The sequence below is a fragment of the Enhygromyxa salina genome, assembly GCF_000737335.2.
In the GTDB taxonomy this organism is placed as follows: domain Bacteria; phylum Myxococcota_A; class Polyangia; order Nannocystales; family Nannocystaceae; genus Plesiocystis; species Plesiocystis salina_C.
The window spans coordinates 1-57,671 of record NZ_JMCC02000027.1; the positions used below are offsets into that span (position 1 = coordinate 1).

General features: G+C 69.0%; 34 protein-coding genes (1 of these 34 running past the window's edge). 18 read left to right on the forward strand and 16 right to left on the reverse strand.

The features are described from left to right. Both DB30_RS11530 and DB30_RS11535 read right to left on the reverse strand, forming a co-directional pair. On the reverse strand, positions 1 to 9,097 hold a 9,097-nt coding region (locus tag DB30_RS11530; protein WP_052548459.1), incomplete at its 3' end, for a non-ribosomal peptide synthetase. Continuing rightward, positions 9,094 to 18,513: an SDR family NAD(P)-dependent oxidoreductase gene (locus DB30_RS11535; RefSeq protein WP_420870654.1), complete on the reverse strand. Its 9,420-nt coding sequence runs from the start codon at positions 18,511 to 18,513 to the stop codon at positions 9,094 to 9,096. The genes DB30_RS11530 and DB30_RS11535, both read right to left, overlap by 4 nt. A 358-nt stretch (positions 18,514 to 18,871) precedes the next feature. Here DB30_RS11535 and DB30_RS11540 point away from each other — a divergent pair, with 358 nt between their 5' ends. Together DB30_RS11540 and DB30_RS11545 are read left to right on the forward strand one after the other, a co-directional pair. Further along, the gene (locus tag DB30_RS11540) at positions 18,872 to 19,891 is read left to right on the forward strand and encodes a hypothetical protein (RefSeq protein ID WP_052548461.1); all 1,020 of its coding nucleotides are present in this window, start codon (positions 18,872 to 18,874) and stop codon (positions 19,889 to 19,891) included. Between the two features lie 89 nt (positions 19,892 to 19,980). Then, positions 19,981 to 21,348: a flagellar basal body-associated FliL family protein gene (locus DB30_RS11545; RefSeq protein ID WP_052548462.1), complete on the forward strand. Its 1,368-nt coding sequence runs from the start codon at positions 19,981 to 19,983 to the stop codon at positions 21,346 to 21,348. A 24-nt stretch (positions 21,349 to 21,372) separates the two neighbouring features. Here the strand turns inward: DB30_RS11545 and DB30_RS11550 are convergent, their stop codons facing one another. The 5 genes from DB30_RS11550 to DB30_RS11570 form a co-directional block, all read right to left on the reverse strand. Beyond that, positions 21,373 to 22,188, reverse strand: coding sequence for a biotin--[acetyl-CoA-carboxylase] ligase (locus DB30_RS11550; protein WP_052548463.1), 816 nt, complete (start codon positions 22,186 to 22,188; stop codon positions 21,373 to 21,375). Next, on the reverse strand, positions 22,185 to 22,850 hold the full coding sequence (locus tag DB30_RS11555) for an MBL fold metallo-hydrolase (protein ID WP_052548464.1): 666 nt from the start codon (positions 22,848 to 22,850) through the stop codon (positions 22,185 to 22,187). The genes DB30_RS11550 and DB30_RS11555 overlap by 4 nt, the downstream gene beginning before the upstream one ends. A 214-nt stretch (positions 22,851 to 23,064) precedes the next feature. Next, entirely contained in the window at positions 23,065 to 24,045 is a 981-nt protein-coding gene (locus DB30_RS11560; protein ID WP_165703716.1) for a TolB-like translocation protein, read from the reverse strand. Between the two features lie 137 nt (positions 24,046 to 24,182). Then, entirely contained in the window at positions 24,183 to 25,292 is a 1,110-nt protein-coding gene (locus tag DB30_RS11565) for a phosphatase PAP2 family protein (RefSeq protein WP_146658541.1), read from the reverse strand. A gap of 52 nt (positions 25,293 to 25,344) precedes the next feature. Further along, positions 25,345 to 26,313: an NAD-dependent epimerase/dehydratase family protein gene (locus tag DB30_RS11570; protein ID WP_052548467.1), complete on the reverse strand. Its 969-nt coding sequence runs from the start codon at positions 26,311 to 26,313 to the stop codon at positions 25,345 to 25,347. A 542-nt stretch (positions 26,314 to 26,855) separates the two neighbouring features. On the opposite strand from DB30_RS11570, the gene mraY reads away from it, so the two are divergent. The 4 genes from mraY (at position 26,856) to DB30_RS11590 (ending at position 33,156) form a co-directional block, all read left to right on the forward strand. After that, the gene (gene mraY, locus DB30_RS11575) at positions 26,856 to 27,974 is read left to right on the forward strand and encodes a phospho-N-acetylmuramoyl-pentapeptide-transferase (RefSeq protein ID WP_052548468.1); all 1,119 of its coding nucleotides are present in this window, start codon (positions 26,856 to 26,858) and stop codon (positions 27,972 to 27,974) included. Between the two features lie 117 nt (positions 27,975 to 28,091). After that, positions 28,092 to 29,486 carry a UDP-N-acetylmuramoyl-L-alanine--D-glutamate ligase gene (murD, locus tag DB30_RS11580; RefSeq protein WP_165703717.1) on the forward strand — a complete coding sequence of 465 codons (1,395 nt, stop codon included), beginning with the start codon at positions 28,092 to 28,094 and terminating at the stop codon, positions 29,484 to 29,486. Between the two features lie 20 nt (positions 29,487 to 29,506). After that, complete coding sequence (locus DB30_RS11585; RefSeq protein WP_165703718.1) at positions 29,507 to 31,681, forward strand: hypothetical protein; 2,175 nt, start codon at positions 29,507 to 29,509, stop codon at positions 31,679 to 31,681. Beyond that, the gene (locus tag DB30_RS11590) at positions 31,678 to 33,156 is read left to right on the forward strand and encodes a multicopper oxidase family protein (protein WP_052548471.1); all 1,479 of its coding nucleotides are present in this window, start codon (positions 31,678 to 31,680) and stop codon (positions 33,154 to 33,156) included. Before DB30_RS11585 ends, DB30_RS11590 begins: the two co-directional genes overlap by 4 nt. Before the next feature lie 32 nt (positions 33,157 to 33,188). Here DB30_RS11590 and DB30_RS11595 read toward each other — a convergent pair whose 3' ends face one another. From DB30_RS11595 to DB30_RS11615, 5 genes are all read right to left on the reverse strand, one after another. Then, complete coding sequence (locus DB30_RS11595; protein WP_146658545.1) at positions 33,189 to 34,058, reverse strand: hypothetical protein; 870 nt, start codon at positions 34,056 to 34,058, stop codon at positions 33,189 to 33,191. A gap of 164 nt (positions 34,059 to 34,222) precedes the next feature. After that, entirely contained in the window at positions 34,223 to 37,138 is a 2,916-nt protein-coding gene (locus DB30_RS11600; protein ID WP_052548473.1) for a serine/threonine-protein kinase, read from the reverse strand. Between the two features lie 7 nt (positions 37,139 to 37,145). Then, positions 37,146 to 37,766 carry an RNA polymerase sigma factor gene (locus DB30_RS11605; RefSeq protein ID WP_052548474.1) on the reverse strand — a complete coding sequence of 207 codons (621 nt, stop codon included), beginning with the start codon at positions 37,764 to 37,766 and terminating at the stop codon, positions 37,146 to 37,148. A 49-nt stretch (positions 37,767 to 37,815) separates the two neighbouring features. Continuing rightward, complete coding sequence (locus DB30_RS11610; protein ID WP_146658546.1) at positions 37,816 to 38,583, reverse strand: DUF2914 domain-containing protein; 768 nt, start codon at positions 38,581 to 38,583, stop codon at positions 37,816 to 37,818. Between the two features lie 60 nt (positions 38,584 to 38,643). Beyond that, on the reverse strand, positions 38,644 to 39,966 hold the full coding sequence (locus DB30_RS11615) for an NHL repeat-containing protein (RefSeq protein WP_240480215.1): 1,323 nt from the start codon (positions 39,964 to 39,966) through the stop codon (positions 38,644 to 38,646). A 327-nt stretch (positions 39,967 to 40,293) separates the two neighbouring features. Between DB30_RS11615 and DB30_RS11625 the strand changes: the two genes are divergently transcribed. From DB30_RS11625 to DB30_RS11635, 3 genes are all read left to right on the forward strand, one after another. Further along, on the forward strand, positions 40,294 to 41,364 hold the full coding sequence (locus tag DB30_RS11625) for a hypothetical protein (RefSeq protein ID WP_052548477.1): 1,071 nt from the start codon (positions 40,294 to 40,296) through the stop codon (positions 41,362 to 41,364). A gap of 70 nt (positions 41,365 to 41,434) precedes the next feature. Then, positions 41,435 to 42,286, forward strand: coding sequence for a nucleoside phosphorylase (locus DB30_RS11630; RefSeq protein ID WP_146658547.1), 852 nt, complete (start codon positions 41,435 to 41,437; stop codon positions 42,284 to 42,286). 75 nt (positions 42,287 to 42,361) lie between these two features. Beyond that, positions 42,362 to 43,567, forward strand: coding sequence for a hypothetical protein (locus tag DB30_RS11635; RefSeq protein WP_146658548.1), 1,206 nt, complete (start codon positions 42,362 to 42,364; stop codon positions 43,565 to 43,567). 689 nt (positions 43,568 to 44,256) lie between these two features. On the opposite strand, the gene DB30_RS11640 is transcribed toward DB30_RS11635, so the two are convergent. Beyond that, the gene (locus DB30_RS11640; RefSeq protein WP_165703719.1) at positions 44,257 to 46,011 is read right to left on the reverse strand and encodes an alpha/beta hydrolase family protein; all 1,755 of its coding nucleotides are present in this window, start codon (positions 46,009 to 46,011) and stop codon (positions 44,257 to 44,259) included. Positions 46,012 to 46,042: 31 nt separating this feature from the next. Between DB30_RS11640 and DB30_RS11645 the strand changes: the two genes are divergently transcribed. The 4 genes from DB30_RS11645 (at position 46,043) to DB30_RS11660 (ending at position 49,273) form a co-directional block, all read left to right on the forward strand. Beyond that, complete coding sequence (locus DB30_RS11645; RefSeq protein ID WP_165703720.1) at positions 46,043 to 46,516, forward strand: cytochrome P450; 474 nt, start codon at positions 46,043 to 46,045, stop codon at positions 46,514 to 46,516. A gap of 250 nt (positions 46,517 to 46,766) precedes the next feature. Next, on the forward strand, positions 46,767 to 47,942 hold the full coding sequence (gene aroB / locus DB30_RS11650) for a 3-dehydroquinate synthase (protein ID WP_052548483.1): 1,176 nt from the start codon (positions 46,767 to 46,769) through the stop codon (positions 47,940 to 47,942). Between the two features lie 107 nt (positions 47,943 to 48,049). Next, a complete protein-coding gene (locus tag DB30_RS11655; RefSeq protein WP_146658550.1) occupies positions 48,050 to 48,730 on the forward strand; it encodes a hypothetical protein in 681 nt (226 codons plus the stop codon). Positions 48,731 to 49,054: 324 nt separating this feature from the next. Continuing rightward, positions 49,055 to 49,273: a hypothetical protein gene (locus DB30_RS11660; protein ID WP_052548485.1), complete on the forward strand. Its 219-nt coding sequence runs from the start codon at positions 49,055 to 49,057 to the stop codon at positions 49,271 to 49,273. Positions 49,274 to 49,359: 86 nt separating this feature from the next. On the opposite strand, the gene pgeF is transcribed toward DB30_RS11660, so the two are convergent. Beyond that, positions 49,360 to 50,100, reverse strand: a complete 741-nt coding sequence (pgeF, locus tag DB30_RS11665) for a peptidoglycan editing factor PgeF (RefSeq protein ID WP_052548486.1) — start codon at positions 50,098 to 50,100, stop codon at positions 49,360 to 49,362. 184 nt (positions 50,101 to 50,284) lie between these two features. On the opposite strand from pgeF, the gene DB30_RS11670 reads away from it, so the two are divergent. The 3 genes from DB30_RS11670 to DB30_RS11680 all read left to right on the forward strand — a co-directional run bounded on the left by DB30_RS11670 (position 50,285) and on the right by DB30_RS11680 (position 54,523). Then, entirely contained in the window at positions 50,285 to 51,361 is a 1,077-nt protein-coding gene (locus tag DB30_RS11670) for a hypothetical protein (protein ID WP_146658552.1), read from the forward strand. Next, positions 51,358 to 53,817 carry a TonB-dependent receptor gene (locus DB30_RS11675; protein WP_052548488.1) on the forward strand — a complete coding sequence of 820 codons (2,460 nt, stop codon included), beginning with the start codon at positions 51,358 to 51,360 and terminating at the stop codon, positions 53,815 to 53,817. The genes DB30_RS11670 and DB30_RS11675 overlap by 4 nt, the downstream gene beginning before the upstream one ends. 286 nt (positions 53,818 to 54,103) lie before the next feature. Next, positions 54,104 to 54,523, forward strand: coding sequence for a hypothetical protein (locus DB30_RS11680; protein WP_052548489.1), 420 nt, complete (start codon positions 54,104 to 54,106; stop codon positions 54,521 to 54,523). A 25-nt stretch (positions 54,524 to 54,548) separates the two neighbouring features. Here the strand turns inward: DB30_RS11680 and DB30_RS11685 are convergent, their stop codons facing one another. Together DB30_RS11685 and DB30_RS11690 are read right to left on the reverse strand one after the other, a co-directional pair. Continuing rightward, entirely contained in the window at positions 54,549 to 55,514 is a 966-nt protein-coding gene (locus tag DB30_RS11685; RefSeq protein ID WP_052548490.1) for an RluA family pseudouridine synthase, read from the reverse strand. A gap of 5 nt (positions 55,515 to 55,519) precedes the next feature. Continuing rightward, positions 55,520 to 55,789: a hypothetical protein gene (locus tag DB30_RS11690; protein WP_106091934.1), complete on the reverse strand. Its 270-nt coding sequence runs from the start codon at positions 55,787 to 55,789 to the stop codon at positions 55,520 to 55,522. A 157-nt stretch (positions 55,790 to 55,946) separates the two neighbouring features. On the opposite strand from DB30_RS11690, the gene sfsA reads away from it, so the two are divergent. Together sfsA and DB30_RS11700 are read left to right on the forward strand one after the other, a co-directional pair. Next, the gene (gene sfsA, locus DB30_RS11695) at positions 55,947 to 56,735 is read left to right on the forward strand and encodes a DNA/RNA nuclease SfsA (protein WP_052548491.1); all 789 of its coding nucleotides are present in this window, start codon (positions 55,947 to 55,949) and stop codon (positions 56,733 to 56,735) included. A gap of 368 nt (positions 56,736 to 57,103) precedes the next feature. Continuing rightward, positions 57,104 to 57,671, forward strand: the 5' portion of a protein-coding gene (locus DB30_RS11700) for an AIPR family protein (protein ID WP_052548492.1). Its footprint extends 1,121 nt past the window's final position; the window shows 568 of its 1,689 coding nt (coding positions 1-568); its start codon is at positions 57,104 to 57,106; the stop codon falls past the right edge of the window.

Below are 57,671 nucleotides of genomic sequence, written 5' to 3' on the forward strand. Positions count from 1 at the left end.
CCCCATGGCTCCCGACCGCGGGCGGCGTGACCCAGTAGCGGTCCCCTGCAAACGGATAGACCGGCGCCGAGCAGCGCCGCGCACCAGCGTTGATCGGCACCGCGGCCCAGTCGATGCGCGCGCCGCCGAGCCAGGCGAGCGCCAGCGCATCCGCGGACAGCGAGGCGAGCTCCGGGCCCTCGAGGCGGCGGGTGTCCGCGACCACGGCCGTCGCGTGCCGCACGAGGCTCGCGCCCACGTCCGAGGCCGGGTCCAAGGCGAGGCCCGAGGGCCGCTCCACGGATGCGTGCGCGCTGGCGAACTGTCGCAGCTGCTCGGCGAGCGCCGGGGCGTCGTCGCCGAGGACCGCCAGGCGCTCGCCCAGCGCCCGCCGCCCAACCTGCAAGCTGAAACAAAGGTCGCGCAGGCGCGCCGGGGTCCACGGGCGCTCACGCTCGAGCTGCCCGGCGAGCGCCCCCGCGTAGCGCCGCAGCTGCGCCAGGCTACCCGCGGACAGCAGGATCAACATCGGCCCGCGCGGCTGGTCCCGCGCCGCGTCGGCCGGATGCTCCGCCGCTTCGATCACCAGGTGCGCGTTGGCTCCCCCGGCGCCAAACGAGCTGATCCCCGCGCGCAGCGGCAACGGTTGACCATCGCGCCCGCGCGGCGCCCACGGCTTCGCCTGCGCGAGCAGCTCGAAGGGCGCGCCCTCGAGCTCGAGCTCGGGGTTGGGCGGCTGAGCGCTCGGCGTGGGGGCCAAGGTGCGGTGCCGCATCTGCAGCAGCACGCTCGACAGCGAGGCGACCCCGGCCGCAGCCTCGAGGTGACCCAGGTTGGGCTTGAGCGAGCCAAGGGCCACGCCCGTCGCGGGCGCCTCGACGCCCTCCCACGCCTTGTTCAGCCCGCGGATCTCGATTGGATCGCCGAGGGCGGTGCCGGTCCCGTGGGTCTCGACATACGAGACGCTGCCGGGGTCGAGCTGCGCGTCGACGACGGCTGCCCGAATCAGGCGCCCCTGCGCGTCCGAGTCGGGGACCATGAACGCCCGGGTCTTGCCGCTATGGTTGAGGGCCGAGCCGCGGATCACCGCGTGCACGTGATCCCCGTCGGCGAGCGCGTCGGCCAGCGGCTTGAGCAACACGACGCCCGCGCCCTCGCCGGTGATGATGCCGTCCGCCTTGGCCCCAAACGAATTGCAGCGCCCCGTTGGCGAGGTCAGCCGCATCTGCTCCATGTAGCGAAACTTCGAGGGGTGCGGCGACAGGCTGACGCCGCCGGCCAGCGCCCACCGACACTCGCCCGCCCGGATCGCCTGAACCGCGAGGTGGATCGCGCTGAGCGACGAAGAACACGCGCTGTCGACCGCGAGGCTCGGGCCGTCGAGATTCAGGCACCACGACACGCGGTTGGCGATCGCGTGGTGGAACGCTGGGATCGCGTCGCCACACAGCGCATATTGATGGGACATCACGCCCGCGTAGACGCCGACCGGCGCCGCGCCCCCAAGCTGCTCGCGCAGCGACTCCGGCGTGTAGCCAGCGTCTTCGACGGCCTGCCACGCGACCTCGAGGAACAGCCGCTCTTGCGGATCCATGCGCGGGGCCTCGTGCGGTGAGATCCGAAAGAACAGCGGCTCGAAGCGATCGATGTCGGCCAAGAAGCCGGCCCGGATCTGCGCCGGGTCCGAGTCCTCAGCCCAGCTGCGCTCGCGCGGCGGCGGCCCAATTCGATCGCCGCCGCTGACCACCAGCTGCCACAGCTCGTCGAGATCGTCGACGCCAGGGTAGCGGCCCGCGATGCCAACGATCGCGATGGGCTCGCGCGCCTCGGCTGCTGGCGGGTCCACGCGCGCGCGTTCCCCAGTTGGCAGCGCGCCGCCGATCAGCGCATGAACGTGGCGGTGACCTTCGCTCAGCGCGAACCGATCCCGGACCCGCGCGAAGTCCAAGCTCCCGATCGCACACACGCCCAGGCCAAGCGGCGCGACTCGTGCGTACAAGTGCTGGCCGAGGTAGCCGGCGTCGAGGGTGACGAGCGCGTCCGAGGCGTCACCGTAGAGCGGCTCGATCGCGTCCATCTGCGCGATGAGATGGAGGGTGAAGGCGCTGCCGCGATGCAGCTCGCGGTTGTGGGCGACGTGGATGTTGCTGGACAGCTCGCCGACGCTCAGACGCGCGAGCTGGTTCTCGATCGGGTGGTAGTAGTAGATCCCAGCCGCGAGCCCCTCCACACGATCGGCGCGGACCTCGACGTAGACCTGCAGCGCGTACAGATCACCCGCCGAGGGGTACTCGTACTTGAGCCCCGCTGCGCTCGCGCTGGGACGCAGGCTCTCGAGCAGCCGACTCAAGCTCGCGAACCGGAGCGGGGCCGGATCAAACACCCGCTGCGAGCGTCGACGCGCGCACAGCTCGGCGCGGGCGGCTGGATCGAGGCCGCCGGGCGCGAGCGCGACCCGGCTCGCGCCGGATAGCTCGCGCAGGTTGAGCGCGCGCTGCTTGAAGGCGTCTCGCTGCTCGCGGGTGATCAGCAGCGCGCGCGGCTGCGGGTCTTGTCCGACGTCGAGGTCTTCATCGACGTCTGGTTCCACGGCTGGGCGCGCTGGCGCCGAGGCCACCGGCGTCGCGCCGCGCTCCTCTTGGGCCAGGATCTGCGCGACGATTGGCGCGAGGCTCGGGCGCTCGAACACGCGGCCCGCGGACAGCCGGACGCCAAAGCGATCACGCACCCGCTGGACCAAGTGCATGATCGTCAGCGAGGTCGCGCCCAGGTCGAACAGGTCAGTGTCTTCGTGCTCGACCGCGACCCCAAGCAGCTCACCGGCGATCGCGGCGAGCTCCGCGAAGATCTCTGCCTCGCCGCGCGCGGGCGTGGTCGGCTCGATCGCCGCAGCTCCGGCGCGGCCCTGGTCGACGAGCAGCTCAGTCGGCGGCACCCGCCGATCGATCTTCCCGTTGGCCGTCAGCGGCAGGCGGGTCACCAAGCTGTAGGTCTTGGGCGCCATGTAGGGCGGCAGCCACTCGCGCGCCGCGGCCATGAGCGCGGCCTTGTCCGGGCGCTCGAGCGTGGGCTCGGGCTCGACGAAGGCCGCGAGGTGGCGCGTCTGCGGGCTGTCGCCAACGACTAGCACCAGCACCCGCGCGACCGCCGGGTGACGCTGCAGCGTCGCCTCGATCTCGCCAAGCTCGATTCGATGACCGTTGAGCTTGACCTGGCGATCGAGGCGGCCAAGGAACTCGTAGGTCCCGTCGGCGCGCAGCATGCCGCGGTCGCCGGTCGCGTACAGGCGCGCGCCCGTGTCGGGGTGCTGAATGAACGCCGCGTTGGTGCGCCGCGGATCTTTCCAATAGCCAAGCGCCACGCCCACGCCGCCAATGTGCAGCTGCGCCGGGACCCCGGGGGTGTCGACCACCTCGCCGTTGTCGTCGAGCAGGCACCACGGCTGGGCGAACATCGGCGCGCCATAGGGGATGCTGGTCCAGCTCGGATCGACGGCCTCGATCGGATACAGGATCGACCAGATCGACGCCTCGGTGGCCCCGCCCAAGCTGATCAGCGCCGCGTCCGGGCACTGGCGCCGCAGCCGATCCGGCAGCGCGACCGGGATCCAGTCGCCGCTCATCAGCACGACTCGAAGCCCGCGCAGCCGCGTGGATCCCTGGGCCGCGGCCTCGATCAGCTCGGCGTAGGTCGGGACCGTGTTCCACAGCGTGACGCCGTGCTCGGCGACCAGCTCCGTGAGCCGCAGCGGATCGCGGAGGTCATCGGGCTCGGGCATGACGATCGCGCCGCCCGCCGCGAGCAGACCAAAGATGTCGTAGACCGAGAGATCAAAGCCAAGCGACGAGACCGCCAAGGTCCGATCGTCTGGACCCACGCCGAACTGCGAGTTGATTGCGAGGACCGTGTTGACCGGGCCGCGGTGGTCCAGCATCACGCCCTTGGGCTCGCCCGTGGAGCCCGAGGTGAAGATGATGTAGGCCAGATCCGTGGGGTGCCGATCGATCGTGATCGGCCCGCGCGCGGCGAGCTCGGACCAAGCCAGCTGATCGAGAGCGAGGGTGTCGAGCCCCGCCGGCCACTCGACGGTCTGGGCCTTCGCGCTCACGGTCAGCGCCACGCGGGCCTCGGTGAGCGCGAGCACGTGGGCCAGGCGGGCCGTTGGCACCGAAGGGTCGAGGGGCACGTAGGCCGCGCCCGCCAGCAGCACACCGAGCACCGCGACGACCTGCTCCCAACCCTTGGGGGCGACCACCGCGACCCGATCGCCCCGTTGCACGCCGCGATCGATCAGCATGTGGGCCAGGGCGGTCGCCCGTTGACGCAGCTGTGCGTAGTCGAGGCTGAGCGCCGCGCTGATCACCGCGGGCCGCGATGGCTGGGCCAGCGCGCGGCGCAAGAACAGCCCGTCGAGCGTGCGCGGGAGCAGCAAGTCCGTGGACACGCCATCCCAGCTGCGCGGATCGGCGACCAGCGCGGCGAGCACTTCTTGGTAGTCGCGAAACAGCGCCGCGGGGACGTCGGCGACGAAGCGATCCTCGTCGACATCCCAGAAGTAGTGCAGGCAGCCGTCCACGTCGAAGACCTGGTGATCGAGGGCGACCTGGGGCGTCTGCGTGCGCCCCGTCGGGCTTGCGACGGCGCGCAGCCAGGGCGCGGCCTCGTCGTTGGCGCTGCGCAGGTGGCCGACGAGGCTGGTGAACACCACGCCGATCGAGCTTGGCTCGCTGCGGTGGCGCCGGTGGTACTCGCGGGTCGCGTCCACGCCGCTGACCGAGGCGTGGCCGAGGTCCGCCCACAGCTGACGATGGACCCGCTTGGCCTGCGCGCGCAGGCTGGTCGCGCCGCTCAGATCCACGTGGAAGATCGACGTCGAGGTGAAGCTGCCAACCACCCGCTCGACCTCGGACGCGACCTCCGACGTCACGGGCTCGCGGCGAAACAAAGTGAGGATCAGGCTGAAGTCGGGGTCGCTGCTCCACGCCCGCAGCACGAGGTGGAAGGCCGCGAGCAACACCGCCGTCGGCGTCACGCCGCTGGCGCGAGCGAGCTGCTCGAGCGCGCCGAAGCTGCGGGCGTCGAGCGAGCCGGTGTAGCGTCGACGCCCGGCTTGGGACGGGCGCGGCGACCCAGGCAAGCGCGGCCCCTGGGGCTGGATCTGCAGGCGCTCGATCCAATACTCGAGGTCGCGCGCGGCCTCGGGCCCCGGTGGGCGGGCCGCGAGCGCGGCGCAGTACGAGCGGAAGCTCAGCTGGGGCAGCGCCAGCTGAGCCGCCGGATTCCGGTACAGCCGCGACCACTGCTCGAGCAGCATCACCAGGCTCGCCCCGTCGACAAACAGGTTGTCGATGCTCAGGTGAATGCACGACTCGCCGCCGCCGTGATCCACCACCGTGATCGCAAACAGCGGCCAGCGCTGGGGATCGTAGAGCCGGGCCTCCATGCGCGCGCGCAAGCTCGCAACCGCAGCGTCGCGGCGGGCTGGATCGAGACCGCCCAGGTCGAGTCGCTCGGGCACATAGCGGCACGGTCCGTCGAGCACCGCCTGCTCGCGACCCGAGGGAAGCACCGTCGTCCGTAGCGCTTGGTGGCCGTCGATCAGCCGCTGCCAGGCGTGGGTGAGCCGCTCGAAGTCCAGCTCGCGCTCGGGGATCTCCACGTAGATGTGGCAACCGACCTGGCGACCCTCGTCTTCGATCAGGCGCCCGGCCAGGTACGCCGCTTGGATCGAAGTCAGGGCGAAGGGCGCGTGCTCGGGCTGCGGGGCGTGCTCGGGCTGTGGGGTGTGCTCGAGCGGTGGGGCGTGCTCGGGCTGCGGGGCCTGTGAACCCGGCGTCGCGCGAGCGCCCGTGATCATGCCGGCGAGCGCGGTGATCGACGGCCCCTCGGCCAGCGCCGCCAGCTCGATCTCGACGGCGTAGCGCGCCGCAATCTCGACGCGCAGCTGCGTCGCGGTGATCGAGTTGAAGCCGTAGGCGAACAGGGATCGCTCGCGGTCGATCACCTGCGAGATCCCGAGCACCTTGGCGAACACGGCCGTGAGCCAGTCGCCGACATCCTCGGTCGCCGGGGTCCCAACGCCCGAGACTACCCCCGAGATTGTGCGCTCCGCCGAGCTGACGCTTGGATCCTCGATCACCGCCGCGTGATCGAGCTCGCCACGCGCGAGTCGGCCGCGATCGACCTTGCGGTTGTCACTGAGCGGGAGCGCCGAAAGACGCACGAACTCACCGGGGATCATGTAGGGCGGCAGGCCCTCGGCCAGCTGTTGGCGCAGGGCATCGGGGCGCAGCGGCCCGTCGGCGACCATGTACGCGATGATCCGCGGGTGGCCGGGGGCGTCCTCGCGGATCACCGCCGCGGCCGCGCGAACGCCCGGCAGCGCGCGCAGAGCCCCGTCGATCTCACCAAGCTCGACCCGGTAGCCAAGGATCTTAATCTGGTCGTCCGCCCGCCCCAACCACTCGATGCGTCCGTCGGACAACCACCGCGCGACGTCGCCGGTCTTGTACAGCCGCGGCGTGTCTGGATCCGCGAACGGGTTGGCGACGAACGCGAGCGCGTCGAGGTCGGGGCGGCCGTGGTAGCCCGGCGACAGCCCGACCCCGCCAATGTAGAGATCCCCGCTCAGCCCCGGCGCGACCGGGCGCAGCGCCGCGTCGAGCACATAAAAGCGATAGTTGCCGAGCGGTCGACCGATCGTGACTCGCTGCCCTGCACGCACGCGGTCGCAGCTCGCCCAGATGGTCGCCTCGGTCGGGCCGTACATGTTCCACACCGAGTCGCAGCGGCGCAGGAGGGCATCGGCGAGCTCGGCCGGGAGCGCCTCGCCGCCGCACAGCAGCTTCAGCGCCGGGCTCCGCTGCCAGCCCGCAGCCAAGATCATGCGCCAGGTCGCCGGGGTGGCCTGCGCGACGCTCACCCGCCCCGCCTCGAGCAGCGCGGCCAGCTCGATCCCATCGCGCGTCTGGGCCTGGGTCAGAAGCACCAGCTCGCCGCCGCGGGTCAGCGGCAAGAACAGCTCGAGCATCGCGATGTCAAAGCAGACGGTCGTTGCGCCGAGCATGCGATCGTCGGCGTCAAACCCTGGGCACTGCGCGACCTGGGCCAGCAGGTTGGTCAAGCTGGCGTGGCGGATCCCCACGCCCTTGGGCCGACCCGTCGAGCCCGAGGTGTAGATCAGATAGGCGAGGTCGCGCGGGCTCGGTCCCACGTCGCGCAGCTCGGCCTCGGCCTCGGCTTCGGGCACCAGGCCGTCGGCCAAGCGCAGCACCGTCGCGCGTCCCTCGAGTCCGCTCGTCTGCGCGTGGGTGTTGACAAGCAGCAGCTGCGCGCCGCTGTCCTGCATCATGAAGGCCAGGCGCGCGCGCGGGTAGATCGGATCCAGCGGCACAAACGCGGCGCCCGACATCATCACGCCAAGCAGCGCGACCACGAGGTCGACCGAGCGCTCGAGCATGACACCGACGAAGCTGTGCGCGCCCACGCCCCGCCGCCGCAAGCCCGCCGCGAGCCGACGCGCGCGCACACCCAGCTGGGCGTAGCTCAGCCGCTCGGCCCCGCAGCTCAGCGCGATCCGATCCGGCTCTGCGGCCGCGAGCGCGGTGAACAACGCCGGCACGCAGCTCGAAGGCACCGGCGCTGGGGCCTGCTCGGCGCGGCTCCACGGACCCAACACCTGCTCGCGCTCGGCCGGGGTCGCAAGCTCGAACTGCGCGACGGGCCGCTCGGGATCGGCGATCACCTGCTCGAGCAACCACCCGTGGCGGGCGGCCATGCGGGCGACGCTGTCGTGATCGTGAATCGATGGGTCGTACTTGAAGAACAGCCGCCAGCTCGTGGCGAAGCGATGCACCTCCAAGACCAGCTCGAACTCGCCTTCTTGCGCGACGTCGCCCAAGTACTCGGTCCACAGCTGGGTCGTCGCCGCGCTCGCTTGCTCGATCTCGAGCCAATTTTGAAAATAGAACGCCGCGCGAAAGAAGCTCTGGGCGTCGGCGTGGGTGGCCGCGCCCTGCTCGCGGACCAGGGTTGGGAACGGGTAGTCGCCGTGCGCCACCGCGTCGAGGGCCGTCTGCCCGAGCGCGCGGACCAGCGCGGCGAAGGTCTGATCCCCCGCCAAGCGCTGACGCAGCACGACGACGTTGGAGAAGTAGCCGATCACCCGCTCGAGGTCGGCGTGGGGGCGGCTCATCACCGGGACCCCCACGCTGAGATCGTCGCAGCCCGCGTGGCCCCGCAACAGCAGCATCCAGGTCGCCAGCAGCACCGCGAAGGGGGTGCTCTCGAGTTGATCGGCGACGCGCTCGAGCGCCGCGACCGTCTCGCTTGGCAGGTCGAGACGATAGTGGGCGCCGGTCAGGCCCCGGCTGCGCGGATCGGGGGCGCGCTCGCTCGCGCCGCGCAGGTCCAAGACAGGTGGCGAGGTCGCGAAGCGCTCGGCCCAAAATTCGCGCAGCACCTGCCCGCGCGGCGAAGCCAGCAGCTTGGCCTGCCAGTCCACGAAGCTCTCGAAGTTTGCCTCGAGCGCTGGCTCCGACGGGGCCCGCCCCTCGCACAGCGCGGCGTGAGCTCGGGCCAGCTCGCCCAGGAACAGCGGGATGCACAGCCCATCGAAGAACAGGTGATGAAAGACCAGCAGCAGGATCGGCCCCGCGTCGCTGCCCTCGAACCACAGCGCGCGCCAGGTTGGCGTCGCCTCCAGATCGATCACCTGCTTGGACGCGGCGCGGAGCCGGGCGACGATCTCATCGGCGCTCAGCCCCGCGATATCGTGGCGCTCGAGCGTGATCGTTCCGCCCGGCGCGTGCACCTGCTCGACCTCGACGCCGCGCCGCTGCAAGTGCGCGCGCAACATCGGGTGGCGGGCGTGCAGAAAGTTCAGCGCGGCCGTGACCCGCTCGGGGTCGGCGTCGGTCCGCAGCCGCAGGGCAACGGGGATCTGGTACGCCGTGGTCCCAGGCGTCAGCTCGTGGACGCTCCACACAGCGCGCTGCGCTTCGGACAGCTCGAAGCTCGCGGCCTGTGGCTCCGCGTCGGCGCCGGTCAGGATCCGCAGCGCCGCCGCGACCGACAGCACCCCGCTGCTCACGTCTCGAAACAGGGCTTCTCGGTTCACGACACCTCGGTTGGCGTGGGGTTGAGCGCGGCCGCCTCGCGCGCGGCGTCGGTCGGGCTCTGACGCCCGGCCGCGACCTCCAAGAGCAGCGCCTCGAGCTTGGCGTGTGTCTCTGCGCCCGGGTCGTTGGGGGGCAGGTCGTTGGGGGGCAGGTCGTCGGGCGTGTCTGGGTTCGGCTGCGCCTCGATCGAGTCCAAGGTCTGCGCCCACGCGCGGGCCGTCTGCAGCGCCAGCAGCCGTCGCCGCGTGTCCGGGTCGTCGTCGTTGGGTCGCAGCCGGTTGACCAGCCGCGCCGCCGCGAGCGAGTCAAACCCGTAGCGACGCAGCTGCTGGTCGGGGTGGACCGCCCCGGCGTTGGGCAGCTGCAGCAGCTCGGCGATCGCCCCACACACGCGCTCGAGCGTGGTGACCTGCGGGCGCGAGTCTGGGGTCGCAGCCTCGGGCCGGGTCGCCGCGATCGGTTTGCGCACTGGCGCCGGGATCACCCGCGCGCCTGTGTCTGGCCACAAGCGCTGGCGCTCGAAGGGCACCCCGGGGGCGCGCACCGGTCGGCCGCGCAAGCTGGCGGGGAGCAGGCGCCAGTCGAGCTCGATCCCCGCGACCCACAGCTGCGCGAGGCGATCCAGCCGGCCCTTTTTCAGCCACTTCGTGACGGTCTCGCGCAGATCTTCGTCGTCCTCGAACAGCGCGAGCGCGCGCTGACCGGGGATCAGCTCACCCCGGAACAGCTCGGCGTCGTCGCCCTGTCGCGCGCTGGCCAGGCGCTCGCGCAGCTCGCTGATCGTGCTCGCCACAAACGCCAGGCGAACCCCACAGCTCGCGCGACCGCTGAGCAGCGTGTGGGCTAGGTCGCGCAGCTCGAACGGGGCCGTGGCGACCCACTGCTCGAAGCTCGCGATCAAGCTGTCCAGCCGGGCCGCGTCGGGGGCCGAGAACACGAACAGCAGCGGCTGGTCCCGGGTCACTGACGCACTCGCGCGAGCGGGCTCGCGGTGCTCTTCGACCACCAGGCACGCGCCCGCGCCCCCGCCCCCGAACGAGTTGATCAACACGCGCCGCGGCCCGCTTGGCGTGGGGCCCCAGGCTTCGGCCTGGGTCTGCACGCGAAGCGGCCCGGCCTCGAGCTGCAGGTGAGGGTTGCGCGGCTCGGTGTTGATCGCCGGCGCCAGCTGGCCGTGCCGCAGCTGCATCAAGACCTTGGTCAGCTGCGAGATCCCCGACGCCGCCTCGAGATGCCCGATGTTGTTCTTGATCGTTCCGATCGGGATCGGCCCGGCGCGCTTGGCCCGGCGAAACACCTTCGCCAGGGCGCTCAGCTCACCCTCGTCGGCGAGCGGCGAGCCGTTGGCCGCGAGCTCGATGTAGCTCAGGTCGCCGGGGTCGAGCTGCGCCAGCGCCAGCGCGCGCTCGATCAGCTCGGCCTGCACTTGGGGGCTTGGCGCCGTGTAGCCCATGCCGCGGCCGTTGTGATTGGCGGCGCTGCTGCGGATCAGCGCGTCGATCCGATCGCCGTCGCGCAGCGCGGCCGCGAGCGGCTTGAGCAGCACCATGCCGACCCCCTCGCCCGGGATGAAGCCGTCTCCCTGGCCGAGCGCGCGGTTGACCCGGCCGCTGGCCAACATGCCGTAGGCCCGCAGGCCCTCGTACTTGTTGGGGTGCAGGCTGAGGTTCACCCCGCCAGCGAGGGCCATCGCGCAGTCGCCCGCGCGCAGGCTCTGGCAAGCCAGGTGAATCGCCAACGTCGACGACGAACAGGCCGTGTCGATCGCGACGCTTGGACCCCGGAAGTCGAAGAAGTGAGAGACGCGGTTGGCGAGGGCGAAGTAGGAGTTGTTGAACAGCGTGCCGCCGCGCAGGTCTTCGTCTGCCAGCCACGCGTACTGGCCATACATGGCCCCCACAAACACCCCAACGGCGCGCTCGCCAGCGCCGCCACGCTCGCCCGCTTGGCCGCGGCCGGCGTCCTCGAGCGCGCGCCAGGCAGTCTCGAGGATCAGCCGCTCGGCCGGATCCATCGACAGCGCCTCGCGCGGGGACAGGTTGAACAGCCCCGGATCAAAGTCTTCGACGCCCGAGAGGAACCCACCCCAGCAGCCGTCGTTGGCCTGCTCGTCGGTCGCCCAGCGCGAGCCCGGGACCCGCTCGATGCAGCTGTGGCCCGCGCTCAGGTGCGCCCACAGCTGGTCGACGTTGTCCGCCTGGGGGTAGCGACCGTCGACGCCGATGATCGCGATGGGCTCGAGCGTGGGCGTGTGTCCGCGATCGATCCGGGCGGGGGCGGGCGCTTGGGTTGGCGGCGGCTTGGGTCGCACCGACGCGACCGCGCTGGTGCTCGACGCGGCTGCAGGTGTCTCGACTCGTGGTTGGGCTGGGGGAGCGGGCGTGACGACCACGCTGACCGGCGGCGCGGGGGTGGGCGCTGGTGCTTCGTGGTCCCCAAGCAGCCCCTGCAGGTGGATCGCGAGGTCATCGATCCGCGGGTGCTCCCAGAAGATGCTTGCCGACAGTCGGATCCCCAGCTTGGCCTCGAGGCTGTTGCGCAGCTCGAGACCCAGCAGGGAGTCCACACCCAGGCTCATGAGATCGGTCGTGCGCTTGATGCGAGCGGGCTGGACCCGCAACACGGTGATCGCTTGCTCGCGCACCAAGCCCTCGAGCTGCGCGCGGGACCAGCCCGCGCCCGTGCCCACCGAAGCGCCCCGAGCCTCACCCGCGCGCTCGGCCGCAGGCCGAACGAGCTCGAACAGCGGCGCGTTCGCCAAAGCCGGATACGCGCTCAGCCAACGTGAGACGTCGAGCGTGAGCACGCCGATCTGGGCGCTCGCGCGTGGATCCAGCAGCGCGTCGAGTAGCGCGTACCCAGCCTCGACCTCCAGCGAGCCCATTCCGCGCGCGTCCAGCCTGGACCCGCGGTTGTCGTGCTCCGCCGCCAGGCCGACCCCGGCGAAGGGCCCCCAGTTGATCGCCAGCCCCGCCAGCCCGCGAGCCCGGCGGGCGCGCGCGAGCCCGTCGAGGAAGGCGTTGCCCGCCGCATAATTGGCCTGCCCCGGGGTGCCGATCAGCGAGGCCGCCGACGAGAACAGCACGAACAACTCGAGCGGAACGTCTTGGGTCAGCGCGTCGAGGTGGGCGGCGCCGAGCACCTTGGGCGCCATCACCCGGGCGAGCTGCTCGGCCGGCAGCGTCGAGATCAGCCCGTCCTCGAGCACGCCGGCCGCGTGGACGACCCCGCGCAGCGGTGGCAGCCGCCCGTTGATCTGCGCGAGCGCGGCCTCGACCTCTGCGCGACGCGAGACGTCGGCGCGCACCACCAAGACCTGGACCGAAGCGGCCTCGAGCGCCGCGATGGCCTCGCGCTGGGCCGCCGTGGCCACGCCGCCGCGGCTCATGAGGGCGAGGTGCCGGGCCCCACGTGCGACGAGCCAGCGGGCCAGCGCCAAGCCCAGGCCACCCAGACCGCCCGTGATCAAGTAGCTCGACTCCGCGGACAGCTGCACGCGGCTGGTGGGGGCGGTGGGCGGTGCGTGGCGCTCGAGTCGGCCCACGTAGCGCGAGGTCCCCCGCAGCGCGACGTGCTGCTCTGCCGTGGCGCGCTGGACTTCATCGGCGATCGCATGGATCGCATGGACCGCTGCGTCCGTGCTGTCGAGCATCGTGCAGTGCAGCTCGGGGTGCTCGTAGATCAGCGCCTGTCCGAGGCCCCAGATCGGGGTCTGATCCAGCGCGAGCGCCTCGCCGGGGATGACTTCCCGCGCGCCGCGGGTGATCAGCCACAGCCGCGGCGCCGCCCCGCCTGCGCGCTCGCCCGTGATCGCAGCGGTTGCCCGGATCCACGCAAGGGCGTCCGCGCAGCCGGCGATCGCCTGGGAGGGCTCGCCTGCACCCGCCGAGTCTCCGCCCGCGAACAGCAGCACGCTCGGCGCCGCTGCCCCACCACGCAGCAGGGGGCGCAGCAGGGGGCGCAAGCAGTCCGCGTGGGCGCCCTCGTCCGCCATCGAGCTCGGGGCTGCGATCAGCTCGATCGCCGCGTCCTCGCCAAGGTCCGTGCGCAGCGCGTTCGGGCCGATCAGCGTGACCGTCTCGCCGCGCTCGACGAGGGCTTGCGCGAGCTCGATCGCCGCGCTGTTGCGTCGGCTGGCGATCACGATCCACCCGCCCGCGGCCGGCTCTGAAGTCACGGGCGCCGCCGAAGCCAGGTGCCAGGTAGACGTCCACAGCTGCGGGCCCGGGGCCAGCTCGGGTCCCGGCTGCGTCAATTCGGGCGCCACCGCAGGGGCGGACGCACCCGCCAGCGCGCCCGCACGCTGAAACACCAGCTCGGTCAGCTCGATCAGCAGGTGGCCGGCTGCATCGAACACCTCGAGGTCGACGCGCAGCGTGTCGCGGCTGCGGTCTTCCGCGTGGGTCGTGGCCCGCACCCACCGCGGCGCCCGAGCTTCGCTCGAGCCGGCGCCTCCGACCCAGCGAACCCGACCGATCCGCGCTGGCACAAACGGTCGAGGATCGGCGCCCGCGTCGTCGAGCAACGCGTACGCGACCTGCATGCAGGCATCTAGGGTTGGCGGATCCGCCAGCGCCAGCGCCCCGTCGCGCTGTACTTCGAGCAGCTCGCCAGCGGCTTCATCGCCGCCCCGCCAGATCTGCTTCAGCCCGCGAAAGCGCGGCCCATAGACGATGCCGACCGCCGCCAGCCCAGCGTGGTGACGCGCGAGCTCGTGCACGCTGCCGCGCCGCAAGCTGGCGAGATCCACCGCCACATGCGGCACGGTTGGCTCCCCGAGGTCGACCCGCGCGCTCGCGTGTGAGCGCCACTCGCCGGCCTCGCTGCGGCTGAAGAAAGTCAGGTGATCCTCGTTGAGGACCAGCTGCACGCGCCGGGGTTGATCACCCTCGAACACCAGCGCCTCGTGCAGCGCGAGCTCGACCAGGCTCGTCGCGCGCCCCGGCCAGCGCTCGGCCGCCGCCGCGAAGGCCATCTCCACATACGCCGCCGCTGGCAGCACGCACGCCCCGCCCACGCGATGGTCGCCAAGGTAGCGCGGCGCGTCGACGCCGACGCGCCGCTCCCATGTCCACAGCTCTGGCGCCGCTGGTGAGTTGCGCGACGGGCCAAGCAGCGGGTGGCCGCTCGCCGTCGCCGGCTCCCGCTCCAGCGCCGGCTCCGGCTCCGGCTCCGGCTCCACCGCGACCCAGTGCCGCTCGCGCTGCCATGGATAGGTTGGCAGCGAGACCAGGCGCGCGCTGGCGTTGAACACCCCCGCGAAGTTGGGTGTCACGCCGCGGCTGTAGAGGGCCCCGAGGCTGGTCAACAGCTGCTCGCGGGCGGACTCGTCACGGCGCATCGACCCCAGCGCGATCCCCTGGCGGCCGAGCTCGCGCAGCCCATCTTCGATCGCGGGGCGCAGCAGCAGGTGCGGGCTGATCTCGACAAACACGTCATGACCGGCCAGCGCGAGGCCGCGGACGGCGTCGGCGAAGCGGACCGGCTCGCGCAGGTTCCTGGCCCAGTACTGCGCGTCGACCGGGACCTCGCGCAGCCACTCACCGGTCACCGTTGACAGCATGGGCACCGCGCAAGCCTGGGGCTGCAGACCCTCGAGCGCGGTGATCAGGTCGGCTCGCAGCGCGTCCATCTGCGGGCTGTGCGACGCGTAGTCGACGTTGATCCGGCGACAGAACACATCGCGCTCGCGCAGCTGCGCGAGCACGGCCTCGAGCGCCTCGACCTCGCCCGACAGCACGGACGCGCGCGGCCCATTGCTGACCGCGACGGCGAGCTGCGCCTCCCGGCCCACGATTGCCTGCTCGGCCTGCGCGAGCGACAGCTCGACGAGCGCCATGCCCCCGTGCCCGCTGGCCCGCTCGCGGACCAGCTTGCTGCGCAGCGCGATCACTCGCGCGGCGTCCTCGAGGCTGAGCGCACCCGCGACATGGGCCGCCGCGACCTCACCCATGCTGTGCCCAACCACCGCGTCTGGCTCGATCCCCCATGACCGCCACAGCGCCGCGAGGGCGACCTCGATCGCCCACAACACTGGCTGCACGACGTCGAGCTCGCTCAGGCGCGAGGCGTTGGCTTCAGGGAGCGGCTCCGCGGACTGGCTGGCCGCGGGCAGGCAGCACAGCTGCGTGGTCAGATCCCACCCCACGTGGGCCGCGAGGGCCCGGCCGCACGCCTCGATGCTCGCGCGAAACACCGGCTCCGTCGCCAGCAGCTCGCGGCCCATGCCGACCCACTGCGAGCCCTGGCCGGGGAACACGAACACGATCTTGGGGCGCTCGCTGACCTCACCCGCGCTCGTGGGCTGCGCTGCAATTGACGCGAGCGTTGTCGCCAGCCCGGCGCTCGAGCGCTCGACGAACGCGAGGCGATGGGCGTGATGACTCGTCCTTGCGCCCGCGGTGAAGCACAGATCCCGCAGCGAGAGATCGCTGCGCGAGCCGAGCCACCCCGCCCATGAACGCACCCGCGCGGTCAGGGCCTCCGGGCTGTGCGCCGAGATCACGCACAGCTGCGGGTCTGCGTCGTCTGGCTCGGTGACCGGACCGGGCAGCGTCGCGCTCGAGAATTCACCCGGAGGACTCACCCGCGCCCAACACACGTCCGCGCCCCTCGCGAACAACACACCCAAGGAGTCACACAGCACGCTCCGCGCGATCTCACCGCGGCGCATGGAGGCCAAGCTGAGCGCTGTTCGGGACTGGGCTGCGAGGATCTGCTTGACCGAGTGGGTAAGCAAGGGGTGCGGGTTCACGTCCAAGAACACGTCGAGGCCGTCCTCCAACAGCCGCTCGCACGCGCTCGAGAACAGCACTGGCTCACGCAAGTTGCGGACCCAATAGGCCGCGTCGAGCAGCTCGCCTGCGATCGGGGCCGCCGTCACCGTCGAATACAGCGGGAGCTTCGCTGGCCGCGGCTCCAACTTGGCGAGCGCCTGTTCGAGCGCTCCACGCAGCGGATCCATGTGTGCGCTGTGAGACGCGTAGTCGACCTCGATGCGCCGCTGCGAGATCCCTTGGGCCTCGAGCGCCGTGAGCAGCTCGACGAGCGCGTCTACGTTGCCCGACACCACCGTTGCGCAGGGGCTGCTGCTGACCGCGACCGACAGCCGACCTTCGTAGGGCTCGAGCGCGCGGCGGGTCTTGGCCAGCGACAATTCGATGAGCGCCATGCCCCCGCTGCCGCGCACCCGCGAGACGATCCGCGCGCGCTCACAGATCACCCGCGCCGCGTCCGGCAGGCTCAGCGCGCCGGCGACGTAGGCCGCCGCGACCTCACCCATGCTCTGCCCAACCACGGCCTCTGGCTCGATCCCCCAGCTGCGCCACAGCGCCGCGAGGGCCACTTGCATCGCAAAAATACAGGGTTGCGCGACCTCGCTTCGCTCGACAAGCTCGGGGTCTTCCGTCGTCAGGACCTCGAGCAACGACCACTCGACAAACGGCCGCATTGCGACTTCGCACTCGCGCAGCTGCGCACGCACGACGGGCTCGTGATTCACGAGCTCGCGCCCCATCGCCAACCACTGCGAGCCCTGCCCCGCGAACATGAACACCAGCCTTGGCGCGCCCGGGAGCGGGGCCCCCACGCCCGAGCGAGCGACGCCGGCCCGCTCGCTCGACGCCAGCGCCAGGCTCAGGCCCTGCTCGAGCTCGGCGACCGAGCGCACCGTGATCGCCACACGTTCGCGCCCGGCACCGACCATCTGGCCCGCGGCATGACACAGCGCGTCGAGCTCGAGGCGGGGATCTTTGCCCAGCTCGCGCAGCTTCGCCGCCCCGACCCGCAGGCCCTCCACGCTGTCGGCCGCGAGCGGCACGAGACCGACCGAGCGCGCAGGCACCCCCGCGAGCACGACATGACAATTGGTCCCCCCAAAGCCGAACGAGCTGACCCCCGCGAGCGCCTGCCCCTCGTCTTCTGGCCAGTCCTCTACGCGGGTCTGGACGCGCAGCCCAAGGCCCTCGAAGTCGATGTGCGGATTGGGCACCTCGAAGAACAGACTGGGCGGCAGCCGCCGCAGGTACATGGCGAGCGCCGTCTTGATCAGACCCGCGACACCAGCCGCGGCCTCGAGGTGCCCGATGTTTGTCTTGACCGAGCCAATCCGCAGGGAGTTGTCGGGTCCACGGCCTGCGCCCAGCACCGACCCCAGCGCGCCCGCCTCGATCGGGTCGCCGAGCAAGGTCCCGGTGCCATGGGTCTCGACATACTGAACCCGGCTCGGGTGGACCTTTGCCCGGGCGTTGGCGCTGCGCAGCACGTCGACCTGCGCCTGGGGGTTTGGCGCGGTCAGGCCGTTGCTCATGCCGTCGTTGTTGGTCGCGCTCCCGCGGATCACGCAGTAGATCCGGTCGCCGTCGATGACCGCTTGCGACAAGGGCTTGAGCACCACGACCCCGCCCCCTTCGCCGCGCACGTAGCCGTTTGCGCGGGCGTCAAAGGCCTTCGAGCGGCCGTCGGGCGCCATCGCGCCAAACTTTGACATCATGACCGTGCTCTCTGGATCGAGCATCAGGTTCACGCCGCCAGCGAGGGCCAGCGACGCCTCGCCCAGGCGCAAGCTCTGGCAAGCCAGATGAACAGCCACCAGCGCAGATGAGCACGCCGTGTTGACCACGAGGCTAGGCCCCTGCAGCCCGAGTGTGTAGGATACACGAGCGGCGATAATGCTCAGATCCTGGCCCGTCGCAGAGTGTGACGTAATTGTGTCGATGTGCGCGCGAGCTTGGCGGGCGTAGTCTGACCACATTGCGCCAAAGAACACCCCGGTGTCGCTGCCCCGCCGGTCCAGCGGGGGAATGCCGGCGTTCTCGAGCGCCTCCCAGGCCAACTCCAGCATCAGGCGCTGCTGTGGGTCGATCTGTTCAGTCTCGCGTGGAGATATGCCGAAAAACTCCGGCTCAAAACCATCGACCGCTGGCAGGAATCCGCCCCAGCGTGTGGTCATACGGCCCGGCGCGAACCGATCGGGATTGTAGTAGGACCGCGTGTCCCATCGGTCACGTGGCGTCTCGCGGACGGCGTCGATACCATCGCGCAAGATCCGCCAATAGCTGCCTAGATCGGGCGCGCCCGGGAACCGACAGGACATCCCGACGATCGCGATTGGGGTATCGACGGCACCTTCGCGCTGCGGCGCCACCGAGGTCTCCTTGGCTCCCTCGGCCAGGTAGCGGGCCAACGCCGAGCAGCAAGGATACTCCCAGACGAGCGTGGGGGGCAGCTTTCGGCCCAAGCTGTCGTTGAGGTCGGCCAAGAACTGCGCCGCTTTGAGCGAGTCTAGGCCGTAGCGACTGAAGGGTTCGTTGACGTCAATTGCGTGCAGCTCCACCTCGCACGCACGCGCGAGTTGGAGGCGGACCCATTCGACCGCCTCTTCTTGCGAAGATGTATTAACGTAGGCTTCCGCCACAACTGTTCTCTGGGCGGCCGTATGTGTACACGACCCCATCAACGTTGACAACCTGCTCGGAGTTCAGTCCCTTCGGTCGGTGCTCTAGGTATTGGTTCAGGCACGAAGACGGTCGGATACCGCAACCGTACAACCCCACGAGGGGTAACATTATTAATGGCAGTAGCAGCCCCCGTGCTTTTTGAAGGGGCACCGGTTCGTTAGACCGCAGGTCTTTATCTGTCCCTAGTGGGAACGAACTGGAAATCCAACGCTACCAACACAGCTTTTTTTCAAGCTACTTTTCGAGCTGGACCCCGACTCCCGTTTGCCTCCAAAACTCACCATCCAACACCAGCTACGCGTACTCTTGCCAGCGATGCGCTCGTCCGTTCTACGTCCACTGTCGCGGCGACCCGCGCTGCTGCTCGGCCTGCTCGGGTGCCAGGGCCCAGTCGATCCCGGTCCGACCCAACCTCCCGCCCAGCCGATCGTCGCGGCCCCCGAGGCCGAGCCAACGCCCGAGCGGCTGACCTGGGACGAGCTGCGCGGAACACTCCCCGCGGCGCAGGCGTACGCGCCGACCACCCACGCCCAACCACCGGCGTGGCTCGAACAGGTCGACACGCTGTGGCTGCGCGTCGGCGACGAATGCCGGCCGATCAGCCTCGAGGATCGGCAAACCGGCGCGCCAGCCAGCGACGCCAAGCCCCAGCGCGCCGCGTCGCTCGAGCAGTGCCACGAGGTCGTTCACAACGCCGACGTCCGCTGCTCCACCGAGCTCGAGGTCGGGGCCACCTTTACCGAGACCGGGGTCCAAGAGTGCGTGGCGAGGATGCCCTCGGGAGCTGGCAGCACCTCGGGCTCGATAAGCGGCTTCGACGACGGCGCGTCAACGTGGTCGCTCATCGCATTCAACGAGACCCAGCTGCGCTACGCGAAGACCTGGAGCCTGTGGGTCGAGGCCGAGCAGCTCACGTGGGTCCAGAGCGAGTGCACCGCGGCCTCGCTCGCCGCGCTCACCGATGCTTTGAACGCAGAAGCCATCAGCGAGCAAGCGCGGCTGGAGGCCCTCCACCAGCGCTTCGGTGTTGTGGGTCACTCCCGCCGCTGCATGGTGCACGACGGCACCCGGCTCCACGCACTTCCCAGCTGGACGGTTGACCGCAGTGATCGGGGGGCGGGTCGTCGCAGCGAGCTCGCCCCGCAGGACTGCACGATCCCCTGCCCCGACACGGCGGCGCCGCTTCGCCAGATCAACGCCGTGCTGACCAAGCAGCCGTTCGTGCGCGTCGACGACAGCGCCGCGATCGTCCTGCATCGCGCGAGGGCTTCGTGCGAATCGAACCCGGACGGCGGCCTCCCGCCGCCGGCCAACAATCCCTGCCGCGAGCACTGACCGGGTTTCGGCGCGGTTGGGGGCTCTTCGCCCGCTCGTGGGCAGCCAAGGATGTAGCGAACGCGGGAGAGCGCTATACTCGCGGGCCTATGGCGATCGTCAAACTCGTGTGCCAAGGCTGCGGTGCGAACCTCGACGCGACCGACGACCTCCGCGTGCTGCAGTGTGGCTACTGCGGGACCACCAACCAGATCAAGCGGACGGTCCATCAGCAGCCGGCGCCGCCACCCCAGCCGCCGCTGCAGCAGCAGCAGATGTACTACGCGCCGCCGCCAAACCAGGTCAACACGGTTAGCACTGGCGGCAGCGGGGCGGGCAAGGCCGTGCTGATCATCGTGTTGCTGGTGACCTTCCTGCCGCTGGTGATCGGAGGGATCGTGGCGTTCACCGTGTTCCAGAGCGCCAACGAGGTGTTCGAGCAGGTCAAGAGCGGAATCAACACCGCGACCGCGGTCGCCAACTCCCGCAAGTACCTGTGGAGGAACGGGCGGCCGTTCGTCGCGGACGTCAACGGTGACGGGGTCGACGACGTGATCGGCACGATCAACGAGATCGGCTCGCAGCAGCTGACGTTGACCGCGATGTCCGGCAGCGATTGGTCAACCTTGTGGGAGGTCGACCTGGGCCGGATGTCCGAGCTGCCCAATCCCACGCTGTACTACGAGCCCGGCAGCCAGCTGGTGCTGCTTGGGCTGGGCGCCACGCTGCGCGCCTACGACGCGAAGACCGGGGCGGATCGGTGGTTGGCCAGCCTGCCCGACAAGCTCGAGGCGCTCGCGATCAATGGGGATCACCTGTGGGTCGCAACGATCGACGACGCGGCCTCCCTGATCACGCTGGTCGACGGCAAGCTCAGCCCCGGCCAGCCCAAGCCGCCGGCGGGCGCCAAGCTCCTGCGCGACGACGCTGGCTATGACCTGATCCCCGAGCTGCGCGAGCTGGACGTGAAGGGCAACCAGTTCCCGGACCTGCGGGTTCAGCAAGCTTTCTGCCCCAAAGAAGATCTGCCGGTCGTCCGCGGCCGCCGTCACGACGACGCGTCAAAGGTCTGCGCCAACCCGCACGGGCTGGCGTTCGTGACCCGCGACAAGGGCACGAAGATCCCCCACATCCTTGGCTACGCGCGCGACACCAAGGCCGAGCTGTGGCGCGTACAGCTGACCAAGGCCGGCAGCCTCGAGACCGTTGACGGCGGGTTTGGGCAGCCGCGCGCGGAGTTCGTTGGCGACGACGCGATCATCAGCTTTGTGCCCGATAACGACGACCAGGCGCGGATCCGCAGGATCTCGTTGGTCGACGGCGCGACCAAGTGGGAGACAACGCTGGTCGGCGACGGGCACGAGAACGTTGACGGGATGGTCGCGGGGTCGGGGTTCGTGGTCGTGACCTTCGGGCAGACCATGCGGGTGCTGTCGTTGGACAGCGGCGCGCCGGTCGCGAAGCTGGGCGGCTGGTAGCGTTCGGTCAACGCGAGCGTGGATCTACGCCAACCACACGTCGGCGCTCTGGACCCGGAAGCTCGGTCCACCTTCGCGTGGCTGCGCACGCAGAGCGCCGTCGTCATCGAGGCCAATCGCGATCGCGGCGATCCGCTGACCCTCGCCCTGCTCAACCTGGATCTCGCGGCCGATCATGATGCAGCGCGACTCGTAGCGCGAGCGGATTGCTGCGAAGCCACCCGCGAAGAAGCGCTCGAGCGCGAGCTCGAGCTGGTGCAGCAGCGCAGCGAGGATCGCCGCTCGGCCCACGCGTTGGTGTGACTCGAGGTGCTGCGCGAGGCTGGTCGCGGTGGCCTGCAGGCCAGGCTCGAACTGCGCGGCCTCGCGGTGGACGTTGAGCCCAAACCCGATCACCAGCTCGACCTCGCGGCCGCGCCAGCGGCTCTCGCACAGGATCCCGGCCAGCTTGCGCTCGTCGAGCAGCAGATCGTTGGGCCACTTGAGCGCGAGCGTTGGCAGCTGATCCCCAAACACCGCACACAGCCCTTCGCACAGCCCCACGCCCACGGCCAAGGCCAGCGACCCAAACGCGGCCGACGGCGCCCCAGGTCGCAGCACGACGCTCGCGTAGATGTCTCGACCGGGCGGCGACGACCACGGGCGACCCAGCCGTCCGCGACCAGCCGTCTGCGCGTCGGCGGTGACCAGCGCGCCGTCTGGAGCCCCGCCCGTGAGCCACTCGAGCGCGCGATCGTTGGTCGAGCCGATCTGCTGATGGTGCTCGTGGGTGCGCCCAAGCCGAGCTGTGGTCAGCAGCGCGCCGACCTGCGCGAGGTCGTCGTGGGCAAGCGGGCTCACGTTGGCACCGCGACCCGCTTGTAGGCACAAAATGCCTCGAGCGTGTCAGCGCGCAGGGCCGGGTTGTTGACGAATTCCCACATCAAGGTGCTCGTTGGGGTCTTGCCGTAGTCGTGCCCAGGATAGAGCCGGGTCTGCTCGGGCAGGCTGCCAAGCTTGCGCTGCAGGGTGTCGACCATCGCCTTGGGATCGGAGCCCTGGTAGGACACGCCGCCGCACGAGCCGACGAACAAAACGTCTCCGGTGATCAGCGCCTCGCTCTCGGGCCCGTACCAACACACGCAGCCGGGGGTGTGGCCCGGCGCCCAGATCGCCCGCATGCGACCGCCGCCGATCCACACGTCCTCGCCGTCGCCGACCGGCTCGACCCGCGCCGCGAACTGACCGGCGGCCTCGAGCTCGAGCGGGTGACAGCGAACCACCGCGCCGGTCTCGGCCGCCGCTTCGTCGAGCCCGGCGACGTGATCATCGTGGGTGTGGGTCAGCAGGATCGTCTCTACGGTCCAGCCCCGCTCGCGGACGATCTTCATGAGCCGGTCGACCTCGAACGCCGGATCCACGAGGGCGGCCTTGCCTGTGGTGGGGCAGCCGATCACCTCGCAGAAGTTCTGCAACAGGCCCACCTCGAGCTGGACGATCTCTAGCGCCGGAACCTCGCTCACGGGGCGGAAGGTAGCATCGCGGGCGGGTCATCAGGAGTGCGACGCGGGGATCGGACGCACGCGGCCTTCAACATCGAACGGAGCGTCACGCGGCGGCGCGCTGCCGTCGGCGCATGAAGTGTCCACCTCAAACTCGATCGCCTGGCCCGGCGTGCTCGTGACTGTCCAACGCGCTAGACGAAGAAGGTGCCGGAATCGCGCCGCGGCGAGCACCTCATGACCAGTCGAGGTTGGGGACGGAGGCCCGCAGGCCCACGACCTCGCGCACGCTGCCATCATCACGGCTCAGCAGCCACAGCGTTCGATCAGGTCCAGGCATCGCGAGGTGCCGGCCGTCGCGGCTCCACTCGTGGGCGGCAGCCTCGGCCTCGAGCATGATGGTCTCGGTTCCGCGCTGTCGGTCGCGCAGGACCAGCTGCTCGCGTTGGCGGACGAAGGACAGGTACGTGCCATCGGGCGACCAGCGGAGGTCGGTGTCTTCGGCGTTCGTCAGACGCTCCCATGTGCCCGTGTCAGGGTCGAGGACGCCAATGCCCGGCTCACCGAGCAGCACGAACCCGACCTCGCTTCCGTCGGGTGACCAGCGCGGCGCCTTGCCCAGGCCCGCTTCCGTCTCGAACAGGCGCTCGAACGACGCGGCGTGGACCGCCAAAGAGTCGCTCGATTCTGTTGATGCACGTCCGACGATTCGGCCATCGCTGGCGACATCGAGGTCCGACAAGTTGATCTGGAAGTGCCAGGTGTCCGCACCGCTAGCGAGCTCCAGCTGCCGCACGGCCACGGAGGTGTCGGTCATCTCGCTCCACAGCAGGCCGCTCTCATCGGGCAACCAATGAAGCAGCGGTGGCGGTTCGGCGGTGTCCCAGCGCAGCGCCGAGCGTGGCTCGGCTGGTCGACCTTCTGCGTCGATGTTGACGATCCACAGGTCGCGGACGCGATCGTCCTCCAGGCCCACGTAGGCGATCATCGAGCCGCTGGGGGACCAGCGGGGGGACACGATCACCGCATGAGCTTCGCCCACTCCAGCACCGCGCTGACCGTTGGTGGTCAACGAGCCGATCCGCTGGCCGGTGGGTTCGACGAAGATCAGCGGGCCGACCTGCTCGGCGGACATGGGCACGACATCGGCGCAGCCGAACAGCGCGAGGCTCCAGAGCAACCACGGAAGGGCGGGGCGCGAGGCGACACGATGCATCGCACCACGGGCTCTTGGAGTTGTCGTTGGCGTGGTCATTCGCAGACGGCTGGTTCTCACTGCTGCATTCTTACCATCGATCTCTGTCAGGAATCGCCCAGTTCGAGAGGCCCCCGCGCGAGCGAGGATGTGCGGCACTACATCCGGCCGGCGATGCTCAGGCCCGTACCAGTTGGCACGATCGTCAACGACACACGTCGGTCGCGGGCTTCGAGTCGCGGCATCACGCCCGTGCGCGGGTGGTGCAGCAACCACGGCAGCCCAACCCCGATCACGGTCCCGAGCCCCGCGCCCGCGAGCACGTCGCCAAACCAATGTCGGTCGCCGGCCATGCGCAGGTAGCCAACGAACGCCGCCATCGGCACGCCGACGCCCCACAGCACTGGCGCGAGCTTGCGATTGCGCAGGGTCGCCACGGTCGCAAAGCTGGTCGCAACGCTGAACGCGAGCGCCGTGTGACCCGAGGGGAAGCTCAGGTTTTGGTCCGGGTCATCGGCGAACGCGATCGGGTCCGCTGCGTACAGCGAGTAGGGACGCTGCCGGGCCGTCGAGTACTTGATGACGTTGGTCAGCGCGCCCGAGACCGCGACCGCCTCGAGCGCGACGATCAGGTCTTCGTGGAGCTTTCGCCACTCGCCCTCGGTGCCGACCGCGACCATCGTCATGGTCAGCGCGAACGCTGGGATCACGCCGTAGCCAATGATGTCCGAGGTCAACGCGGCCGGCTCGGGCTTGGCCCAGACCAGGCCGCCACGAACGCCGCGGGCGACCGGACCCGGCCCGCACCAGTCACACGCTCGCGGTGCGATCACGGGCTTCATCGCCTCGGAGGTTGCGAACACGGCGGTGAAGCCGACGAGAACCGGCAGATCGGCGGCCAGGCGAAACCGAATGTCGGGCAGCCGCGGCGCCGGGCTCGGGTCGATCACCGCGGTCGGCTCCGCGGGCTCGACGACCGGCGTGTCGGGCCCGACGGCCGGCGCAGGCACGGCAGGCTCGACAGGCGCAGGCTCGACGGCCGGCATGTCAGGCTCGGCAACAGGCGCAGGCTCGACAGGCGCAGGCTCGACGGCCGGCAGGTCGGGCTCGACAACAGGCCCAGGCTCGACGGCCGGCATGTCGGGCTCGACAGGCGCAGCGTCGATGGGGGTCGGCTCGATGGGCGCAGGTCCTGGCCCGGCGCCGACTCGATCTGGCGCCGGAGCGGCGAGCAAGCCGAAGCTCAACAACAGGGGCAGGAGCGCCACGCCGGGATAGTACGGTGTGGCGACCCAGATCACCGCCAACCAAAATGGCTGCTCAGTGATCGAGCGCGTCAGCGCGAGTCTCGAGCAGCGCCCGGATCTCGGGCAGCAGCTGCTCGGTCATCGCGGGCAGGTCATAGCGGGGCGCCCATCCCCAGTCTGCGCGAGCGTTGCGATCGTCGAGCACGGACGGCCACGAGTCGAGGATCTTCTGCCGCGCCGGGTCCGACACGAACGAGAAGTCGGCGCCCTTTGGCAGCGCGCCCGCGACCTCGACGGCGATCTCTTGCGCGGTCGGAGAGAACGCCGCGATGTTGTAGATGCAGCGCGACAGCTGATCGCGCGGGGCCGCCGACAGCTCGAGCAGGGCCCGCACGCCGTCGGGCATGTACATCAGCGGGATCCGGGTGTCGGGCCGGCAGAACGCCTCGTAGGCGCCCTTGCGGACCCCGTCGATGTACATGAACACCACGTAGTCGCTGCTGCCACCGCCGGGGATCGAGGCTGAGATCAAGCCCGGGAATCGGACCCCGCGGACGTCGAGATCGAAGCGCGCGTTGTAGTACTCGCCAAGCAGCTCGCTCGCGGCCTTGGTCACCCCATACATTGTGGTTGGGTGCAGGGCCTCGTCGTCGCCAACGGTCTCGGGCAAGCCGGGTCCAAACACGGCGATCGTGCTGGTGAACATCAGCTGCCGCACGTCGGTCAGGCGGCAGGCCTCGAGCACGTTGTAGGTGCCAGTTTGATTGACCCGGTAGGTCAGCGCGGGGTCGACCTCGCCGCGCGCCGACAGGATCGCCGCGAGGTGGAACACCCGCTCGGGCTGCAGCCGATCGAAGCAGGTGTAGAGCTGCTCGGGGTCGGTCACGTCGAGCTGGTGCCAGGGCAGGTCCGCGGGCAAGTCGGCGGCCGCCTCCGGGCGCGGGCCGAGGTCGGTCGCGTGGACCACGTCGCCTTGCTGCAAGAGAGCTCGGATCAAGTCGAGACCAACTTGACCCCCTGCGCCAGTGACGAGGGTTCGCACCGGCGGGAGTCTCTCCGATCCGCTTCCTGGGTCGCAAGCGCGTGAGCACCCAAACGCCCGTGGTTTTGGTGTCGAAGGCCAGTTTGTGGAGATCTCGCCCAGGCGCGACCGCCACGTGCTCCAAAATTCGGCAATTCGCGGCGCTCGCGGCGTCCAGCGAGGCGCGCGGAATGGCAGCATCAACCCAGGCGTAACGAATGGAGCGCCGCACGGTGGCCGTGGGCGCCCAGACAAGAGCCCCCTGCTAGGGGGCCACACATACCCAGGCGTAACGAATGGAGCGCCGCACGGTGGCCGTGGGCGCCCAGACAAGAGCCCCCTGCTAGGGGGCCACACATACCCCCGCGCACAGCCGGCCCCTTGGGAGCGAGCGAAGCGAGTGACCGCGAAGTGCCAAGGTGGCCGGGGGGGTCCCAGAAGAAGTGACCGCGAAGTGCGAAGGTGGCCGGGGGGGTAAAAAAAACATCGCCTCACCTCACCCCGCGCACAGCGCCAGATTCTTGCGCCCGGCCACGAAGCTGTGCCAAGCGTAGCGAGGAACCGTGCTCTACCACCTCCTATACGGATTGCACGATCAGGCCGGGTGGCTCTCCGGCCTGAACGTCTTGCGCTACACGTCGACGAGGATCCTGCTCGCGACCTTGACCGGCTTGCTGCTGACGCTGCTGCTGTACCCGTGGTTCATCCGCACGCTGCAGCGGATCCAGCTTGGGCAGGTGGTCCGCGACGACGGGCCCGAGTCGCACCTCGCCAAGCGCGGGACCCCGACCATGGGCGGCTCGTTGATCATCTTCGCGGTGATCCTGCCAACGGTCGCGTGGTCGGACCTCGGCAACCCCTTCGTGCTGCTCGCAACCTTGGTGACCGCCGGGTTCGGCGTGATCGGGTTCCTCGATGACTTCTTGAAGATCCGCAAGAAGAGCTCGGGCGGGCTCGGCAGCCGCTGGAAATTTCTTGGCCAGTTCGTGGTTGCGACTGGGGTCGTTGCGTACCTGTACGGCGGCGACATCATGCCCGACGCGATCCGCTATCGGCTCGCGCTGCCCTTGAGCGACTTCTATTCGGCGCAGATCTCGTTGCCGCCGTGGCTGTACTGGGTGTTCTCGGTGATCGTGATCGTGGGGGCCAGCAACGCCGTCAACCTCACCGATGGCCTCGACGGGCTGGCGATCGGGCCAACAATCATCTCGGCCGGCACCTTCCTCGCGCTGACCTACGCGGCCGGGACCATGCTCGCGGGCTTTGACATCGCCCGCTACCTCAACATCCCGCACATCCCGGGGGTCGGCGAGCTGTCGATCTACTGCGGGGCCATGTGCGGGGCTGGGGTCGGGTTCCTCTGGTACAACACCTATCCGGCCAGCGTGTTCATGGGCGACGTCGGCTCGCTGCCGCTTGGCGCCGGGCTGGGGTTCTTGGCGGTGGCCTCGAAGAACGAGTTCACGCTGTTGATCGTCGGCGGGATCTTCGTGCTCGAGACCGTGTCGGTGATCGTGCAGGTTGCGAGCTTCAAGCTGACTGGCAAGCGGGTGTTCAAGATGGCGCCGATCCATCACCACTTCGAGCTCAAGGGGTGGGCGGAGCCGAAGGTGATCGTTCGGTTCTGGATCATCAGCTTCGCGCTGGCTCTGGTCGCGCTGGCGACCCTCAAGCTGCGCTAAACGGGCGAAACCCTGCCCAAGCGCCCGGCGCATGGATCGTCCGTCTTGGCTCCGCGGGCGCGCCAACTGCCGGTGAACGCGCCGATTGAAACCTGATATGACTCCGCCGCAATCGCCGTGGAGCAGGAAGTTAAATTTCGTCGTGCGTTGGTCATTGGGTGTGGGCAGAGCGGTGTCGCGGCCGCAGAGCTGCTGCACGCCCGCGGCTGTGAGGTTCGGCTGTTCGATCGGCGGGCAACCCTCGAGGGCCTGCCCGATCGCCTGTCCAGCTGCGTCCGCTACCTCGGCGTCGAGCTTGCGCCCGACGAGGCGTTCGACGGCCTCGATCTCCTGGTCCTCTCGCCTGGTGTGCCGCCGGGCCCATGGCGTGAGCGCCACCTCAAGTTGGTGCCCGAGGCCGAGGTCCACGGCGAGCTCAGCTTGGCGCTGGCGATCATCGCAAGCGAGTGGGAGGGCGGCAACGAGCTGCCCACGCTGCTGATCACCGGGACCAACGGCAAGAGCACCGTGACCGCGCTGACCGGGGCGATGCTCGCGGCTGCCGGGTTGGATCCCTTCGTGGGCGGCAACTTGGGGATCCCGCTGTGCGAGCTGTTGTTGGCCGTCGCAGAGGGTCGCCGGGGGCGGCCGGGCGCGCTGGTGCTCGAGTGCTCCAGCTATCAGCTCGAGACCTTGCGCGTGTCACCAGAGGCGCCGCTGACCGCCGTTGCGATGGTGCTCAACGTCAGCGCCGATCACCTGGATCGCTACGCCTCGATCAACGACTACGCCCAGACCAAGGCCCGGATCTTCGATGGACTGGGCCCGCAGTCGCTGGCGTTGCTCTCGGCCAAAGATCCGTTCACGCCCGCGCTGCGCGAGCGGGTTCCGCCGATCGTCGAGTGTCGCGTCGTCGATGGCCCCGAGCCGCCGCGCCTCGCCGAGCACGATGGCGCGCTCGAGCTGCGCGTGGGCGAGTTCTATCGGCGCGAGCTGGTGCCCTTGGCCGGCCGCCACAACGCCGTCAACGCGCTGTTCGCCCTGGCCGCGGCCCGGCACCTGGGGATCACGCGCGAGGCCTGCGAGCAGGCGCTCAGCGAATTTCGGGCGCTGCCGCATCGCATGAACCCGATCGGCGAGCGCGGCGGCGTGACGTACATCGACGACTCCAAGGCGACCAACGTGGCCTCGGTGCTCGCGGGCCTCGACGGGTTCGAGCGGCCCTTCGTGTTGATCTGCGGCGGTCGGGCCAAGCAGGGCGACGAGATCGGCGCGCTGCGAGAGGTCCTGGCGCGGCAAGGCAGCGGCGTGGTTGCGATTGGCGAGAGCGCCCAAACGTTCTTGGCCATGGCGGACGGCGTGGTCCCGACCGCGCATGCCCGGGACATGCACGAGGCGGTGCGGATCGCCCGCGACATGGCCAAGCCAGGCGACGCGGTGCTGCTGTCGCCCGCGTGCGCGAGCTGGGACATGTTCCTGAGCTTCGTGCATCGTGGCGAAGTGTTCGCCCAGGCCGTCGCCGCGCTGGCTTGAACGTTGGGTATCATCGGGGGGTGCGCGGCGCTCAACGTTCGGCGGCGGCTGTCTTGGGGTTGCTCGCGCTCGCGTGCGCCAACGACGGGCCGATCGCCCAGACCAGCTCCAACACCAGCAGCGAGAGCGTTGGGTCCGAGAGCAGCGACGCAACCACACAGACCGCCGAGACGGAGACCGAGACCGAGACCGACACCAGCACGGATGAGGGCGAGCCGATCCCCGAGCAGATCGAGCGCTCGGTCCAAGTGCTGCTCGACGGGGTCCCGCTCGAAGGCGCGATCGTGATTCAAGGGGGCACGGGCGTGGTCGTGCACACCGACGCAGACGGCCGCGCGCTCGCGTTGATCGACACGACGATCCAGGGCGCGCTGGTGCTCATGGCGTCCGACGAGCGGGCGCGCACCAGGGCCCACGTGATCTTGGTTGATGATGACAGCGAGCTGGTGTTCGAGCTCGAGAGCATCGAGCCCGGTGACAACGAGGAGTACCTGTTCAACCCAGCGGGCGTGCCCGAGAACATGGGCACCACCGCGGAGTGCGGTCACTGTCACCAGGCCTTCAAGGATCAGTGGCACGCCTCGCCGCACCGACGCAGCGCCAGCAACCCCGTCGTCCACGACATCTACGCTGGAGTTGCGAGCGCGCTGGCGGATCAGGGCGCGTGCGAGGCCGCGGGCGGGCAGTGGTGGATGGGCGTGGTCCCTGGCTCGGATCAGCTGGCCCCGCGCTGCTACATCGGGGCCGGGACGCTGCCGGATCTCAACGAGAATTGCGGGGAGCTCGACGCATGCGACGGCGTCGCAACCAGCTTTGGCGCGTGCGCGGACTGTCACGCGCCGGCGATCGACGGGGTCGTGGGCGGTCGGGATCTGCATGACGCAGTCGGGACCAGCTTCGAGGGCGGGGTCCACTGCGATCTGTGCCACAAGGTCGAGTCGATCGATCTCGACGCGCCGGCTGGGGTCGCGGGTCGGCTGCAATTGCATCGCCCCGTCGAGGTGTCGCCGAGCCCAAGCGTGGGCCCGTGGAAGCCGCTCGCGTTCGGGCCCTACGCCGACGTGCCCAACCCCCGCATGGGCGCTTCGCCGCGTAAACACTTCTTGACCGCCGAGTTCTGCTCGGGCTGCCACCAACACGATCAAGCGGCGCTGGTGCCCGGCACCAGCTTGGATCCAACGCGCTGGCCAGACGGCGTGTTTCCGGCCCACAGCACCTACGAGGAGTGGCGCGCGGGTCCATTCTTCGAGATCGCGCCATGCAGCAGCTGCCACATGCCGGCGGATCCCAGCTTGGGCAACGGCGCCGATCTAACCGCCGACAAGCTGGCGATGCAGGGGGTGGCGCTGGGGTGGCTGCGGCCGCCCGGGGCCACGCGGCAGCACACCTGGGTCGGGCCGCGCACGCCCGCGTCGGGGATGCTGCAATTGGCGGCCGCGATCTTCATCGACAAGTCGCTCGTCGACACGACCCTGACAACCCAGGTCACCGTGCGCAACGCCGGGGCCGGCCACGCGATCCCCACGGGCGAGCCGCTGCGATCGCTGGTGTTGTTCGTTCAGGCCCGCTGCGGCGACGACGTGCTGACCGCGATCGACGGTGACGTGATCCCCGAGTTTGGTGGCTGGTTGGATCGCAAGCCAAGCCCCGAAGACTGGTCGGTGTGGCCGGGCGCGGCGATCGGCGATGTGGTCCGGGTCGTGACGGTCGACGGCTGGCACGACTACGAGGGCTTCGGTCCGTTTGGCGACGGCAGCTTTGACGTGACCCAAAAGGGGCTGCCGCGCCTGCGGGTGGTCGGGCAATCGCAAGTGATCAGCGTCAACGGTGATCAGGTCGGCTTTGACGCGCCGCTGCCGGCTGGTGACGTGGCCTATCGCGGGCGCGAGGGCTACTTCGAGGCCGGGGCGCCGCTGGCTGCGGCCGCGGTCGCGGGGGCGCCCGGGTTTGGGTTTGCGCGGGTGCTCGCGGACGAGGCGGGGGCGCAGATGGTGCCGCACCACCGCGCGGTCGATGTGGTGTCGGACAATCGGATCATGCCGCAGCAAGAATGGACCTCGACGCATGTGTTCTCCGCGAGCTGCCAAGATCCCGTCGTGGACGCGGTGCTGGTCCACCGGGCGTATCCGGTCGCGCTCGTGCGCGAGCGTGGGTGGGACGACGCGCAGCAGGTCATGGTGGAGGTGAGCAAGTGAAGCGCTGGGCTGTTGGGCTTGTTGGACTTGGGGCGGTCTTGGTGCTCGGTAGCGCGGGGTGCTCGGACGCTGGCGCCGGCGCAGGGGTGGCGGGCTCGGGGACGGACACCGGGACCGGGGGCCAGACCGGGACCGAGACGACCAGCTCGAGCGAGACCGCGGCGGACACCGAGACGGGCGACCCGGCCGACCTCCCGGGCGAACAACCGCGCCCGGAGCTGCAATCCCCGGCCGAGGCCGAAGACCTCGACCCTGATCCCAACGCGGTGCGGGTGTCGCTCACGGCCGCGCCGCTGGCCTTCGAGATCGGCGGCGAGATGGTCCAGGGCTGGGCCTACAACGGGCAGGTCCCAGGCCCCACCATTCGCGTCAAGCGTGGCGACACGCTGACCGTGGAATTTCACAACGGCCTCGACACCGACACGACCGTGCACTGGCACGGGCTGCGCGTGCCCTTCGCGATGGACGGCGTGACCTGGCAGGGCCAGGCGGTTGGGCCGGGTCAGGACTTCGAGTACTCGTTCGTGGTCGACCAGGCCGGAACCTATTGGTACCACCCCCACGTCGACACGGATCGACAGGTTGACCTGGGTCTCTACGGGGTGATCGTGGCCGAAGATCCCGCGGATCCAGTGCCCGACCGCGAGCTCGTGGTCGTGTTCGACTCTTGGAACGAGTTCAGCTTCGACAGCGACGACGAGAGCGATCATCACGGGCTCGATGGCGCCGTGATCGAGTGGACAGCCAATGGGTTGATCGATCCCGTGTTCCCGGCCGCGGCTGGTGAGCGGATTCGAGTGCGCGCGGTCAACGTTGCGAACGCCGGGTATGTCGCGCTGAGCTGGCCGCAGATGCGCCACATTGGCGGCGGCCAGGGCGTGCTGTCGGACTTGCGCGAGCCCGCCTCGGTGGTGCTGGTGCCGAGTGATCGAATGGACGGCGAGTGGTTGGTGGGCGACGGCTTTGATGTGATCGGGCTGCCCTACTCGCTGCTGGGGGCGCCAGCGGTGGACGAGGAGCGGCGCTTGTTCGAGGTCGAGGTGGACACGCCCGGGCCCGGGCCCGCGCCGCTGGACTATCCCTTCGATGGCGCCGAGCCAACGCCTGATCCGGGGTGGACGGACGTCCTGTATGTGTTTCATGGCGATCCACATACAGGATATTGGACGATCAACGGCGAGCTGTTTCCCGACGTCACGATTGAGACCATGCCGCTGGGCGAGTGGGGGATTGTCGAGCTGCGCAATGTCTCGCAGTCAGCGCACCCTTTTCATCTGCATGGGCACGCGTTCGAGGTGTTGTCAATTGACGGCGTGCCCCCGGAGGTCCGGCGCGTCGAAGACACCCTGGACGTCGCGCCCTACTCGATCGTCCGAATTGGGGTGCTGGCGGACAACCCTGGCGACTGGATGGCGCACTGCCACATTCTACCGCACGTAGACGGTGGAATGATGACAGTGCTGCGCGTGGAGTAGGGCGATCGTGACCAGCGGGATCACGGCAGGCATCACGGCGGGGTCGGACAGTCCTGCTCGGGCGTGACCACGATGACCGGCACGACCGGCGCCATGTTCATCCTCGCCGACGATCCCGAGGTGACCTCATTGAATGACAGCACATACTCATCCGGGGCAGCGGTGATGTTGAAGCGGGCCGTCCCGCCGCTCGTGTAGTAGTACTGCGTCGACGCCCCAGTTGGCGAGACCTCGACCTCCCACTGCGCGCTGGTGAACTCGATGTCGAGCGCGACCGAGGTCGCCTCGCCAAAGTACACATTGAGCTCATCGGCGTCGATCAGGATGTCGCCGTTGGCTGTGACCAAATACGCGTCGCCGGTCGATGTGTCGATTCGCATCTCGATGACGGACGCCTCGCAGGGCGCATCGGTGGCGGCCGAGATCGGCGCGACATCCTGGATCTTCGGCGCTGCCGCGACGACGACCGATGGCAGCCCCAGCGCAGCGAGGAGGCCAATGACGGCAGCGGGTCGAGACAGCTCGCTGCCCTCGCTGAACCAGTCTAGGAAGGCGTCCGCAAGCGGGCGAGAAGCCCTCGCCCGAGCTGAAAACAGTTCGCTGCCCTCGGTGAGCCAGTCTACGAAGGTGTCCGCAAGCGCCCTCGCCCGAGCTGAAAACAGTCCGCTGCCCTCGGTGAACCAGTCTACGAAGGTGTCCGCAAGCGGGCGAGAAGCCCTCGCCCGAGCTGAAAACAGTTCGCTGCCCTCGCTGAACCAGTCTAGGAAAGCCCTCGCCCGAGCTGAAAACAATTTGTTGGTGTTACTATTGGTCTGTAGCATTGCTCTAATCCGCGCATGGGGGATTGAGCGTTCATGCGAGTGCCTCGAAACCGCGCTTCGGGACGTAATGATTTGGGCCACGAACCTCTAGTGAGTCGCAGCCCGTTCGGTTCGGTTATTGAGTAGTGAGTCAACTCAGCGTCAGCCATGCGAACCACACGGCTCGTGGCGTCACTGTGGTCTTGGCCATGCCCATGCGCCGATCACAGACCCTCAGGCGGCCGATGATCCTGCGAATGCGGGGTCTACTCGAGACCGAGCGCGGTGAGCTCCATTGGGCTCACGTCCAGCTGGTCTATCCATTCATCAATTTGCTCAGTCGTGAAGACCATGCTCGCGTGGGCCTGCTGAAGACGCTCGCGCGCAGCGAGGTCGAGCTGGCCGCGGCGCAGATCAATCAGCGCGCGCAGCAGCGCATGGCTGAACGCGTAGGGACCCAGGCTGGCCGCGATGGGGTCGAGGGGCAGCAGCTCCGCGCTCGCGGCGTCTAGATCACCGCGGCGCAGCGCGACCTCGCAGCGTCCAAGGTAGACCGGGATTGCCTGATCTGGCCTGTCCTTCACCCGCGCGAGCAGCTGGTCGAGCTGCGCCTCGGCTTCGTCGATCCGACCCAGCGCGAGCAGGGTGTAGGCCGCGTCGGTCCGCAGGCGCAGGACGACGACGTCGTCCTCGCCGTCCGCGGGCGCCCAGATCGCCAGCGCGGCGTTGATCTGCGTGAGCGCCAGCTCGTACTCCCCACGGGTAGAATAGACGGTTGCGAGCAGCTGCGCGGGCTGGCCATGGTCCCGATGCCCCGCGGGCAGGCTCGCCGCTTGGATCTCGGCGAGGGCGAGGGCGTGGGCCTGCGCGAGGTCGAACTCCCCGCGGTCGACCGCGAGCACGCCAAGCAGCCACTCCGCCGTGGCGAGGTCGTGGTGCGGTCGGCTGTGGCTGTTGCGCCAGATGCTGGCGGCGCGCTCGAGCAGCTTGGGGACCTCGGGGTTGGTGACGTCGAAGCCTCGCAGCGCCAACCCCAGGTCGTAGAGGAGTCTCGCGGTCTGCGGGTGCTGGGGCCCAAAGATGGTCTCGGCCTGCAACACGGCCCGTCGCATCAATTTTGTGGCTTCGTCGATGTCGCGGGTGGCGACGAGGTTGGCGAGGTTGGCCAAGTAGCTGGGTTGATCAGCCGAGTCCTCAACCTCCGACAGCTCGACCGCGAGGCGGTAGCGCTGCTCCGCGGCCTTCGGGTCGCCGCGCAGACGCGCGAGCTGCCCGTGCGCGAACGCCAGCCGAGCGCGCGCGCGCGCCGGGGCGTTGATGCGATCATTGGCCACCTCCGCTCGCCGCAGTCCAAAGCTGCCAGCGGTCTCGTCGTCGAGTGCGATCAGGGACCGCAGCGTGTACTCGATCCACAGCTGCGCGGCGAGGTAGTCGTGGTGGTGGAGCTCGGCCGCGTCAATTGCCTGCAAGATCCGCTCGAGGGCGGTCTCGAGCGAGCCGGCAGCGAGCTCGGCGTACGCGAGCTCAGTCAGCGTCTCGGCTTGCAGTGGCCCATACCCGAGCTCGACCGCCGCGACGTGGGTGGCCTCTGCCAGCTGAAGCCCCGCTTCGACGCTGCCGAGCAAGCGCAGCTCGTGGGCCCGACCCAGCTCGCGGCGGAGCGACTCGACTTCATTGATGATCCCAGGCGGCCCGGGCTCGACACCGTGCAGCGAGAGCTCGTCTTCACAAGCCGCCGTAGAAGGCAACGCGGCGACGGCCTCGACGGCGTTGGCCAGGGCCTGCTCGGTGACGCCGGGCTCGAGCAGCAAGCCGACCAGATCCTCGACCCGTCGGCGTTGGCGGGTGTGGCAAGCGGTCTGCAGGCGCGCGAACTCGGGCTCGATGCGGTGCTCGGCGTTGGCCCGACACACGCGCTCGCGCTCGCCCACCCAGCCCTGCGACCAGCGATCCAGCCCCGCGAACACGCGCTCGCGGCTGGCCTGGGCATGACCTGCGTCGATCGCCCCAAGCTGGCGCTCGAGCGCGGCGCGGCGCGGCGCGTCCCAGGTGCCTTCGAGCTCGCGCTCGACCGCCGCGCACGGATCGAGCTGACCTTCGCGACCCACCACGAGCGCGCCCGCGGCCAAGACCAGCGCGGCGCCAACAGAGCCGATCCATGCAGCGCGACGACGGCGACGCGCGCGGTCGTCGAGGGCCGAGAGCAGGGCGGCCATCGTGGGCCAACGCTTGTCCGGCTCTTTGTTCAGACCCCGACGGATCACCCGCCAGTAGCGAGCTGGCGGACGCGCACCCGCCGTGGGCGGTGGGGGCAGCGGGACCCCACGCTCGAGCGCCTGCAACCGATCCCGAGAGCTAGCGAAGGGGAACGGTGGCGCGCCCCACAGCGCCTCGTAGAGCGCGACACAGAACGAGAATTGGTCGCTGCGTGCATCGACGGCTTCGTCACGCAGCTGCTCGAGCGGCATGTAGCGGATGGTTCCTCGCACGCCCACGCTCACGTTGGAGGCCCTCGCGCTGATCGGTGCTTCAGCGAGGTCTTCGTGGTCCGTGATGCCGCGGCTGAGCCAGGGCTGTTCGTCGCCGAGCGCCAGCCCGAAGTCGGCCACGCGCACGCGGCCGTCGGCGCTGAGCAGCACGTTGTCGGGCTTGAAGTCGCGATGGACCAGCCCCGCTTCATGGGCCGCGGCCAAGCCCCGGCCGGCAGCCACGAACTGCTGGACAACGGCCGACCACGGGCGCGGCTCGGCGTCGAGCCACGCCCCCAAGGTCTCGCCGTCGATGTACTCCATCGCCAAGAAGATGCACTGCTCGTGCTCGCCGATGTCGTAGATCTGGACGACGTTGGGGTGGGACAGGCGCGCGAGGGCCTGCGCTTCGCGACGCAGCCGCGCGTGACCGACTTCAGTCTGCTTGGCATCGAGCACCCGCTTGATCGCGAGCTTGCGCGACAGGTCCTCGTCGTGGGCGAGGTAGACCTCGCCCATGCCACCAAACCCGAGTCGACGCTCGATCCGATAGCGGCCGATCTTGACCTCGGGCCCGCGACCAAACAGCCGACGGCGGGCGGTCGCGACCACCCTGCGGTGCTCGAAGCTCGTCTGCGAGGGGCCGCTCGCGTGCAGCAGCTCGTCGGTTGTTTCGCCGTCGGGAGACCCCGATTTGGTGACGGCTTCGCTCATCGCCGGGTCACTTGCCGAGATGTTCCCGAAGCTCGGCCGCCCAGCCCTCGAGGCCCCCGAGGGTGCTCGCTAGCAACTCCGGGGACGCCGCGATCTCGGCCATGATGGTCTTGAGCGAGTTGCGGGCCTTGACCAGTCGGCCGCGGGTGGTCGAGGGCGCCAGCTCCATGATCTCCGCGATGTCGTCGGTCTTGAGCTCCTCCCAGTAGAACAGCTCGAGGACCATCTGGGCGTCGACTGGTAGCCGGCGCAGGGCCTCGAGCAGCAGCCGCTGTTCTTGCTTGTTGCTGGCGACCGTCGTCGGTCCCGGCGCGAGCTCGGCCATGGACTCGACTTCGGGATCGATCTTGCGTCCGCGGGCGAGCTCGCGCAGGTGCTCGCGAAACACGTTGCGCGCGATGCCAAGCATGAAGGCCCGAAACGCGATGCCCTCGCGGATGCGCTCTTGGCCCTCGAGCAGGCGCATGAAGGTTGCTTGTGTCAGATCCTCCGCGCCCTCGCGGACCTTGTTCTCGAAGAAGCGGGCGACGGCGTCGGCGTGGAGATCGAACAGCTGTTCGCCCGCTTGGCCGTCGCCGCCACGCCAAGCCGCGAGCAGGGCGGCGTCTCGTTCCCGGTCAATCGTCACTGCGGAGCATCATACCAAGCCCCGGGCTGACGATCGCGGGTCCGAGGCATCACAGCGTTGGACCCGCGATCTCGAAGCTGATCTGCCCGAGCACGGAGCCGTCCTCGCTCTTGACGGTCGCCGTCCAGTTGCCGGTTCGGCCGGCGCTAACGGGCATCCAGGCCCGGGTTGTGTAGGCGTGGGTTGGCTTGACCGAGACCTCGATGACCTGGCGGACCTTGCCGGCGCGGGACCACTCGAGCGTGACGGCTTCGGCCTCGCGCGGGTGCACGACCCGGAAGCAAACGTTCACCCGTTCGTCGGTGTCGACCACGAACTCGCTGCCGACCTGCTCGCAGCGGCTCGAGGCCCACCCCTTGCCAACTTCGAGCTCGTCGAGGTGAATCCCCGAAGCTCCGACGCCGCCGATCGGCGCCTTGTCCTTGCCGCCAAGCCGCAAGTTGGTGAACGCCTCGATGTGGGTGTCTGGGGTGCCTGCGGGCAGCAGGCTGGGGCTGCGCAGGCTCCCGGGGGCGTGCGACTTCGCGCTTGGCTTGGCGGGTGACTGGACCATCGCCTCGGCGGTTGGGGCCACCGCGCTGGCGAGCACGGGCTGATCTTCAATCGGAGCGACGGGCGTGGCCACCGGAGCCGCCACCGGAGCGGGAGTCGGAGTCGGAGCCGCGATGGTGTTCGCGGGCGTCGACGTCCTTGCTTCGCTGGCCTGGGTCGCGGGGACCGGCGCGTCGGCGCCAGACGAGTCACACGCGAGCGGGGTCAACGAGAGGATCGAGGTCAGCAAGGCAAGGGAGACAGTGGCGAAGCGCGGTCGGGTCATGGCGCGGAACCTACGCCCGGGCCCCGCCCCTGCATTCCCGCTAGTTGCCGTTGCGTTCGCTCAGGGGATCGCGCCGACGCCCGAGAGCGCAAACCCGGTCATGTCCGAGTAGGTGTAGGCCGCGACCAGGCCGTCCACCGTCAAGGTCACGCTGTCGGTCTCGGGCGAGACCTTGTAGGCCCGCGAGCCGTTGCGCGGAATGGCCCACACAAATCCATCGAAGTCGACGGCCACGCCCCAGATGTAGTCGTCGTCGGCCTGGGCCACGTTGATCTGCTTGGTGACCGCGAGGGTCTCTGTGTCGATCGCCATGATCTGACCGTAGGCGCCGCGCCACAGCAGGTCTTCACCGTCGCCCATGCAGCCGCCGGTGTGGATTGAGTCGGGCTCGACGAAGTGGTTGACCGATGTCCACGTGCCGTCGGCCGGGTTGAGTCGATGCGTGTACCGGCCGCACAGCCACACGTAGCCATCGGGGGTGACGGTCATGCCGTAGCCGCCCTCTTCGGGCACGGTGTAGGGCGTGTAGCTAAAGTCGCTGCGCGAGACCTTGACCAACCAACCACCTTGCAGCTGCGAGAGCCACAGGTTGTCGTCGCTGTCGACGGCGCCCCCGTAGAAGCCGAACCAGTTGGGCCACGACTCGGGCAGATCCGGGATCGCGACTTGCTGGATGATCGTGCCGTCATTGCCGTCGAGCAGCGCGACCGTGGCGGTCCCGAGCGCACCGTCGGACCAGGCCGTCCACACGTCGAGGTCATACCAATCACAAGTATCGGGGTCTGCGTAGCCAGCGGTCCACGCGACCGGGCGGTTGTCGCCGTGGGCCAGCGGCGTGTGCCAGGCAACGCACTCGTCCTGGCCCCACGGGAGCACGTCGTTGGCCCCGGTGCTGGTCTGGATCCCGGGCGTGCCGTTTTGCTCGACGCAGTCGTCTTCGCGGGCGCGGATCATGGTCACGCCGCCCAGCCGGTTGGCGACGGCCACGTCACCGCGGCGGTTGACCGAGGTTCGCGACGGGCTCCCGGCGCTGTCGGGCCGGACGATGTAGCGGCCAAGCTCGACGCCATTTCCCGTGTCGATCTTGGACACCGTGCCCTCGCCGGAGTTGGCGATCCAGATGAATCGCTCGACCTCGGTGCCGGCCTCGCCGCATGCTTCGCCGTCACCGTCGCCGGTCGGATCGCCGTCGCCGTCGCCGCTGGGATCTTCGCTGCCGCTGCTCTCACCCGAGTCGGTCGCGGTGTCATCGAAAGTTGTGAGGCTGTTGACCCCGTCGCTGCCGAAGGTCTCCATGCGCTGATCGTCGCCGCCACACCCGATCATGACGAAGACCGAAGCGAGGCAAGTTGACGTCGCAAGCCAGTTAGAACGCCCGAGCATGGGCCATGGGTACCACGAAGCGGGCCAGTTCGGCGCTGCTGGGTTCATGCGTCGGTTCCGACGATGTAGATGCGGTTGGAGCTGCGGTTGGAGCTGCTGTCGGTCGCGGCGAGGGTCGGGCGCGCCGTCGTTGTCGAGGTCGGCTGCGATCGAGCCCTGCGCTTCGCCAAGAGGACGTTGATGCTGGGGGCGTCGCGGCTGACCAGGGCTCGCTGCGGCGCCGTGGTGGCTCGTTCGTGGGCCTGATACCCTTCGCGCGTGCGTGCCCTGGATCTGCGAGTCGAGCTGGACAGCGCGTGCGCGCTGGACGTTGGGCGGTGGTAGCTCATGCGACGCCAGCGAGATCTCGAAGCGTGGTTGGGTGTGCGCGTGGCTGTGTGCGTTGCGCTCGCCTGCTGCAGCTGTGAGCGGGATCGCCAGCCAAGCCCCGACACGCGAGCGAGCGTCGCCACGCACGAAGCGCTGATCCTCGATCCCGGCGCGGTCCGGGCCAGCGTCGTCGATGGGCTCGAGCTCGCGGCCGGCGATCCCGTGCTCGCGCGTGGCCTTGGCCTGGCCGCGCTGCTCGAACACCCAACCTCGCAAGCCGCGATCGAGCGCCTGCTCGCGCGGGTGGCCGCGGACCCGGAGCTCACGCGCACGGCCGACCAGCTGTTCGTGACGCTCCAGGCCAGCCCCGCGATGCGCTCGGCGCTGGTCGACTACGCGCGCGAGCACCCCGAGCTCGACGTCGCGGCGCTCGGCGAGGGCTTGGTCTCGCACGTGAACGCCCGGCTGACCCGGCCCGAGCTGGCCACGCTGCTCGAGGCCAAGTTGAAGTCGCAGCTGCGCGCGACGGATCCAGCCCTCGCGCGGGCGTTTGTGGGTGACGCAGGCGGGGGCTCGGCGATCGCGAAGGGGGTGGTCGCGCGGCTCGAGGATCCAAGCTTTGCAACCCAGCTGCGGGCGCGCCTGGGTCGGGATCCTGCGGCGGTCCAAACTCGACTCGAGCGGCGGCTGGCGGATCCGGGCCGGGTGGGTCCCATGTTGCTCGCGCTCAACCGCGAAGATGGCGAGCTCGCGTCAGCGGCGGGGCTCGATGCGTTCGCGCAGATCTTGGATCACGAGCGGACCGCCGAGCTGCTCGCGGCAGGGCTCGCGCGGATGTTGACGGACGCACAGCTGCGTGAGCGGTGTCAGGCATTGTTCGCGCTGGCCTTGGCGCCCAGCTTTGACGAGGCCGCGTTCGGGCGCGCGCTCGATGAACTGCTTGGCGAGCCGGCGCTGGTGAGCGAGGCGATCGCGCTGCTGGCTGCCCTGGCGCGCGAGCCGGAAGTGCGGGCCCACGTCGAGCAGCTGTGCGTCCGATTCACCAACCACCCCGGCTTCGAGGGCCTGCTGCTCGCCGCGTTGGACTGACTGACTCGCGCGCGGGCCCGATCCACGCGGGCGCGTGACAGCCTACCGCCGCGCGCTCTACAGTCGGGGCATGTCCGGCACGGCCAACGCCCCGCGCAGCGCAGACAATCGCCAATATCACATCGGCGTGCGCCCTGGTGAGGTCGCGCCGTCGATCTTGCTGGTCGGGGATCCGTCCCGGGCCAAGCGCGTCGCCGAGGGCTTCTTCGAGTCGTACGGCGACCCGATCTCCGAGCGCGAGTACGTGACCTACACGGGCCGCTACCGCGGGCGGCCGATGAGCGTGATGGGCACCGGCATGGGTGCGGCGAACACCGAGATCGCGGTGATCGAGCTGTGCCAGTGCTTTGACGATCCAACCCAGATCGCGATCGTTCGCGCGGGCAGCTGCGGCGTGCTGCAGGCCAACATCGGCCTGGGGGATCTCGTCATCACCAAGGCCGCCTACCGGATCGAGGAGACCACGCTCGCGTTCGTGGGCCCGGGGTTCCCCGCGGTCGCGCATCCCGAGGCCACGATCGCGCTGCTGTGGGCCGCCGAGGATCTCGGCGCGCCGCATCACCTTGGCATCACCGCGACCGCGCCTGGCTTTTATGGTGCGCAAGGCCGCGAGCTGCCTGGGTTTCCGCCGCGCGAGCTCGACATCGAGGCCAAGCTCGCACGCCAGGGGGTCACCAATCTGGAGATGGAGACCTCGGCGCTGCTGACCTTGTCCGCCCTGCGAGGGTTCCGGGCGGGGGCCGTGTGCGCCGCGTATGCGAACCGCGTCCACGACACCTTCATCGCAGACGCCGACAAGCCGCAGGCGGAGCAGCGCTGCGTGGAGGTTGGGCTGGCGGCGTTGGATCGCTTGGCGCAGCTGGCCGAGCTGCGCGGGGATCGGCCCTGCTGGCACCCCGGCGTGGGATTGGGCGACTCGTGAGTGGGCCATACCCAGCCGTCGTAGGTTGAGCGCTTGCACGACCCCGCGCACGATCGGCGGGGTACACTCGCGCTCGTGCTCTACGAAGCCGAGCTGTTTGTCTCGTCCGCAGCGTTGCACTCGCTCGAGCCGCGGAACGCCGGCGCGCTAGCACGATTGGCTACCTTCTTTGGGTTTACCACGCGACTCGCAAAGCAGCGTCGGGCCCGACTCGCGGCGGCGCTCGAGCGCGTGCTGGGGGCGTTGAGAGCATGCGGCATCGACGACGCGGTGTTCGCCAGCCGCGACGGCGCTCCCTGCTTTGTCGATCGTGTGGGTCAGCCCCAGGATCTCGACCAGCTATCCGAGCGAGCCGGCAGCGGGGCGGCCGATTTTGATCTGCTGCGTCTGTTCGTGCGCGAGCCAGACGGCGAGCCTGACGACGTTGGGCTGGATCCCTACCGGGGCGGTGACGCCAATGAGCGGCTGCAGCTGCAGCTCGCTGTCGACGTCGAGCTGCACCGGGTCGTGCCCTATGACGGCTACCCGCTGCGGCTGCGGATCCACGGGCTGCTCTCGGAGCTGCGCGCGGGCATCGACGAGCCGTGGGAGGACCTGGCCAAGCGCACGGCCAGCTACATCGAGCGCAGCTTTCCCGGACGCCGGATCCACGGCCACGACGACGTGCCCGAGGAGTTTCGCCGTCGCGTCAACGCGATCGTGGCGGCGCTGTCCAGCAAGCTCGACAGCAAGCGAATTGACCGGGCCGTACGCAGCGCGATCGTGGTGCCCCGACACCCACGCATGACCAAGCTCGCCGAGCTGCCCGCCCCGCTCGGCGCTGGCAGCTTCGCGCGCCTGCCCAGGCTCGAGCCAGCTGCGCGATATCTGTTCGCCTGGCCCGAGGTCCACGTTGGCGTGAGCTACGAGCAGATGCTGGTCCTCGACGGTCGCGGTCGCCGAATGATCGCAACCGGGCCCACGCCCGTGGTCGCGACGGGGCCCTCGCACACGCCAGAGAACACGTTGGCGCATGGGGTCGCGCCGCTGCACATCCCGGCCCCCGATCTGCTCGCGTTCAGCGGCCACGAGTGGGACGCAGAGGCCCGCCGTGAGCTCGTGCTCGCGCGTGACGCCAGCTGTGAGGGCCTCGATGGTTGCGCGGCGCTCATCAAGCACGAGCGACGCAAGTTCGACTGCGGCAGCACCGGGCCGGCGCGGCGCACCTCGATCGGCGGGGGGTCGGGCGTGGGCTCTGGCGCTGGTTCGGGCGGCGGCTATCCGGGCGAGCTGAGCTTTTAGGGCTCGACCAATTGATCACGTGGGTCCGGGCGCGATTGGGCACGGCTCTGAGTCCTGGTCGATCATGGCAAATGTTGCCCTGCTGACGGCGCCATGAGCTGGCGAGCTGCGCGTCGCGGTTCGCTTGGTCTGCGTCTTGGACGATCACCCAGACCCGTGCACGATGGTGACATGCACTCAATACCCCGGGAGCGACCGCACACTCCAGGGCAGTTGCGCGTGCAGCCGTGGTGTCTACGCTTGGCGAAATGCCATAAACACTCACAGCAATAATCCTTCTGTCAGCTCTCCAATCTTCTTCCGAAAGTCGAGTGTTCCGACATCTGGTGAAATGAGAGATCGACCATGGACAATGACAGCACGCAAGGGAGTCCGCCGATTGGCTGGATCGCATGGGTTTGGGTTGTGATCATCCTTGGAACCGCGGGAGACGTGGGCTACCAGCTGATGGCCGAGGGGCGGTGGTTCGGATATTTCTCTCAGCACGATCTGGGGGGGACAGGCGATCTTTGCAATGGCGACAGTGTCGGGCACACTCGACTGACGAGCGACAAAGCCAGGGGCGTCAGGAACTAGCCTCAAACCATCAAATTCACTGCGGCAGGGTACTCGCCGCGGCGTCTCTATCGCCGCCCGGGAGTCTGGGCGTACTGCAACCTTCGGCAACACTGTGCTCGCCGAGAAGGCGGCTACGAGCCACCCACCCGCGCGAGCGACCAGCTCACCACTCGCTCGATCATCGCCCCATCCACGCGCCGCCGCAGATCCGCGTAGTGCCCCGGCGTCGACACCCCAGGCTCGCGCTTGAACAGATGATCCAGCTCATCGAACAGCTCCGCCGCGCTGCCCTTGGCCCCGCGCTGCTCGACCCACTCCCGGATCAACGCAAAGTCCCGCTCGGGGCTGACCTGAAAGTCCTTGCCGCCCTGCAGCGCCAGAACGGGAGCCCGAACCTTGGCCAGCCGCGCGAGCGGATCCTCGGCGAACGCCTCGGTCATCCACGCGCGCGCGCCCTCGCTGCTCGCGGGTAGATCCTCGCCGGCCAGCGCGGCGTCGTGAACCCGCTGCGCCCGACCCACCGCGACGCGGACCTCGCCATCTCGGTGCCCCGCGAGCGAGGCCCGGATCTCGTCATAGACCAGCTCGCGCAGGTTTCGAGCCGGCGCGGCGAGCAGCACCAACCCTGCGACCGCGCGCTTGCGGCCGCGCGCGCGGGTGCCCTCGGCGGCGAGGATGCTCGCGACCAGGGCGCCCTCGCCGTGTCCGATGATGATGATCCGACTCGGATCGACCTGCGGTAGACCAGCGAGCGCGGCGAGGGCCCGACGCGCGTCGTCGATCAACGCCGCGAACCCGGGGTTTGGATCGTCACCGATCCCGCTCTGGCCAACCCCGCGATCGTCGACGCGCAACACCGCGAACCCAGCCGCCGCGAGCAGGTCTTGCAGCTCGTGGCTGCCAATGTCGACCGGACTGTGCGGGACGATGCCACGCCGATCTTGGGGCCCCGCGCCGCCAACGAAGAGCACGGCGGGGCGCGCCCCGGCGCCAGCTTCGGAAGCGACCACCAACTCCCCGGCCAGCGTTGGCTTACCCTGGACACCCGGGATCTCGATCGGGATCAGCTCCACCCCCGCGGGCGCGCGGTAGCTTGGCCGCGGGCTGGCCGGCAAGAACGGCGCGATCGTGTCGTTGGGGATCGAGCGGTAGATCGGTGCATCGCCAGCGAACACGGCCGCGATCCGCAGGCCCGCGAGCCCGGCTTGGACGCCCTCGAGCGCGAGCACGCTGGTGCTGGCGACCGCATGGGCGCGATCATCATCGAGCCGCTCGAAGCTGAGATCCAGCTGCGTGATCGCGTCGCGCTCGGGCACGAACCCGCGCTGGTGCAGGCCGTGAGAGTCGCCGCCAACCCCAAGCCGCAGCATCAGCTCGCGCAGATAGATCCCGTGGCCCGGGGTCACCCACACCTGCGCGGCGTCGTTGATCACCAGCTGATCCCCCAGCCGCCGGACCACCAGCGCACCCTCGATCCACGAGAAGCGCGTCACCAGCTCGGGGGTGCGGAGCTCGGCGTGGCGCGGCTGGCCAGCCGCGTCGAGCCAGGTGTGGAGCTCCCAGCTGGGCTGCTCGCTGGCGTGGCCCTGCAGCTCCTGCAGCTGGGCGACGAAGTGCCACAGCGCGCCGTCGTCCGGGTGTTCGATCCGACCCAGACAGACCCCGCGGGTGTGGGCGAGGATCGTTCCCCCCTCACCGAGCACGGCCCAGGCCCGCAGGGGCTGCTCGCACAGCTGCGCGACCGTGGCCGGCGATGTCTGCTGCAGAGCCGGCGCCGGAGTGGGCGGCGGCGGATCGGTGTGCCTGCGCTCGCACGCTGACGCGCACATGAGGGACATGACGAGCGCACAGGTTCGCGCGAGGGGGATCATGGCGTGGGCTGCCAACCGCCGCGATCGTAGCCGATGTCAACTCAGCGTGCTGCGCAACCCCGAGCAGATGACGAAGCTCCGCGCGGACCCTGAGCTCATTCGGCCGATGCTGGAAGAGACGCTCCGGATCGAGGCGCCGATACAATACACCTATCGCATGGCAAAACGCGACTTTGAGCTATTCGGCGAGCACATCCAGAGTGGGGAGATCATCGTGCTCGTGTTTGCCTCCGCCAATCGGGACCGCGCGGTATTCGATTGTCCTCACCAATTCGACATCGCCCGCAAGCCCAACTCGCACCTCACCTTTGGCTACGGGTTGCATCACTGCGTCGGCACGCAGGTCGCTCGACAGCCACCACCCTCCGTCTCCTTGATCGCAACCTCTTCTGGGTTCCACCTCGCGCTCCACCTCACCGCCAGCCGAACAACGAGCTCGCCGCCGTTCACCGCGTCTCCTGTGCCCGTGCCCGTGCCCAACCCGGAGCCGACACCAGGCGCGCGAACATCGCAGTCTTGACCCGCGCTCCGTTCGGCTCGTGCCTGCGGTCCAGGACTGGCTCGGCTCGGGTCAGACTGCCTGTTCGCTCGGTGGGCATCTCGGTGCCCCGCTCACCGGCGCGGCAAAGCTCGCGGCGGCCAGCGAGCGCCGAGCGGCAACGGCGCTGTCGACTGGTGGTAAGTTGCCCTTTCACCACCGCCCGCGATAAGACGCCCCTGCGGTCCAGCCACCGATCCCTGGCCCGGTCTTCCCCTCACCACGAGCACGCATGTCGCAGTCGCAGTCGCAGCGAGGTACGGAGAAGCGCAAGCCAGTCGCGCTACACGTCGCGGTCCCAACCGAAGACGAGAGCTATCCGGTGCTCATCGGTCCGGGGTTGCTCGCCAAGCTTGGCTACGAGCTGCGTCGCAGCCACTCCACCGCGCGCCGGGTCGCGCTCGTGTCCGACGACAACGTGATGCCGCTGTACGGCGAGCTCGCGCGGACCAGCCTCGAAGCCGAGGAGTTCGTGGTCCACAACTTCACGATCCCGGCCGGCGAGGCGTCCAAGAGCGTCGAACAGCTGGTCAAGCTGGTCGAAGGCATGGTCGGCGCGCAGATGGGCCGGCGCGATGTCGTGGTCGCGCTTGGTGGCGGGGTCGTGGGGGATCTCGCTGGGCTCGCGGCGGCGCTGTTCATGCGCGGCATCGCCTGCATGCAGTGTCCGACCTCGCTGGTCGCCCAGGTCGACGCCTCCGTGGGTGGCAAGGTCGCGGTCGACCTCCCGGCTGGCAAGAACCTGCTCGGCACCTTCCACTTTCCAACCGTCGTGCTCATCGACCCGGAGGTGCTGCAGACCCTCCCGGACCGCGAGCTCGGCTGTGGCCTGGCCGAGATGCTCAAGCACGGGGCGCTGTTCTCCCCCGAGCACTTTCACCAGGTCGTCGCCGCGGCCGACGACATCCATGGCCGCGACGCCGACGTGCTCGCCCGCATGGTCGCGGCTTCGGTCGCGCTCAAGGCCGCGTGCGTCAGCCGTGATCCGCGGGAGCAGGGCGAGGCCGGCAAGGGGCGGGTCGTGCTCAACCTCGGGCACACGGTCGGCCACGCGATCGAGCTCGCGTCGGGGTTCGAGCTCAAGCACGGCGAAGCCGTCGGGCTGGGCCTCGTCGCCGCGGCCCGGGTGTCCGAGCGCAAAGATCTCGCCAAGACCGAAGACGGTGAGCCCGGCCTAGAGCAGCAAGTGAAGGCGGCGCTCACGGCACTGCGGCTGCCCACCAACCTCGACGACTGGCTGACTCCAGAGCGACTCGAGCGGCTCGAGGCTGGGCTCGGCAACGACAAGAAGCGCGGCTTCTCCAGCATCTCCTACATCGGGCTGTCGCGGATAGGCGATCCAGCGGTGCTGTCGCTGACCCCTCAAGAGATCGTGGGTTTATTGCGAAATCCAAAGCCAGATTGCTAAGCTGACGGGGACGGGGGCTCGTTGGCGCTCCGTCGATCGCGAGGAGCACCATGTTGATCCCAAGTCTGCCTTCCCGTCTCGCCCGCGCAGGTTTGTTCGCGGGGCTCATGGCTCTCACCGCGGCTACCGGTTGTGTCGAAGATCAGGAGTACGTCATCGTCGAGCGCGCGATTTGGTTCGACGATACTGCTACCGAGTGCACGCTGACCGGGTCCGAGCCAACGCCGCTCTCCATGACCGTGGACGTCGCGTTCTCGAGTCCGATCGGCATGGCCTTCGTGGTCGCCAACCAACAGCTCCCCAACGCCAACAGCAACACGGGGATCGACGACACCGAGGTCGTGCTCGAGACCGCCGAGGTCAGCCTGACCTTCACCGGTGGCGGGATCTCGGCCAACAGCTTCGAGATCCCCGTTCACAGCAACTCGATCCCGGGTGGCGGCTCAGATATCTACCTGATCGAGGTCCCCTCGGAGGTAGGGGCCTCACTTCGCACGACCATGGCCGCGCTCCCGGCGGGCAGCGTGGAGTACCTAGAGATGGAGGTCGTGTTCAAGGGCCGCCGGAGCTCGCAGATCGGCAAGTCCAAGCTGGGCTCGATCGAGACCCGGCCCTACGTGTTCCCGTTCAGCGTCTGCTCCGACTGCCTCGGCCAATGCCTGCCCGCGACCGAATGCGGGGGCATGGAGGATGACCCGCCCCTGTGCGCGACTGACACCATCTGGGCGGGGGTCTGCGGGTTTGCGCAGGGTGCTCGCGTCGTCCACCCGCTGTGCGCCGGTGCCTGAGATCCTGTCTCGTCTTAGTTGTTAGATTTCTCCGCAGGTCCCGCGTGGACCCGTCCCCCGTGGGTAAGTCGGCCGACCCCACGGGCACGGGAAAATGTGTTCAGAGCTTCTGTCAGGGAGCCCACACATGCCACCGCGAACGCACGTAGCGGAGCCGCGAAGTGACCGCAGGCGCCCCAGCAAGCAGCCGCCGAAGTGCGATGGACGCCGCGGGGCCCGTTCGCAGGGGGATCATTTACACCCTGACAACCCTTGTGGGACATGATAGGTTCGGCACCTGCCCAGCCGAGATCGTGCTGGGGGTTCGTACGTCCCGGAGGACACATGTCGCTCGCAGAGATCCAAGACAACAAGTGGGAAGTCGAGTCCATCAAACCACCGGTGACCAATCCCGCTTCAATCGGGATCATCATCATGATGGGCGGGTTTGCTCTGTTCTTCGTCGCCGTCATCGTCGGCGCGGTCATCGGTTCGTTCACCGAGACCCAGGAGATGAACTTCGACAAGGTTCAGCGCGACGACGGCACCAAGCCGGCTGAGTAGCGCAGCAGCCGCCAGCGCCGCCAGCGCCGCCACCGCCGCCACCCAAACTACCCAGTCGCCGGGCCTCCGGCGTCTGGGTATGAATTTTATTGCAGCCCGATGAGGCTGAGGTGCTGGCCGATCCCAGCGCCGTCTCGTCGGTACGAAAAGTAGAGATCTGGGTTCGCGTGGGTGCAGGTGCCCACCCGTTCGATCTGACCCGCAGGGACGCCGGCCGCGACCAGTTGGGCCGTGACGCAGGCGACGAGATCCACGTGGGGTTTCGCGCCGAAGCTGCGGTCGACGAAGCGATCCTCGAACGCGGCAGCGACCTCCTCGCCAACCTCGAACGCGGCGAGCTCAATGCACGGACCGATCGCCGCGAGCAGCCGCTCTGGTGACGCGCCGCCCTGCTCGCACAGGGTCTGGACCGTGCACCCCGTGATGTTGGCGACTGTCCCACGCCACCCGCTGTGGATCGCCGCGACCACGCTGGCGTCACGATCACAGATCAGCACGGGCACGCAGTCGGCCGTCATGACCCCAACGACCTTCGCGGGGCCAGGGTGGGCGCGCGCGTGCCAGATCGCGTCGGCTTCGCTGTCGGCCTGGATCTCGTGAGCCGCGAGCACGGCCGCGCCGTGGACCTGACGGACGCGGACCAGCTGCTCGAGCTCGAAATTCGCACCGCTGGCGATCCGGCGCAGGTTCTCGGCGACGGCCTCGGGCGCGTCACCCCAGCGCTCGCCCACGTTGAGGCTGGCGTAGCGATCCCGGCTCACGCCCCCAACACGCGTCGAGAAGCCGTGGGTGATCGCAGCAGGAAACAGCCGGGCACGCTGAAGCATCGCGGGGAGTCTAAACGCTGCGGGCATCCCCCGCCCAGAGCCCGACACCTCCCGGTGACCGAGATCGCGGGCGCGACCTCGAGCAGCTCGGTCCAGGTCAGTCTCGGGCCATTGGGCGACTCCGTCAGCGGTGTCCCCACACTGTGATCACCACGACCCCCGGCCAGGCTATGCTCGCGGCCGCATGCGCCCACGCTCCCACGCGAGAGCTGCCTTGCTGCTCGGGCTCTTGGGCCTTGGCTGCGAGTTCGACGTCAACGTTGGAGCGACCTGGGCGATCAACCAGCCGCGCGTGCTCGCGGTGCGAATGGAGGTCGTCGAGCCGGCCCCGATCTGGACCGAGAGAATTGGCTTGGGCACCGACCAAGCGCCGGTCGCCGAGGCCCTGCCGGGTGACATCGTGCGACTCGTGCCATTGGTCGTCGACGGGCAGGGGCGCGCGCAGGCACCCGAGACGATCGACGCGCTGTGGTTTCAGTGTGGCTCCGAAGACTGCATCGCCAGCGTGCCGGCCTGCGACTCGATCGCGTGGACAACCGACAGCGCGTGCGAGATCGGCCGGGGCGGCGCGCTCGAGTTTCCGTTTCCTGCCCTCGGTCCCGCGGGCCTCGAAGCGGGCGCCATGACCGTGCTCGGGATCATCGGTCGCCACCCGGGGGCCGACGCCGAGCGCTGTCGGGCCGGGCTGTTGGAAGGCACAATCGAGCTGCAGGACTGCACGCTGTTCATCTCCGAGGTGTTGATCGGACCCCCGTGGGTGCTGCGGGTCGAGGCCGTCAACGCAGGGCTCGAGGTCGAGCTGCCGCTCTACGAGATCCCCTATCTCCTGCTGTTTCAGCCCGCCAACCGAGCGCCGGCCCCAGCGGGCATGGTGCTGGTCGATATCGACACCCAGCAACCGCTCGAGGGCTCGCCGCCGCGTGTGCACGCAGGCCAGCGGATCCATGCCTCGCCAGCCTGGCGCAGCGAGGACTCGCAGCCCTACGCGCAGGGTCGGCTCGTCGACGACGGCAGCAACTACGCGTTCAAGGTCCACTTCGAGCGACTTGGCGCGCACTACTTCGCGAGCGGGCCGATCAATTTTATCGCGGTCGACGGCAGCGGGCGCGAGCTGGTCGTGGACGAGGGCGCGCGCCCGGGGATCATCCGACTGGTCGTCGTCGTGGGTGATCAGCGGGGCGAGGAGACCAAGCTACCAGAAGGCAGCGTCAGACACGGAGCTGTCAACATGCTCGTGCAGGAGCTCGAGGTCATGCCGTGAGGGGGGCCCTGTTCGTGCTTGGGCTTGGGCTTGGGCTTGGGCTTGGGCTGGGGCTGGCGACGCCCTCGCTCGTGCTCGCGGCCCCGCCCGGCGACGCCGCCGAGGTTCAGGACGTCGGTCACGTCACCGGTCGCGTGCGCGCGGCTGGAACGCGGGCGCTCATTCCTGGCGCGCAGGTGATCGTCGTTGATGCGCCGCCCGATGTTCGCGTTGGCGCCCGCGCCAAGACGCCGCTGGACCCCGAGCAGGTCAGCTGGATCCGCGAGGCCACGACCAATGAAGACGGCGCGTTCGCCCTGGGCGAGCTGCCGATCACCAAGGTCCGGGTCGTGGTGATCGCGGCGGGCTACGAGCGGCTCGAGCTGTGGGCCGAGTCGACGCCCGATCCCGAGCAGGCGCTTGCGATCTACCTGCGTCCGCACGCGGACGCGAGCGGCCAATATCGGACCGAGGTCGTCACCGAGCGCAACCCCGAGCTGCCCCGGGCCGAGCACCAGGTCGACGGCGAGCGGGCGAGAAGCTACCCCGGAACCGGCGGCGATCCGGTTCGCGCGGTGCAGAACCTGCCCGGGGTCGCGCGCGCGCCTGGTGGGCTTGGCCTGGTCGCCGTGCGCGGCGGCGACCCGCGGCAGACCGGCATCTACGTTGACGGTCACCCGGTCCCGCGTGGCTTCCATGTGCTCCCGATCGCGGCGGTCGTCGATCCCAGCATGATCGATCATGTCGATCTGACCCCCGGGAATTTTGACGCGGCCTACGGCGGGGTCTCGGGCGGGCTCCTTCAGATTCACACCCGCCAGCTCGAGGGCGTGTCCGGCGTTCACGGCGAGGCCCACCTCGACCTGTTCGATCTTGGCGGCGCCGTGCGGGCGCCTGTCGGCCCGGGCGGCGTTGGGTTTGCGTTTCGCCGCGCCCACGTCGGCGACATCATCAAGCTCGCTGATGGGGTGCTCGGCAAGACCGGCATCTTGGTGCCGAATTACTGGGACTACATCGGTCGCTTCGACATGCCGATCCGCGCTCGGCATCACCTGAGCATCAAGGCGTTCGGAGCCGGCGACAGCCTGCAAGACACGACCGAGTTCGAACCCGGAGAGGAGCTCTCGATTAACTTTCGCAGCGCGTTTCATCGCTTCGATCTTGGCTACGCGTACGCCGGGCCGCGGCTCCACGCGTCGCTCAGCGGGGCGCTGTTGCTCGGCACCGACGCCCAGGTCGACGGCACGACAACCCGGAATCGCAACGGGCGAACGCTGAGCCTGCGCGGCGCGGTGAGCCACCGCCTGTCCGGCCGCGCGACCTTGCTCGCGGGCGCCGACTTTGTCCACACCCACGCGTCACGCCAGCGGATCTGGAAATCTAGGGAGGACGATGTCAGTGAGTACGAGTCGGCGCAGTGGCGGCTCGGAACTTGGCTGGGTGTTGCGTTTCAGATCGCGACCAAGACCGGCCTCGTCGTGCTCCGTCCGCAAGTGCGGCTCAACGTGTTTGGGACCGCGACCGAGCAGCGCGTGATGCCCGATCCTCGCTTTGATCTGCGCGCCCGCGTGCACCGCCGCGTCGAGCTGTTCGCCGCGCTTGGCCAGTACTCGGCGCCCTTCACCGTGTTCCGCGAGGGGCAGCTGGGCCTGATCTCCTCGAGCCACACCAGCACGTCCCACGTCGTGGTCCCGGACTGGCTGATCGCCTACTTCGATCCTGGCGTCGAGAGCGAGACGCCCGACGGGTTCTTGTTGATCACTCGAACCGTGCACGCCTCGCTTGGGACCCAGGTCGAGCTGCCGTGGTCGCTGGGTCTGCGCACCACCTTGTTCTGGCGCGAGACCCCGCCGCAAATACGTGGTTGGCAGCCAGCCCCAACCAACACCGGGTTCTTGGACCTGAACCTCGATCTCACGATCCGCAGTCCGGCCCAGCGCGGCTATGGGCTCGAGCTGTTGCTCGACCGCAGCCTCGCGCCGGGCGTGCACGGCATGCTTGGCTACACGCTGCTGCGGGCTGAGACGACGGAGATCCATCAATTCGAATTTGCCTACATTGAGCCTGACGCCAGGCAGGTCCCCTCGAACTTCGACCAACGCCATAACCTGGTCGCGCTGATCGTGTTCGAACTTCCGCGTGATTTCCGATTCGGCGCCCGCTTTCGATTGGTGTCCGGCAACCCCGAGCGTCCGGTGATCGGCACAATCGTCACGCAAGATGAGAAGGAGTTTCGCTACAAGCCAATCTATGGTGAGTTTGGTAGCAGCTATTCGCCGTTGTTTCACCAGCTGGATCTGCGCCTCGACAAGACTTGGTTCTTGCGGGGGGCCTCCGTCATTGCCTATCTCGACGTCCAGAACGTCTACAATCGGCGGTATCCGGAGATCTGGATATACAGCGCCGATTGGTCCGAGCGCGGCGAGCGGATCGGTATTCCGCTGTTTCCTAGCTTGGGCGTGCGCGTCGAGTTCTGAGCTACTTGGGCCTCACGGGCTCCCGAAGCGCCCGGGCGAGCTGCTCGAGCTCGGCCGCAGCAGGTAACGCGTGCCGACCCCGCCGCTCGGACGGCACCTGAGTCGATCATATGGACTCTAGATGTGCTTGACACCGCACCTGGCTGATGAGTACGGTCATACAATGCGCAACCAGAGAGACACTACACATAAACCGATGTCGGCAGGCCAGTTGGCGCAGTCGACTGCATCCACTGCAACAGAAATACATGTGGTATCGACCTCGGCTCCGCGCAAATGTTACACAATGGGTCGACTTCACATACACCTTGGTGCCCTGACGCTTGGCTTCGCGTTGGCGTTGACCGTGCCCGCGTGCCAGGATGACACGCTCGTGGCCGTGCCGGACGAAGGTGAGCGCGCCTGCGCACGGCCGTTGTCGTACGGCCACTGGGAGGATGGCACCCTTCGCGCGATCGGGGAGGCCCGTCACGTCTGCCTATGCATGACCAAGGCCGAGTACGAGTCAAAGTCTCGAATCGCCGAGCTCAACGAGGCGCTGCTCGCGGACTGTGAGCTCGACGCCGCACAGTACGACTTCGACTGGAACGACTGCGAGCAAGACTTCGCTTCGAATGAGTGGGTTGGTGAATCAGGCGAAAGGATCACTTGGCCGACCACAACCGGTGTCGTCAATCCGCCCGGCGCGACGCTCTCGTGCCGGTGAGCCTGCCATCTGATCGGCGACCTCTCTAGACCCGGGCTCGCAGCGCGGCGGCAAGCTGCTCGAGCTCGGCCGGAAGCGGTGACTCGAAGCGCAGCCGCCCACCGTCGGGGTGCTCGAAGCCCAGCACCGCCGCGTGCAGGGCGTGGCGTCCAAGCGCCTCGGTCAGCGTCTGCAGCCCAGGATCACGAACCCGGCGGCCATACAGCTCGTCGGCGAAGATCGGGTGCCCGACATGCCGCGCGTGCATGCGGATCTGGTGGGTTCGCCCGGTCTCGAGCTCGAAGCGCAGCAGCGCCGCCGCGTCGCCCAGCGGCCTCACCACCGACATCGTGGTGATCGCCCGACGCTCGCCGTGCTCGGGGCTGAACCGCCGCCGCTCGCTGGGGTCCCGCCCGTGCCAGGTCTCGACCCGACGCTGCGCCCAGTCTGGGAATCCATGCACGATCCCCAGGTACGCGCGCTCGATCGAGTGCGCCCGAAATTGCTCAGCGAGGGCCGTGAGCGCTGGCAGGGTCTTGGCCACGACGATCAGCCCGCTGGTGTGGCGGTCCAGCCGATGCACCACGCCCGGACGCTCGGGCCCGTTGCCGGGCAGCACCGGCAGCGAGTGGGCGTCGCGGCCCAGCGCGAGGTGATGCAGCACCGCGTTGACCAGGGTCCCGTGGCTGTGCCCGGGCCCCGCGTGCACGACCATCCCCGCGGGCTTGTCGATCACCAGCAGCGCCCGATCTTCATGGACGATCGTCAGCGGGATCGGCTCGGGCTCCGCGTGGGCCAAGGGCTCGGGCGCGAGCAGCTCGAGCTCGACCTTGCACGCGCGCTCGAGCTTGGTCCCGCGCTTGGCCACCCGCCCGTTGATCCGCACCTGCCCGGCCGCGAAGCTGCGGGCCAGCTGCGAGCGGGTGACCTCGTGGCCCAGCCCAACCAACGCTTCGACCAGCGCCCGATCCAGACGCTGGCCGATCACCGCCTCCGAGAGGCCGACTTGCATGGGCGCTACCAGATGCCGGTGTCGAGGTTGGCCATCGTCTTGATCACGCGGTCGACGATGGCGCGGTCAAAGTAGTTGCGCCGGAACAGCTCGGGGGTGACGCGGCTGCGGAACAGGTCGCGGCCCTCGGTGATCTCTTCGCCAAGCACCTCGAAGAAGTTGTCGTCCTTGAGCCCCTGCTCGATCTTGGCCTTGTTGTACAGCTGGATGTCCGATGCGATCGCGCGAGACAGCTGCTGGGCGCGGGCTTCGTTGTCGATGATCTGCTGAGCCACGCAACGAGTTTGCCACAAGCGCGGGCGGCTCGGCCAGAAACGGGCGGACGGGCTGCGCGGGCCCGCAGACGGGGGATCTGGGCCGGGGCAGACGGCGGGGCGAAGTCCCGTTGTCACCGGGGTCAGGCCGCCGCCCATGCGAGTCTATGGTTCGCCCGTGCTCCTGCGAGTCCCGCATCCCTGGCCGCTGTTGCCCGGCCGCCTCGTCGCTCGCTACAAGCGCTTCATCGCCGAGATCGACCTGGAGTCGGGCGAGCGGATCCGGGCCCACTGCGTCAACCCGGGTCGGATGGAAGGCCAGGTCCGGCCCGGCGCGCGGGCCTGGGTCTCGCCCGTGCCGGCCGCGAGCAAGCGCAAGCTTCGCTACACTTGGGAGCTCGTCGAAGAGGACGGCCGGATCGTCGGTGCCAACACCGTCGCGCCCAACCGGGTCGTCGCGGATCTGCTCGCCGCTCGCGTGCTGCCGGGGTTGAAGCGCTTTGGCCAGCTGCGCAGCGAGGTCGCCTACGCCGAGCGCTCGCGCGTGGACTTCTTGCTCGACGGCGCGACGCCCCACTACGTCGAGGTCAAGAATTGCCATCTGCGCTACCCCGACGCCCGCGGCTACTTTCCCGACTCGGTCAGCGCCCGCGCGACCCACCATCTTCACGCGCTGCGCGAGGTCGTTGAAGCGGGCGCCAAGGCGACGGTGCTGTTCACGATCCAGCGTCCGGACGTCGAGGCGATCCGACCGTCGATCTTGCACGATCCCGCGTTCGCCGAGGCGGCCCGAGAGGCCGGCGCAGCGGGGGTTCGGTTTCGGGCTGTCACGATCCAGGCCACGCTGGATTCGCTCGACGTGATGCGCGAGATCCCCGTCGAGCTTGCGGCCTATGACACGGCACCGCACGCGCGCTGGCAGGCCAAGAAGCTGCCCTGGTCGGGCTGGCGGAACGACGGTCCATGACCTCCGTGTGTGACTCCCCAGCGAGGGGCGCCTCGTCAAAGATCGCGGCGTGGGTCAGGTACCAGCGCAGGGAAACGCGCGACCGCGTCGCCAGAGTCGGGATTGTAGGGGCCGATGAGCTCGGCTCGCGGGCGCCGAGCAGAGTTTGCGATGGCGGTTCAGCTCATGGCGCGTGGCATTATTGCGGGTCGAGGCTCAGTTTTCGCTGAATTGGAGTCAGAGCCGCTTGTCGGTGTTCGCGGAGCTGCGCACCCGCTTGGACATGCGCGGTGATGGGCCCCGAAGCGGCTCACCACGGCAAGTTCTGCTTTCTTGCGTCATGTCCGTAGTACCGCAACCATGCTAGCTTCAGCTCCCAAAAGGCTCTCATGAACGTCAGCGCCGCCATCATCGACCAACGGGTCACCGCACTCATGGAGGAACTTCGTGACCGCGCGAAGGAGGAGCTGAACATCAGCGGCGACGAAACAAAATTGAAGTCGCTCGCCTTCGTGTTCTTGTGCGTTCGCACGTTGCTGGATCTCGACACCGATGACGCGTTTGACTGTCTCGTCGAAGGCGGCAACGACTTCGGGGTTGACGCCATCCACATCACCGACGAGCGCGACGGGGAGTTCCTCGTCACTTTGGTCCAAGCCAAATACTCCAAGTCGCTCGAGGGGGCGTCGGGCTTCCCGGCGACCGGTCTAGAGAAGCTGGCCCAAGCAGTTCGCTATCTGTTTGATCCAAACACGACCCTCAACACCATCAACGAACGCCTGCATGTGCGCGTTGAAGAGGTGCGCAGCTTGATTCGGGATGGGATCATCCCACAAGTTCGAGTCATCGCCTGCAACAACGGTAAGCGCTGGGAGTCCAATGGCGCCGAGGTCATCCGTGTGGCCAATTTAGGCGACCAAGTCACGTGGGAGTACGTCAACCACGAAGACATCGTCA

Coding starts and splice junctions, on each gene's coding strand:
- DB30_RS11540 (WP_052548461.1), top strand. CDS start 18,872: ATGCGCTCGTCCGTTCTACGTCCACTGTCGCGGCGACCCGCGCTGCTG.
- DB30_RS11545 (WP_052548462.1), top strand. CDS start 19,981: ATGGCGATCGTCAAACTCGTGTGCCAAGGCTGCGGTGCGAACCTCGAC.
- DB30_RS11560 (WP_165703716.1), bottom strand. CDS start 24,045: ATGCATCGTGTCGCCTCGCGCCCCGCCCTTCCGTGGTTGCTCTGGAGC.
- DB30_RS11600 (WP_052548473.1), bottom strand. CDS start 37,138: ATGAGCGAAGCCGTCACCAAATCGGGGTCTCCCGACGGCGAAACAACC.
- DB30_RS11610 (WP_146658546.1), bottom strand. CDS start 38,583: ATGACCCGACCGCGCTTCGCCACTGTCTCCCTTGCCTTGCTGACCTCG.
- DB30_RS11615 (WP_240480215.1), bottom strand. CDS start 39,966: ATGCTCGGGCGTTCTAACTGGCTTGCGACGTCAACTTGCCTCGCTTCG.
- DB30_RS11625 (WP_052548477.1), top strand. CDS start 40,294: ATGCGACGCCAGCGAGATCTCGAAGCGTGGTTGGGTGTGCGCGTGGCT.
- DB30_RS11630 (WP_146658547.1), top strand. CDS start 41,435: ATGTCCGGCACGGCCAACGCCCCGCGCAGCGCAGACAATCGCCAATAT.
- aroB (WP_052548483.1), top strand. CDS start 46,767: ATGTCGCAGTCGCAGTCGCAGCGAGGTACGGAGAAGCGCAAGCCAGTC.
- DB30_RS11655 (WP_146658550.1), top strand. CDS start 48,050: ATGGCTCTCACCGCGGCTACCGGTTGTGTCGAAGATCAGGAGTACGTC.
- DB30_RS11660 (WP_052548485.1), top strand. CDS start 49,055: ATGTCGCTCGCAGAGATCCAAGACAACAAGTGGGAAGTCGAGTCCATC.
- pgeF (WP_052548486.1), bottom strand. CDS start 50,100: ATGCTTCAGCGTGCCCGGCTGTTTCCTGCTGCGATCACCCACGGCTTC.
- DB30_RS11670 (WP_146658552.1), top strand. CDS start 50,285: ATGCGCCCACGCTCCCACGCGAGAGCTGCCTTGCTGCTCGGGCTCTTG.
- DB30_RS11680 (WP_052548489.1), top strand. CDS start 54,104: ATGGGTCGACTTCACATACACCTTGGTGCCCTGACGCTTGGCTTCGCG.
- DB30_RS11685 (WP_052548490.1), bottom strand. CDS start 55,514: ATGCAAGTCGGCCTCTCGGAGGCGGTGATCGGCCAGCGTCTGGATCGG.